Origin of the sequence: Pseudoponticoccus marisrubri (assembly GCF_001482405.1) — a bacterium.
In the GTDB taxonomy this organism is placed as follows: Bacteria; Pseudomonadota; Alphaproteobacteria; order Rhodobacterales; family Rhodobacteraceae; genus Pseudoponticoccus; species Pseudoponticoccus marisrubri.
On record NZ_LPXO01000020.1, the window covers coordinates 1 to 53069 of the forward strand.

Consider the following 53069-nt stretch of genomic DNA (forward strand, 5'->3'; position numbering starts at 1 on the left):
CGCCACGAAACTGCAAACGCGTAACATCAACCAGCGGTGAGCCAGAGCCTCCAGTCTGGAAAGCGCTCAAGCGTCCCAAATTATCTGACGACGGACAGTTCGAACCAAAAATTCAGAAGCTGCTCGATGACCATGTCGTTGCGATGCCAGCGGAAACCATCATCGAGGTGGTTAACATCAACGATCCCGACGCGCTTAAGGCTGTCATCGAGGAAACGGGGGTTTCCGAAGCCTCAAAGGCCGACCGCATCGCCAGCGCCACCCGCCGGGCAATCACCGAGAAGATGGATGAAGACCCGACGTTCTACAAACAGTTCTCCCAGCTGCTCGAAGAGACCATCCGCGCCTATCGCGAGAAGCGGCTGTCCGAGCGCGAATACCTGAACAGTGTCGTGGATCTCGCGAGCAAGGTGGCCCGCAAGGATCGGGGGCGGGATGTTCCGGAGAGCATTAGGGGCGATGAGGATGCTCAGGCCTTCTTCGGCGTCCTGGATGGTCAGCTCAAGACCAAGGGCGATGATTCAGTGACCGGCGTCGAGGCCGCAGCGATCGCTCAACAGATCATCGACATCATCAAATCGCACCTGATTGTGGACATTTGGTCGAACGAGGTGGCCCAGAACAATCTGCGCAACGCCATTGATGACTACTTCTTCGATGTCCTGCGCGACGAGAAGGACATCGACCTTCCCGTAGAAGTACTCGACGATCTCGAACTCAAGATTATGGATCTTGCCCGGGCCCGGTTCACAGCATGACACGGGAGTTGCACTGCCTGCGGTACGGCGAGCAGGAGATCCAGTACGAGATTGTTCGGCGCCCGAGGAAAACACTGGAGATAGCCGTCGAGCCGGATGCGTCGGTGGTGATCGCGGCCCGGGAGCACGCGACACTAGACGCCATCGAAGCCAAGCTGCGGAAGCGCGCGGCATGGGTGACAAGGCAGCAGCGGTACTTCTCCCAGTTCCTGCCGCGTACGCCGGAGCGCAGGTTCGTCGCCGGGGAGACTCATCTCTACCTCGGGCGCCAATACCGGCTGAAGGTCGTCCCGCATGTCCGGGAAAGCGTGAAGCTGATCCGCGGCTTCATCGTCGTGCAGACTCGCCGGCCGACCAGGCCGGAGGTGACACGCGAACTGGTCGAGGCATGGTACCGGGACCGAGCCCACATCAAGTTTCCGGAACGGATCGAACTCTGTCTCGGCCTGTTCCCGGATCCCGAGGCATTCAGGCCGATGGGCCTCATCGTACGCCAGACCCGGCAGCGATGGGGGTCCATGTCACCGGCCGGACGTTTGCTACTCAATCGTCGTCTAGTTCAGGCCCCTGTCGACGCCATCGACTACGTGATCACCCATGAACTCTGCCATGTGGCCGAGCCTCATCACGGGGCAGCATTCTTTGACCTCCTCGACAAGGTGATGCCCGATTGGGAGCGTCGGAAGCAAAGGCTCGAACGGGCCATGGCCTGAGAAATTCCGAAACCGGTCGCAACAGACGCTAACGCGACTCCAATCCAAGCAATTTCCGACGCTGGATTTTCTTTCTCCCTTACAAGGACTTATAAGGAATTCACCAAATCGGGGCAGTCATCAGGTCCGGAGAATATCGACCCTGAGAGACCGCTTTCGGGCCTCGTTCCACCAAGGCCAGTGCTCAGCCCAACCCGCATAACCCTCGAAAACAACGGAAAAATCCGGGCGTGGCCAAGACCGTAGAAACCGTTCCAAAGGGAAAGTGGCGGAGAGGAAGGGACTTGCATCGAATGTTCTCCATGCTCCAGTCCATTGGTAATAAACATCTTTCCCGAGAATGCCCGCAAATATCCTTCAGCGAGTGAGCTGTCCGAAAGCGCCATCGTCAACGAGTTGCGCCCTCAGAAAGGCGACGTTGAGTGCAAGTCCGGGCAGCAGCCATTGGAACAGGCGGACGACGGCCAAGACTTCTTCGCAGGTGGCATCTGCTGCGGCGGCCTCGCGAAGCGCGTCGCTCGAAAGCCTAGTGGGGTTCGGAAGACCCGCGGCCAGTACCACGGCCCTGTCGTGGACCCGTGCAACGTGATGCTCGTAGTCATCGCGTACCACGGCACGTTTCAGGTCCTCCCAGGCCGGCGCGAAATAGCTCGGCCAGCGGGCGAAGGCGCGGTAGTCGGTATTGACGAAGGGAAGGCCCAGCGTGTGGCGAATGTCGGCATAGAGCGCGGCGATGGTCGGGTCGGCGTGATGCGGTTCGATCAGGACGGGTTTCGGCGCAACCGGACGGCGCTGGGCAGGACCGCCCGCCTTGCCGCCGCCGCGCCAATCTTTGCCTTCCAGAAGTAATCGCGCCAGCGAGGCCATGAGAAGATAGAGCATGTTGCCGGCCGAAAAGACCTCGTTACAGGCGCGGATGTCGTCGATTTCCCGCTCCTCGTAGCCCGTGTCGATCAATCGAGGCAGGATCGGTGGCGGCGAGAGCCGTGATGCCTCGTTTTCCGCGCAAGCACGCAATTCTGCGCAGGCATGAATGAATGGCTCCGTGCCGGCCGTAGGCTCCAGAGCCGACCAGAGCGTACCGTAGAAGCGCGGAAAGTGGGCGAAGGCCATCGCGACAACGCCCATCCAGGGAACCTCGAGGCCCGCCCTGGTCCGCGCGTAGACCTCCGCCAGGTCCCCCGTGGCGGCGTATTCCGGCACCGGCTGGATGGCCGGAATGGGATCCGGTTTCAGGCGCGGCAGGTCAGGCATCGGCCATGTTCTGGGGCAGGCTTTCGCTCCATTTCCGAAGCTCGTCGAGGAAGCCCAGCGCGGTGCAGCCCAGTTCGGTGATCTGGTATTGCACCGACACCGGCGCGGTATCCTTCACTTCGCGCGTCACCAGGCCCTGAGTTTCAAGCTGGCGCAGCCGCTCGGTGATCATCTTCTTCGATGCGCCGCCGACCATCCGCGACAGATCGTTGAAGCGCACCGGCCCGTCCTTGAGGTGCCAGAGGATCGAACCGGTCCACTTGCCGCCGATGATCCGCATGCCGCGTTCGATGGCGCAAGGCTTGATACAGGCGTCGTGAACCTGCCGTCGCCCCTTGGCATCGGTTTCCACTCTTGCATCCATGACATGCCTCCTATGCGCCTTACTAGGTTACCAAAAGTATACTGGTTGATTTCCGTTCCTTGCATCAGCAACTTGGCCCCGAGATGACCGCGAGTCAACCGGCCGCGGAATTGAGAACAAGGACCGACACGATGAGCAACATCCTGATTCTGAACGGCGCCCAGCCCTACCCCTTCGCCCCCGGCGGGTTGAACGCCACGCTGGCGGCGCGCGCAAAGGACCGGCTGGAGGCACAAGGTCACGCCGTGCGCCTGACCTCCGTGGCCGATGGCTATGACGTCGAGGCGGAGGTGGAGAACCACCGCTGGGCAGACACCGTCATCATGCAATTCCCGGTGAACTGGATGGGCGTGCCGTGGTCGTTCAAGAAATACATGGACGAGGTCTATACCGCCGGGATGGACGGCCGGTTGACGGTCGGCGACGGGCGCACCGCCGAGGCGCCCAAGGCGAATTACGGCATGGGCGGCGTGCTGACAGGCACGCGCTACATGATCTCGGCCACATTCAACGCCCCGCGCGAAGCCTTCGACGACCCTGCGGAGCCGTTCTTCCAGGGCATGAGCGTCGACGACCTGCTGCGCCCGGTGCATCTCAACGCCAGGTTCTTCGGCATGACGTCCCTGCCGACCTTCTCGGCGCATGACGTGATGAAGAACCCCGAAATTCAGACCGACCTCGCCCGGTTCGACGCGCATCTGGATGCCCTGTTCGCGGAGGCCGAAAATGTCGCGGCCTGATATCGTCCTCTACACGGCCAACACGATGAACGGGTGGAAGCCGCTCATCTTCCTGCACGAAGCCGAGATCGACTATGAGCTGGTCAATGTCGACTTCTCGAAGAAGGAGCAGCACGCGCCCGACTACGTGAAGATGAACCCGAACGGCAAGATCCCGACGATCTGGGACCGGGCCGAGGGGCGTGCGATCTTCGAGAGCGGCGCGATCCTGTGGCACCTGGCCGAGAAATACGGGCGCTTCCTGTCCTCCGACCCGGTGGAGCGATCCGAGACGCTGCAATGGCTGTTCTTCCAGGTCGGTCATATCGGGCCGATGATGGGACAGGCGATGTTCTTCCAGCGCATCGCCAAGCCGAACGGCGACGAAGTGCCCTATGCCATCGACCGCTACGTGAACGAGAGCCGGCGGCTGCTGGAGGTGCTGGATACCCGGCTCCGGGGCCGCGACTGGCTGGTAGGCGACGCGATGTCGATCGCCGACATCGCCACCTACCCCTGGGCGCGCAGTTACTTCTGGGCCACGGTCGACATCGAGGGGCTGCCCGACCTGCAGGCATGGTTCGACCGGCTCGATGCCATGCCGCGCGTGCAGGAGGCCCTGCAACTGCCCGAGCCGCGCCCCTCGGCCTTCGGCAAGGGCGATATCGACGCGGCGGCGAAAGCCAATGCCGCCCGGTTCAAGGAGGACAAATGATGGCCGTGCGCGTGGATATCGTCTCGGACGTGGTCTGCCCGTGGTGCGTGATCGGCTATCACCAATTGGCCAAGGCTGCGCAGGAGACCGGGATCGGGATCGACGTGCACTGGCACCCGTTCGAGCTGAACCCGCAGATGGGCGAGGATGGCGAGAACCTGCGCGAGCACCTCGCCGCGAAATACGGCACGACCCCGGAGGGCTCGATCAAGGCGCGGGCGCGGCTGACCGAGATGGGCGCGGCGCTCGGGTTCGCGTTCAATTATACCGACGACATGCGCATGGTGAACACCTTCCGCGCGCACCAGCTGATCGATTGGGCCGCGGAACAGGGCAAGGCGCATGAGGCGAACCTCGCCCTCTTCCGCGCCTTCTTCACCCGCCGGGAGAACCTCAATGACCTGGGCGTGCTCGCCGACGTCGCCACCGAGGTCGGGCTCGGCCGGGACGCCGCCCTCGCGATGCTGAAGAGCGGCGAGCGGGCCGATCGGGTGCGCGAGAAGGAACGGTTCTGGACCTCGCGCGGCATAACCGGCGTGCCCGCGATGATCTTCGGGCAGCAGCATCTGGTGACGGGCGCTCAGGGGGAAGAGAGATACGCGAAGATCCTGCACCACCTCGCCGCGGAGACCGCGGCATGACCGGCGCGGCAGAGATCCGTCGCGAGGAAGGCGAGAGCAAGGGCCGCTACTGGCTGGTCGCAGACGGCCACGAGGCCGAGCTGACCTATTCGCGCCTGGGAAAGACACAGATCATCATCGACCATACCGGCGTGCCGGACGCGCTGCGCGGACGCGGCGCGGGGGCGGCGTTGGTCGCCCACGCAGTGGCCGATGCCCGCGCCGAGGGCCGCAGGATCGTGCCGCTCTGCCCCTTCGCCAGGGCGCAGATCGCGCGCCACAAGAAGTGGCAGGACGTGCTGTAGCGCCTGCGTACACGACCGACAAAAAGGGAGGAGACAATGAGCAAGGCACAGGTGATTCACCGGCTGGGACCGCCAGAGGTGATGCAATGGCAAGACTGGCCCGTGCCCGACCCAGGCCCGGGTGAGGTGCGCCTGCGCCATACGGCCATCGGCGTCAATTTCGCCGATACCTACCACCGCGGCGGCATTTCGCACCCGTGGAAGGTGGACGCGCCGCCGGTTGTCATCGGGTTCGAGGGCGTCGGCATCGTGGAGGGTGTGGGCGATGGCGTGACCGCGTTCAAGACCGGGGACCGCGTGGCCTACGGCATCCCGCCGCTCGGGTCCTATTCGGAGATTCGCAATTACCCCGCCGACAAACTCCTGCACCTGCCCGAGCGGCTCGACGACAAAGAGGTTGCCGCGCTGCTGATGAAGGGCATGACGGCGCATTACCTGCTGCACCGCACCTATGCCGTGCAGCCGGGCGACACGATCCTCGTTCACGCGGCAGCGGGCGGCATGGGGCTGATCCTCTGCCAATGGGCAAAGGCGCTCGGGGCGACCACCGTCGGCACCGTCTCGACCGAGGAAAAGGCCGAGGTTGCCCGAGCGGCAGGCTGCGATCACCCGGTGGTCCGCTCGCGGCAGAGTTTCGTCGACGTCGTCCGCGAGGTGACCGATGGTGAAGGCTGCGCCGTGGTCTACGAGGCCATCGGCAAGGACACGCTGCAGGACAGCCTCGACTGTCTGCGCCTGATGGGTGTTTGCGCCGCCTACGGCCATGTCTCCGGCCCGCCGGGTCCGGTCGATATCATCCAGGACCTCGGGCGCCGCGGCTCGCTCTTCATTACCCGGCCTGCCATCATGCATTATGTCGCCAGGCGCTCCGACCTGGAATGGACCGCGCGGGATCTGTTCAAGGCGATCGGCGACGGCATTCTCGATGCGAACATCAACTACGAATACCCGCTGAAGGACGCGGTTAAGGCGCATGAGGCCATCGAATCCGGCAAGACGCTCGGCGCGACAGTAATGATCCCATGAACCTGTCCGGTATCAAGGCCCTGACCTTCGACACCGGCGGCACCTTGCTCGACTGGCATACCGGCTTCCGCGATGCCTTCGCGGCGGCCGGGCGCCGCCACGGGATCGACCGCGACTGGGGCCAGATGGCGAACCGCTTCCGCCGCGTCTCCCTGGAGTTGATGCTGGACCTCGGGGATGACGGGCCGCCCCAGTACAATTTCGACGAAGCGCATGCGCTCAGTCTGAAGACGCTGCTGCGCGAAGAGGGGCTGGACAGGTTCGATGAAACGGATCGCCACCGTATCGCCTGGGACGCCCCGCATGGCCTGGCGGCATGGCCGGATGTTCCGGGCGGGCTCGCCGCGCTGCGCGAACGCTACATCGTGGCCTCCTTCACGCTCTTGTCCTACCGGCTGGTGATCGACACCTCGCGCCGCAACGGCCTGACATGGGATGCGGTGCTGTCCTGCGAAGGACTTGGTGTCTACAAGCTCTTGCCTGAAGCATACGGGCGCGCAGCGAAGATGCTACAACTCGCACCCGAAGAGTGCCTGATGGTCGCCTGCCATCCCTTCGATCTCGACGCGGCAGCGAAAGTCGGGTTTCGCACGGCGCTGATCCGCCGTCCCGAGGAATGGGGCCCGGACCCGGCCGACCGGCCCCATCTGCCCGAGCCCGGCTCCTACGATATCGAACTGGGCAACCTGCTGGAGCTGCACAAGCAACTTCGCCGAGAGGGCCACGCGAACAGGGACTGACCCCGGAAGCCGTCCGCCGTCATTGACTTGCCGAGAGGACTCGGCGTATCCAATACGCAGTCCGGGCGGTTCGTGAACCCAAGACGACCGCCGTAAGCCGCCTGGCACATGGCTTAATCCGACAGGGCCGATCAGCGACCGATAGGGTCGCGTTCAACCTGTGAGGATCAGCCATGGAGCACATCACTTCTATCGACATTTCCGCATTGTTCGGTGCCGACGACACGGCGCGGGATACCGTGGATGCGCAGATCGTTGAAGCGATCCGGAGCCATGGAGGCTTCGTTATCGCCGGGTTTCCCCGCGCCGATGAGATCGACGCGCTCGCCGGGGAGATGCTGCGGTTCTTCGACCTGGACGAGGCGGAAAAGTTCAAGGTCGCGAAGATCTGCAGCAGGCCCGACGCGACCAACAAGTACCGGGGCTACGAGAACAATCTGAAGCCCGGCGGGCGTTTCGCCTACAATGAGATGTACGACATCGGCCCGAAGGCGCCCTCGCCCGCCCTCACCGAGGCGACGGGGCTCTTCGCGGAAGCCAATGTCTGGCCCGAGCAGGAGCCGTCGCCGGGCTGGCGTCAGGCGATGGAGGAGTACCATGACACGCTGCACCGTGTGGCGATGGCGGTGCTGCATTCGGTCGGTCGGTCCGTCGGTCTGTCCGCCGACAAGCTCGATCGGCTGTTCCGCACCGGCAACTCCACGCTGCGCCTGATCAACTATCCCCTGCCGCCCGATGGCATCACCATCGGAACGCGGCAGGACGAAGACGGCGAGTTGCAGATCTCCACGGCAGCCCACACCGACGGGTCCGGCCTGTCCATCCTGTGGTCGTTGCAACCGGGTCTCCAGGCCCGTTCCCCCGATGGCACCTGGCGCGCGGTTCCGCAGCAGGCCAATTGCCTCTCGATCCACCTTGGCGACGTCATCGCGGCCATCACCGGTGGGCGCATCCCAGCAACGCCGCACAGGGTGGTCGGCCACGGGATCGCGCGGCAATCCGTCGGCTTCTTCCTCGAGCCACGTCTGGACCTGCCGCTCGGCATCGCCGAAACGACCGGTACCGAAGTCGATTTCCCTCAAACCTATGGCTGGTTGCTGCAAAAGCGTTTCAGCGGGTATGAGGATTACAAGGGCATCGTCGAACCCCCTGAGTGATTTTCGACTGTCGGCGAGCCCCGCCCGAGCTTGGGGCGCGCCGACCCACGATCCGCGCCGTCGCGGCACGGAGGCCATGCCCCACCATATGCCGCCGTCAGGACGGCACCGCCCGGAGCACCCGGCGCACCTTGAACCCGCCGATGTCACGGGCGCGGGGGACAAACAGCGCCTCAATGGAGTCCAACTGCCCGGCTTGCGGGCAAACCTGCTCGATGGCGGGGTTCCAGCTCACGGGGGCCCAGGTAAAGTGCCATATCGAACAGCAGGAATTCGCTGTTCTCCAGCGCGGTGATTGCGAGGTTGTCGAGCTCGGCCAGGGCAAGCCCGTCGCCGGATTCCAGCGGTTGATCGTTGACCGTCACCAAGCCTTTGACCACCTGCACCCAGATACCCCGCTTCTTTTGCAAACGCAGATCTACATGCGCGTCGGCATTGAGCTTGCTGGCGCAAAGGTCGACGTCGGCATGGATGGAAATCGACCCGTCTCGCTCGTCATTCGAGGCCATCAGGCGCGGCTTCCCGTTCAGGTCATCAAAATGCTGCTGCGCAAAGCCAGGTTTCAGCCCTTGCTGGTCAGGCATGATCCAGATCTGCAGAAGGTGCACGGGATCGTGCTTTCGAGGCGTTGTGTTCGCTGTAAACGACGCCGGTGCCCGCGCTCATCCGCTGAACGTCGCCCGGTTTGATGACTGAGATTTCACCCCTTGGAGTCGCGATGCTCCAGGGCGCCCGCGACGACGCAGGAGATGATCTTCATGTCGCGGTGCGGATGGGCGCCGAAACCGCGCTGCCGCCTCGAAGGATGCCGGGTCGTGGTTCGCCATGGCGATGTCGAAGGCGGCGCCGTCGAGGTGTTTCGACCGGGTCGCGCCGCCGACGGCACGGTTGTGCTCGTGGCTGCGATAGGCGGAGCGGACGATCAACGGCTTGTCCAGCCGGTCGCGGAGCGCCTGCAGCTTGTCGAGGGCTGGTTCGTTGATGAGCGGCTTGCCGGTGCCCCGACCGGCGATCTCGGCCGGGCTGAAATTCGGCTAGCGCCAGTCACGCTCTGGCGCTTCGCGCCAGTGGTCGTAAAAGGTCGTGGTCATTGCGGTCCTCCAGAAACGATAAAACCCGCCTCGAGGGCGGGTGCGGCGGGTCGAACAGGGTGGATGGCTTGAGCTACGGGCCGTTGCCGAAGACCTTGAGCTTGATGGCGACGCCGGCGAGCAGCGCGAGCAAGACCGCGGTGGTGACGGCGCGGACGACGGTTTGCACAGCCGTGCGGCGCACCAACCGGAGCAAGTCCAGCATCGAGCGCAGGTCGCGGATGTCGAGTGCCGCCTCGTCGCCCTCGAGCCCGACATCGGCGAGCGCGCGCTTTGCGCCTTCTTCGGCAGCGCGTGCCAGGATCGCCTCGAACTCGTGCTCCGGCATGCGGACAAAGCCGTCCTCTGGGCGTTGTGGGGCCATGGCGCGCCTCCCTCAGCCGATCTTCGCGCCCCAGAAGGACGTGTGATCGGCGGCGAAGTAGCCGTCGGCGACCCGGAAATACCCCTGCAGCTCGACGGTATCGCCTGCGGTCAGCGGCGCCATGGTCTGCAGCCAGATCGCGGTGGCGAGCGAGACGTGGGTGGCGGAGATCTCACCGAAGGAGCCGCGGATTTCGGTGGTGCCGTTCAGCACCAGACGGCCCCGCATGCGCGCAGTCGTGCTGGCATTCACCTTGTAGAGCAGGGTCGCGCCGAAGAGGTAGGTGCCGTCCGTAGGAGCAACGAAGCGGTTGTTGGCGGCGTCGAAAGCGCCCTGGTCGTTGTAGTCCGTGTTGTTGATGGCGATCTTCGTCCAGGTCCCCACGCCGACATAGTTGTCGTAGTTGGTGTATGCCTTGAAGCGCGGCAGCCGCGGCTGATCGACGATGCCGGTGGCGTTGTCGACGCTCAGCCCGTCGAAAAAGGTGCTGCCGTCGGCCGAGACCGCGAGCCGGAACCTGTCTGAGCCGAAGAGCCCGACCAGCGCCTTGGTCACGAAGCCGGTCTGGAGCGTCAGCCCGAGGTCGTCGCCCGCTGCCTCCTTGTTCAAGGTGTAGAACAGATCGCCGGTGCCGCCCTCGGCCACGGTCTTCGCGGTCCAGAGCGCGGCGTTCAGCTTGGCAGAGAACGGGTTCGACGAATCGGCGGTGGTGCCGAGCCCCAGCAGCGCCATGTTCTGCAGCGCATCCGGTGTGGCCCCGATCCACCCCGTGCCGTCATAGACCAACAGCAGCCCCTCGTCCTCGACCCACGCACGCCAGCCGGTCCGGGGTGGCAAGCGGATCCAGGCGCCGTCGGTCCAGAGCGCGACGTTCAGATCCCATCCCGCCCAGTCGCCCGTCGCGCCCGAGCCGACGATGTAGCGGTCGCCGTCGGCGGGACTTGCCGGGGGCGCTGTCAGATCGCGGTCGAGGACCGAGAGCTGCACGAGGCCGTCGAGGATCCGCAGCGCCTCGTTGTGGGTGACGTGCTTCTGGGCCTGCGCCGCCATGATGTACGGGAGTAGCAGATGCGTCGTGGTGTCGGACATGGGATGGCCTTCAAAGTATCAGCGTGACGGTCTTGGGCGCGCCCCGCCCGACGAGGGCGGAGAGCTGGTAGATGCGGATGTCGAGCGTGTCGCCGAGACCGAGCGGCCCACCCCAGTCGGCGGTCTGGTCTGTGGCGGTGTAGACCACGCTGGTGGTGGCGGTGCTCACCACCCGTTTCAATGTGGCGCCGTCGAGGATCTCGACCTCGTAGGCTTCCAGTTCCTCGGTCAGAGGCACCTCAAGCCCGCCCCAGGTGTCGGCCGAGAGCGCGCGGGATCGGCGCGTCCAGCGGATCGTCAGATCACCGGGCGCGCGCGGCTTGCGCCATGGCTGCTGGACATGGGCGATCGAGAACGGCCGCAGCCCCACGCCCTGAGGCGTGAAGGATTGCGCAACATAGGTCTCGTCGCTGACCGGACGGCTCGCCGGGCCGATGCGCCAGTTCCACGGGATGCCGAGATCCGCCTCGGCGATCGGCAGCGACGCGAGGCTATCGTCGAGCGCCACCACCCGCGCGCCGGCGGGCGCGGGATTGCCGATAGCGCCTTCCGTGCCGCGCTGGCCTCGGAGCAACCGGATCAGGCGATAGCGGCCAGGCGCCAGCAACTCCGCCGCGCCCGCCTGCACGATCTCCCAGACGCCAGACGCGCTCTCGATGGCCAGCGCGTTAGCCCCGCCGAACAGCGTCAGGTCGGTTACGCTCTCCAGCGTGCCGGTGAGCAGTTCGACCTCAAGCACGTTGCCGAGGTCGAAACGCGAGGTCGGGCCCGCGTAGAAGTCCGAGACCAGAGTGCCGATCCGGGCCCGCGTCCCGAAGCTGGTGAGCAGTTCGAAGCCGTCCGTCGAGGGGCTGCGGAACACGGCGATCTCACCGGGCCAAGGCACGGCATGCGCCGCGGCGAAGGGCCGATGCGCGGGCTCGTCCTCGGTCAGCTGCGGCAGGTCCAGGAGCACCGCCTCTGGCGCGCCGAACACGACGGCCTGCGACAGCGCCGAGGGTCGCGGCGCGCCGGGCGGCAGGTCGTAGGCCTCCCGGTCCTGGCGGACGGCTTCGATGCCGCGCGCGTCCGCGTCGGCGATGGAGACGAGCCGCAGCGGGACGGCGCGGCCGTCATGGGCGAACGACACGACATCGGCGGGATCGAGCGCCAGCCGCGAGGGCGGCAGGCGGAAGACCGCGCTCTCGCGGCCCGTCCAGGCCTCCATCAGGGCACGGCGGCAGCGGCGTTCGGCCTCCTCGGGCGGCACCGCCATGGGGAAGGACTCGGACGCGATGCGCGTCGTGTCCACGGTGATCCGCCGCGCCTCCACGAGGGCGGCGTCGTAGTCCTCGTCTGCGCGGGCCACCTGCCATTTCAGGGCTTGGGGTAGCTCGGTCTCCTGGCCGCGGGTCAGTTCGAGGACGTCGCCCTCGCGGGCGGCGACCAGGTCGTCGGGGCTCACACTCGCAACGGCAGCGCGCCCGCGCATGACGAAGCGAATGACGCCCTCGGTCTCGACGGCGTCGAAGCCGAAATGCCGCGACAGCGTGGTGATCGAGGCGCGCGGGCTTTCCAGCGCGCCGATGGCGTAGCCCTCGACCGCGCCCCAGAGACCAGTGACGTCAATGCGGTCCTCGGGCAGCCCGGCGCGCAGGCAGAGATGCCGGACCAGCGCCGCCAGCGAGACCGCCCCGAGCCGTCCGGTCAGCCAGTGGCCGAGCCGCCAGTTCGCGCCGTCCGTCCAGACGTCGGTCAGCGCCGGAAAGAATGGGTACGGCCGCGCGTCCCAGGTCCATGCGGCGCATTCGGGGACGTGCACCATCCGGCCGCCGTATACCGAGGACAGCGGGTTGTTCGCGGCATCGCCCCACCAGAGATACGTGGCCTCGAGATAGGCCCGCTGGATCGCGTCGTCGCGCCAACCGCGGGAGAAGTAAGGCGTGAAGCTCTCCGAGGACTTCGGATCGAAGAAGACGTTGGGCTGGTTGGTGCCCCGGTCGATTGCCGGGCAGCCGAGCTCGGTGAACCAGATCGGCTTGGATTGCGGCACCCATGCCGTCGGCGTCCCGCTCTCTACCCCGCCGGGGCGGTTGTAGTGTGCGTTCGACCACCAGGCGCGGAGATCCTTGTAGCGGAAAACCCACGGCTTGCCCTCGGCCCCGTCCGTGATCGGGGTGCGGACCTGCGCGGAGCGATCCGCCGCGCTGGCGTAGAACCAGTCGAAGCCCTCGCCGCCCGCGACGTTCGCCTGCAGGTAGGCCCGGTCGTAGATCGCGGGCCAGCCCTCTGCCGCGTCGAGGTTCTCGAACCCGTCGCGCCAGTCTGACAGCGGCATGTAGTTGTCTATGCCGACGAAATCGACGTTGCTGTCCGCCCAGAGCGGGTCGAGGTGAAAGAACACGTCGCCAGAGCCGTCGCCCGGCTGGTGACCGAAATACTCGCTCCAGTCGGCGGCATAACCGATCTTCGTCCCGGACCCGAGGATCGCGCGGACATCCGCGAGCAGGTCCCGATAGGCCTGCACCGCCGGATAGGTGCTGGCTCCGGAGCGGATCGTCGTCAGCCCCGGCATCTCGGTGCCGATCAGGAACGCATCAACCCCGCCCGCCGCCGCACAGAGATGGGCATAGTGAAGCACCATGCGGCGCATACCCCAGTCGCCAGATGGCCCGGTCCAGCTGACGGTCTCGCCCGAGATTGCGAAGTCTGAAGGACTGGCACTACCGAAGAAGGCCGCGACCTGGCTCGCTGCCGTGGCGGTCTTGTCCACGCTGCCGGCATAGCCTGCAGCTGGCGAACAGGTGATCCGGCCGCGCCAGGGGAACGCAGGCTGGCCGGTCTCGGCGGCGTTGTCGCTGTAGGGGGTCGGCAGCGTGTTGCCGGGCGGCACGTCCATGAGGATGAAGGGATAGAAGGTGACCCGCAGTCCGCGGGCCTTCATCTCCTTGATCGCCTGCACCACCGCGAAGTCGGCCGGCGTGCCGCCATAGACAGGCCGGTCCTGGTCATCGCGGCTGACAAGATGCGCGGCGGCGCGCGAGACGCCGTTGACGCTCCATATCTGCGAGCTGGTGCTCTTGGCCGACACCTCGACGCCGGGGCGAATCGTGCAGTCGCCCACGCGCAAGTCGTTTCCGAACCAGGCGACGACGAGGCTAACGCTCTCGACCTTGGGCGCCATCGCCTGCAGCCGGTCCAGCGCCACGACCATGTCGGCGGTGTCCGACAGCGCGTTCAGGTTCTCAGGCGTCTGCGCGCCGCCGCTGCCCTTGCGGATGCCCTGCGTCGCGTAGGTGAATTCGCCCGAGGCCGGGATCATGGTGACGGCCTGCGTCAGCCCCTCGGCGGTGTCGGGATCGGCGAGCGGACGGAACACCTCGAAGGAGAGCTGCGGCAGGCGGTTGCCGTAGTTCCCGAGCGGCAGGTCCTCGAAGACGACATAGGCTATACCGCGATAGGCCGGCGTGTTCGCCGTGCCCATCTTCGCCGCGATGAACGGATCGGCCGTCTGGCTCTCGTCACCCGGATACCAGCGCCAGGTGATGCCGGCCGTATCGAGGAGTTTCCCGTCCGCCCAGATGCGCCCGATGCCGGTGATCGGGCCCTCGCAGAGCGCGACCGCGAAGGAGGCGTAGTAGAGATACTCGGTGGTCTTGACCTTGCCGCCCCCGCCGCCGCCCTTGCCGCCGCCCTGCGTGGTGGTCTTCGTCTCCTCGCGGAAGTCGGTCGCCCAGATCACGTTCCCGCCCATGCGCATCCGGCCGTAGACGCGCGGGATGACGGCGCCCTCGGTCGAGGACGTGATCCGGAGGCTGTCGAGCCGCGGCCCCTCGATCCGCTGGGTCGGCGCAAGCGAGGACACGATCCAACTGTCGACGACCGAGCCGATGGTCGAGCCCACGAAGCCACCGATGGTCGCGGCGCTGACGCCGAGGATGGCGCCGCCGATCGACCCGCCGATGGCGGCGCCGGCCGCGCCGAGAACGAGAGTGGCCATAGGGATGCCTCAGCGTTGTGGGAACAGGAAGGCGAAGGCGATGCGCCGCCGCCAGGCGTTGGTGAGCGGTTCCTCGATCACGCCGAGCCGCTCGTATGCGTGGAGGAAGGTGGCGGGCCCGGTCAGGATCCCGACATGCTTGGCGATGGCGCGCGGCTTCATCCGGAAGAGGACGAGCGCGCCGGGCCCGGCCTCGGAGGGCGGCACCTCGATCATCATCCGGCGTGCGCCCTCGGCCAGAACCTCGCGCGGGCCGGTCTCGCCCCAGTCGCGACTGTAGGCCGGGATCGGGAACGGCTCGGGGCCGACGACCTCGCGCCAGACGCCGCGGGCGAGCCCGAGGCAATCGCAGCCCACCCCCTTGAGGCTCGCCTGATCGTGGTAGGGCGTTCCCAGCCACGCGCGCGCCGCCACGATCACCCTGCCATTATCGGCCGGCGTCACAGCACTCCTCCCTCGTGCCCGCCATCCTTGGTGGCGTAGCGCAGGATCGTGTCCTGGCCCGGGATGTGCGGGAAGCCGCGGAAGTTGGCCGTGTTGGCGAACTTCGCCCCGCAGGTCTCGATGCGCTTGTCGCAGCCGGCGCGGATGGTGAAGGCGTCGCCTTCGGCGATCGCGCGCACCGGCGCTTCGAGCAGCGTCAGCACGGCGACGCCGTCCGTAACGTCATGACCAAGCAACTCGGCCCGACGCCCCGCATTAGCGCCGCTGGTCCATTCGACCGTCCCGAAGGTGAACCAGCCGGAGGCGAACCCGCCGAGCCCGGAGGCGGTGAAGGCCCGGTCGCGCAGGAGATCGATGACGGCACCCGTGCCCTTGAAGGCGGGGTCCTCCAGGTCGACACCGCAGCGCGCGTCGCCAAGCGCCGCATCACAGGTCGCCTGGAAGGTCCGCCCGATCGTCTGGCCGAGGACGTGGGCGAGCGAGCGCACCTCGGCGACGAAGGCCAGACGCCCGCGCCGGATCTGACCGATGGCCCCGCGCCGCATCAGTACGCGCTGCCCGGTGTCGGCCCAGTTCACCCGCCAGACCTCGACCTCGGCGTTGTCCCAGCGGCCGTCGAGGATGTCGGTCTCGGTGATCCGGTCTGAGGTCAGCACGCCCTCGGCGTCCTGCGCATCGACCGAGAGGTCCGACCCGGAACGGACCTCGGACGCCGTCAGCCCGCTTTCCGGCTCGAAGTCGGTCCCGTCGAAGCTGAGCGTCCGGTCGTGATCCGTGAAACCGAAAGTGACGCCGTCGGCACGGGCGATCCGCCAGCACCAGGCGAGGGTAGTCGTCCCCTCGTCGAGATGGGCCTGCAGAGCGGGATCGAGGGTCTTCATCGGCAGGTTCCCGTCATTCTGTCGTCGAGATCGGCGATCCAGTTCGCCCAGTCCGGCGGCACGGCTGCGACAGTCTCGGCGGGCGGCCGGGCGAGCCGCGCCTCGGCATAGGAGGCGCAGCCGGCGTCACCAGCGCCCATCGTTGCGGCGCAGCCGGTCAGCAGGATCGCCAGCGCCGCGACCATCACTAACCGCGTCGCGACCGCGCTCGACGCGCTCGCTCTTGTCTTCTGTAGCATCGCGTTCGGCCTCCCGTTTGCCTTGGCGTTCGCCTTCCGCACGCCCCCAGATGCGGCCGAGGACGACGCCCCCGACCGCGCCCAGAGCCGCGACCAGCCAGATCAGGAGATCAGCCATCGTCCCGCTCCCCGCGCGCGGCGGCGACGCAGAGGGCTGCGACGAAGACGCCGAGGCAGCTGCCCACGACCAGACCGACGAGAAACTCAAGCATCGCCGCGGAACCCGCGCTCGATCCGATCGCGCAGACCGATCAGGCCCAGACCGAGGAACATCAGGCCCGCCGGCGAGGCATCGCCCGAGCCGGCGAGCAGCGCCACGAGACGGGAGAGTTCCCCGAGCGGCCCGGTGGAAGGCAATGCGAGGGAGGCGATGCCGGTGAGCATGGCCAGCAGTCCTGCCCACCAGGTTATGGAATTGGGTCGGACGTATCGCATTGGGATCAGGCCCTCCGGATCAGGGTGGAGAAGAAGGCGGCCAGCCGGGCGAGCCAGCCGGTCGGCGTATCGGGTTCAGGATCGCGGTCCGGCGGCCGCGGTGTTGGAGGTCGCCGTAGCAGGGTCAGCGCCTCATCCTCCGTCAGGCGAAGGATCGGCCGGGAGAAGTCGATGCGGCCGCTGCGATCCACGGACCAGACCGGGATCTTGCCGCCGGGATAGCGGCCGTGGCGGAACAGGTCGCGCTCTGCTTCCCGGCGCGGGATGATCGCGGCCGGTCGCCGCCAGTTGAGAAACGCGTCGGCGGCTGCAACGCGATTCCCGGCGTTGAGGTGTCGGGTCAGCGCGGCCTTCGCGATGCCGCCGGTGTTGTAGTGGAAAGAGACCAGCGCATCGAACTCGTGCGGCGCCAGCGGCACCTTCACGGCGCGCAGGACGGCTGCCTCGTAGCGCGCGAGGTCGGCGCGGAAGACCCGAAACGCCTCGCGGATCCCGGCATCGAGATCAGCGGGCATTCCGCGCGGCATGGTGGCCGGATCGGGCGGCCCGGCCGCGGCCGTGTGGCCGATGCCAAAGGTCCAGACCTGTTTCACATCGAGATAGGGTCCGGGCACGAGTCCTTCGTGCCGGACGAGGGCCAACAGGCCCCGGTTGGTCATGTGCATGGGATTACCGAAGTAGCGAGAGGATCAGGATCAGTGCGGCGACGGCGAGGCCGATGCGCAGACGGTGGGCAAAGACCGCTCGAGGGTCGGCCGGGTCGCAGCGGAGGGTGCGCGCGCGGCGGAGAAGGTCATTCATCGCCACCGCCTTCGTTGGCGCGGCGCAGGCGCGCGAGCAGCATCTCGATGAAGGCCGGTCCAAAGACCCCGACGAGATAGGCGGCCGAACCCGCCGCTCCGCCTGCGGGGATCGCCTCGGGCGGCAGGCTGAGCCAGGCGGTGATCACGGCCATGGAGAGGCTGCCCATCCCGGCTGCGATCAGCCCGCCAAGCAGGATGTGTCGGAGCGCGTCGCGCAGCCGCATCTTCGTGGTCAGCGCGTTCGTGGCGCCGCCGAGCGCGCCCCAGGCGGCGAGGATCACGGCGGTCGAGGCCGCGAGTTCGCGCAGCACGGCCGCGACAAAGCTGCCGGTGTCGTTCATCGGCGGATCTCCAGAAGCGGAATGGAGGTGATCGAGCCGAGCCGCTCGAGGTCGAGCGTCACGTCGAGGACGTCGGTGTCGAAGCGGACTGGCACGTCGAAGGCAAAGCCCGCTGTGAGGACGACGCCCTCGGCGGGCGCGCTGTCGAAGGTGACGACGCCGGTGGTCGTGTCGACGGACCAGCCGGTGAGCTGCTCCGCGCCGTTGAGGGCGACGCGCACTGTTCCGGCCACAGGTTTGCCGATGGTGCGCGTCCAGGATTGCGCGCCCGAGGCGTAGTGCTTCACCAGTTGGAAGACGGTCGTCGTGCCGTCGCCGGCGCCGATCGCCTGGTCGGTCGGCCCCGGCGTCTGCGACGGCAGGCAGGACTTGTGATCCGCCCAGTCCTTGAAGCGGAAGCCGTGCAGCCGCCCGTTCCGCGCTTCGAAGAAGGCGACCACCGCCGCCAGATCGTCCGCGCGCCGGATGCCGTAGGCCACATCGTAGCGGCGTCGCGAATTGGCCCAACTGGCGTTCCTCTCCTCGTCGCCCGAGGCGAGCTCGACGATCTGGGTGCGCCGCTCCGGCCCACCCCGCGCGCCGCGACTGATGTTGTCGGGAAACCGAACCTCGTGAAACGCCATCACATGCCCCCCCGCCCGAGCGAGACCGCGCGAGCAATGTCTGCGGCGACTTGGGTGCGGGACTGCCGGAAGCTCTCGGCGTCGCGGGCCATGATGGTGACGTTGACCCCGCCCGCGCCGTAGCTCTGCGCCTCTCGGCGCGACAGCACCCGCTCACCACGCTGCAGGATCGCGGGCACCTCGTCGTGGCGGAGACCAGCCATGCCGCCGGAATGCATCCGGGGCGCGGCGGCGAAGGCCATGGCCGGAACCAAGCGCGAGGGGCCGGCCGATCCGACCATCCCGCCCGCATGCAGCACGTTGGCGAAGATGCCGCCAGCACCGGAGAACACGCCGGAGAGCGCATTGGCGATCGGCCCGAGGATGAACTGCCGCGCCGCGAGCTGGGCGAGATCGGCGAGCAGCGAGGTGACGAGATCGCGGAAGTTCAGCTTCCCGGTTCGGACGAAATCGCCGACCGCGTTCTCGGCCGACTGGAAGGCGCCGACGAGGCTCTGGCCGATATCGCCGCCGATCTCGCGCGCCTTGCTGGCGTAATCCGACAGCGCCGCCGTGACCGCCTGCCAGCCGGTGACGGCAGCTTCGGTCGCGGGCTCTGCTGCAGCAGCCGCAGCCCCGGCGGCCGCACCGGCACCCGTCGCGGCCCGTTCCGCATCGCCGAGCGCCGTTTCCAGCCGCTCCGCCGCGCCGGTAGCCTCGGTCAGCGCGTCCGCGCTCGCCTCGTCGGTACCGCGCACGGCATCGCGAAGCGCCTGCCAGCTTTCCAGTGGCGCGCGGGCCCCTTCGGCCAGATCGCGCGCGGCGCCACGGTAGACATTCGCGGACTCGAGCGCCCGAGCCGCCGCCTCGGTCAGACCAAGATCGGGCGCGGTGAGCGGGTTGTCCTCGAAGGCCCGGTCGAACGCCGCCTGCGCAGCCGTCGTGGCAGTGCTGGCCGCGCCCTCGAAGCGGTTCTCGATCTCGCCCAGGTCGACGTCCGGCACGAGTGAAATGCGCCGCTCCGACCCGAGCGCTTCCAGCCCCTGATTGATGCCGCCGATGAAGCCGTTGATGCGCGAGACCACGCCGTTCAGCATCGCCTCGACGCCGTCGACCAGGCTGTTGGCCGCCTGGAACGCCAGATCGCCGATGGCGGCCGGCAGCAGGCCCCAGATCGCCTTGATCGCCTCGTAGGCCCCCTCGAAGGTGTTCGCCGCCGTGTTGCCGAAGCCCACCACGCTCTCGATGGCGCTCTGCATGCCCGACGCGGCGTCGGCCTTCAGGTCGAAGAACATCGCCGTGGCGGCTGCGCCCGCCGCGGCCGCGCCCATGCGAATCCGCTCCCAGACCTCGACGGCGACATCCTTAAGGAGCGACATGGCCTCGCCGAAGCCGCCGGCACCAGAGACGAGGCGGGTGAACTGATAGACGAGTTCGCCCGCGCCCACGATGAGCGCCCCGATCCCGGTGCGGATCAGCGCGCCCCGCAGCACGACGAGCGCCGTGGCGAGGCCGCGGACGGAGAGCGCGGCGGCGGCCATGCCGGCGACCCACCGGCCCGCGAGGAAGGCCGCGAAGGTCGCGGCATAGGTGGTCAAGCGGCCGATGTTGTCGAAGAGCCCGCGGATCGCGATGCCGAGCGGCCCGGTGCGGCTGGCGACCGCCGCCATGGCGTTGGCGACGGCTTCCAGCGCCGGCGCCGCGGCGACGGCCAGCTGGTTCGACAGCCCGCGCCAGATCAGCCCAAGCCGGGAGATGGCGTCGTTCGTGCGCTCGATCTGGTCGGCATCCTGCTCGGAGACCACGACCCCGAAGGCAAGCACGTCCTCGGTCGCCTGCCGCAGCGTCGCGGTGTCGATCCGGCTCATGGCGATGGAGCCTTCCTCGCCGAAGAGCTGGCCCGCTACTGCAGCGCGCTCGGCGGCAGGCACGAAGCTCTCGATGGCGGCATTGATCGCACCGACGCGCTGGTCCAGCGGCATGGCAATCAGGTCGCTGGCGGAAAGGCCCAGCCGGTCCAGCGCGTCGGCAGCCGGGCCGGTCCCGGCGGCCGCCTGGCTGAGACGGCGCGTCAGATCCTTCGTCGCCTGTTCGATGCCGGACATCGACACGCCCGCCAACTCGCCCGCACGCTCCAGCGTCTGGATCGAGGCGACGGTGGTGCCGAGCGACTGCGCCAGCTTCGCCTGAGCATCCACCGTCTGCAGGCCGGAGCGGACCATGGCGACACCGGCCGCCGTGGCCGCAGCCACCGCAGCAGCAGCGGCCACGCGCACCCGTCGCGAGAAGGCTGCGAGCCGGGCGTTGGCAGCCTCCATCTCGCGGCTGAGCCGTCCGAAGCCGCGCGACCCGGCCTCGCCCACGCCTTCCAGTTCGGCGCGCACCTGCCGTCCGCCCACGGCCGCGAGGCGGACGCTGACCCTCTTCTCAGCCATGGGAGTGATCCATCTGTTCGTTGAGTTTGGCGACCATCACCGCCTCGATGACGGGCAGCAGTTCGGCCATGGCGAGGGGCGGCACGCCGAGCGCGTTCCCGAGCGCGAGCGCCGCCGACATATCCCAGCCGATCAACGCGCCTGGCAACACACGCAGCTGGCCGCCGAGACGACCGACGAGGTCCCAGACCTGCCAGCCCTCATGGGTCAGCGGACGGTTCAGCCGCGTCGGGCAGTCCGGGCAGGTTTCCGCGCAGGCTTCGCAGTAGCGCTCGCCCCCGCCGAAGGACCACTCGGCGAGAGCGCGGAGGCGTTTTTTTCCTGTTCCAGCAGCAGGCCCTTCGAGACGTAGGTCAGCTGGAAGGCCTCGAAGATCGGCCAGACGTCGAGCAGCGCATCGATGGCCTCGGAGCTCGGATCGATGGGGTTGCCTTCAGCGTCGCCGATGCCCTCCCAGGCAAGCACCGCCCGCCGCGCGAGCGCCTTGGCGAAGGCGACGGCGCGCTCCTCGTCGAAGGCGCCCTCGGGCACCGCCTCCACTACGGGGTCGCTGCGCGTCGCCACCATCAGGGCGGTGGTCAGCGGGCGCAGTTGCACCCGGACGCCGGGCGCGAGGTCATGCCAGCGCGGCGCGTTCGTCAGGTCGAGCGTCAGCATCAATACGTCTCCACATCGTTCACGAGGGTGGCGGTGCACATCCGGCCGACCACGCTGTCGCGTGCGGCCTGCCAGTCGAAGGTCGCCTGCACGCCCTGCGGCCCGGAAATCTCGATCCGGGGGCGCGGCAGGTAGACGGCGTGCACGGTGAAGGTGAAGCTCTCGCCCGAGGGCAGCACGTAGGCGAACTCGAGCTCGCAAGGATCTCCGTTGATGGCCTGCGTCACCAGCGTCTGGTCGGCGAAGCGGACCTCGATCCGGCCGGTCAGCGCCGCGATGGACGGGTCCGCCCCGTCGATGCGCCCGTCCGAGCGGATGGTCTCGATCCTGTCGAGGTTGTTGGCATAGGTGAGCTCGGCCGAAACCACGTTGCCGAGGGCGGTGCCGTTGCGGGTGATCGCCCCGTTGAAATGACCGAAGCGCTTCAGCTCCAGCGCTGCTGGGGTTCCAGCGCTGGTCGTCGTGCCCACCGTCTCGCCCTGCGCGACCAGCCGCACCGTCGCGGTCAGCAAGCCAGATCGCTGCATCTGCCAGGTGATCTGGTCGAGCACGCAGCCGGAATACATCGCATAGCGCGGCACCTCCGGCATGCCGGTCTCGATCGACATGCTGGGCAGCGTCCAGGCCCCCGACTGGAACTCGTGCGTCCACGGACCGGTACCGGTCGTGGTCGGCGCCCCGAAGGCCGCCTTCAGCCAGAAGCCGAAGGCCTCGGCGTCGAGCGGCACCACGACATCGCCATCGGCCGTCACCGCGTCCTTGATCGGCGCCAGAGGATCGCGGCCGTAGCCCAAGAGTTCCGAATTCAGCAGCGGCTGCTCTGCGCCGAGCGACGTGCTGGCGAAGGGCATGCGGGTGAAGCCGCTTGCAGGCGGCGTGCCATAGGTCGTCTCGAACGCAAGCGCCATCAGCGCCCGCGCCCCCTGGGCTCGTGCCATGGTGTTCTCCTCGAGTTGTGGGGGTCAGGCCAGCGGGTCGGCCGTGGAATAGTGCAGGACGACCTGGATCACCGCGGCCTTCAGGCTCGCCGCGCCCTCGACCGGAAGATCGACCGGGCGCGGCGCTTCTGCCTCGACCCAGTCGCAGAGCCCGCCCAGCGTGCGGTCGGTGGCGATGGCCGTGCCGATGCTGGCGGTCAGCGTGTCGAAGGCGACGTCACGGTCGGCGCCCTGAACGACAGCCTCGATCTCGGCGCGGTGCTGGTAGTGATAGGCCAGCGGAGAGAGCGTGACCTCCGGCTCGCCCGGCTCCCCGTCGCGCAGGATCAGCAGCCCCTCGGCCGGGACGCGTTCGGGGAGCACCTCGCCGCGCAGGGCGGTTGAGGGCAGCGCCGAAAGCCGAGCGTGCAGCGCGGCGAGGATGGTTTCGCGTGGGGTGGTCATCGTTTTTCTGCACCTGAAAGCCCTCTACCGAAACTGCTTGTCAATTTTCGCCCAGTGACCGTAGCCATATACCAATTCGAGAAGCGACATGTTTAAAGCCGTCAAGTATTGATCAATAAAGCATTCAATTGCCATCAAGTGGAATAGCTCGACCTTAAGCTCGGCACCCGCTTCAAAGGCGAAGCCCATACTCCCCTTTATCGCGCAACAATCCGACAGCTCTTCGGTCACGTTTGGTGCGCTGTGGGTAATATGGTTCCGTAGCACCCCGAACATTTTTATTGTATCCATCCAATCGGTTATTTCCGTGTGCCGATAGGTTGAGGGCTTTCTCAGACCGCAGCTTGTCCAGTACGAAAGAGCAACACGCGGAAGGCCCTCATAGAGCTTTTTCCGTCGCCAATCCTCAAATCGCTTGGACCACGCGTCGTTCCAGCTTTCTGGATCTTCGTCCCGCCTATTAAATTTCCGTCGAAGGCCTTTGTGCTCTGGTCCCTTCATGAAATCATGGGGATTATGCCGCCGGAAAATCTCATGAGCGTCAAAGGTGATGTCCTCGATAACGCCGTACATGTCGGCGAAGCCATAGGCAGCAATCAGCTCTTGAGACTCTGTGTACCTCTCAGCTGCCTCGCCTCCCGTCCAAATGGCCAGTGGAACCTTTACCGCGACTCCGTTTTGAGCGCGCAGCGTTTCTGTCTTCAAACGCCGATCATCGGCCAAATTCTCATAATAGTTGGCAGAGACATGCATGGCGTTAATGGTTAGCGCCCAGCGCAAGTAAACGCTTCGGGAAAGATCGCGCCAAGAGCCTATGGTTTCAGTGGTTTCCTCGATCCACTTTTCTTCCGGTTTGTCTGTTCGGTGAATCCAATTCTGGACGCCCTGCCCCTGATGATCGCGCCACTCGATCTTCTTCTGTGGCACGAAAGATGTTCTCTTCCGAATGCTGTCTACTGCCATTGGGTCCGCTTTCGTTCTACGCGGACAAGATGACCAGACGCGCAGCATAAGCTCAACCTCTGTGGTGAAAACGCATCTTGCCTTACTTTACCGGATCCGGGCCTCCACCCAGTTCGCCACGATCAGCCCCGGCACGCTGTCATGCGCCCGCTCCGCATCCCGATCGAGGTCGAGCCGTTTTGGCAGCTTGACCTGCGGGACCAGCAAGAAGATCGGCGCGGTGACCTGGTTGCGACCGGTCTTCGAGCGCGACGCAACCGCCTGGCCGCGTTTGTTGAAGCGGGCCCGGTCGGCGACGAGCAGGCTCGGGCCGCGCCGACGATAGACAAACCTCAGACGCAGACCGCGGCGGCGCTCCCATTCGCCGGGGGTGAGCTTGGCGCCGCGGAGGCCGCGGCCGGCAGCCTCGGTCGGGATCGCCAGCCAGAACCCGTCCTTCGAGCGGATCAGCGGGCCGGTGTCGTGGGCGCCGACGATGACGGGCGCCTTGGACCAGACCAGCGCCGCAGCGTTCAGGCTCTCGCCGGCCTTCGGGTAGGTCTGGCTCCGGATCGAGTTCGAGAGCCGACGGCCGAGCCCCGCGCCGGTGATCTGGCCGCGCCAGGCGGTCTTGAGCCCGGTCCCGGCCTCGCGCATGGCGGCGGTCACGGCCTTTTCGCCCGCTTTCACCTCCGCGGCCATTGCGGCGACGAGGTCGGGCGTGATGTCGAGCTTCAGCTTCATCGGTGTCAGGCTGGGCGCAGATCAACGGTCCAGACGAGCCGCTCGCGGTCGCGGACAGGCTCGCCCTGGATGAGGAAGGCCTCGCCGTCGATCTCGATCCGGTCACCCGGGCGCGGGTTGGCGACCTCGGCGAGGCGCAGGTCCAGCCGGGTGGTTTCCGACCAGATGCGCGCCTCGCCGAAGTTCGTGACGTCGTCGGGCTGGCGCAGGATCGCGCGGACCAGCATGGGTGCGCCGCCCTCGGCGGTGTAGACGACGTCGCGCGCGAGATGCGCGTCCGCGAAGAGCGCATCCAGTGCCGCGGCGAAGGCGGTCATCAGAAGCTGCCGTTCAGGCGCACCCGACCGATGGTGTCCGCGGCGCCGCCGGCCACCGCCTCGACGGCCACGCCGATGAGGGTGTTGTCGGTGGCGACCGTGGTGCAGCGCTTGTTGGTGTCGTCCCAGTAGATCTTGACGCCGACGGTCCAGGCCTGCGAGCCGATCTTGGTAAGGTCGAAGACGCCGGTGAGCGCAGCCTCAACGGTGGCACCGTTGGCGGCATCGCCGGCCGCCACGCCGAAGATCGAGCCCACGAGCAGGCCGTCGCCTGAGGTCACGGCGTAGGGCGCGGTCAGGGTGAGAGTGGCGCCGGGCTGGACGTAGTTCTTCATTGCGGGATCCTTTCGCAGAACGACGACGGGCGGCCCATGGGAACCGCCCGTGCGTCAGGGATCAGGGGTCAGGGGTCAGGGGTCAGGGGATGGCCCGGCTTACGCGCCGGGGTTCTTGTAGAGGCCGCGCCAGTCGATGGCCTTTGCGCCGAAGTCGAGGCGGCACTTGATCTCGACGCCGTCCACGTCGAAGCCGTTGCGCGTCTCGATGTAGGCGCCCTGCTGGCCCTCGAGATAGGCGTACTCGATGGTGTCGATCTGGTTCGGGCTGGCCGCCAGATACCACGCCGTCTCGCTGGCGGCGTCGAGCCGGGGCTCGGCGATGGGCGAGAGCGTCCGGATCGACTGCGGCACCACGTTACCGCTCTGGGCGGGCACGAGGTTCTGCGCGACCAGTTGCTCCGCCTTCAGCTCCAGCGCCGCCGGCACGATCAGGAAGGCGGGTCGGATGTTCAGCACCGTCTTCTTGTCGAGCCCGGTCTGCTTGCGCATCGCCGCCCGCGCGAGGCCCACGCTGTCCACCCCGAGCGCGGCACCCGTGCCGGCGAGGTTCTTGTGGGTCGCGTGGAAGAGCGCCGTGCCGTCCCCCATCGCCGGGTTCGAGGTCACGATGTCCCAGACCACGTCCGACTCCAGCTGCGCGATGGAGTTGCCGTACATCGCCGGGATCCGGGTGAAGGCGTAGAGATCGTCGTTGATCAGAACCTGCCGGGTGATGGCGACGACGCGGCCGAAGGTCTCGATGCGGTAGCTCTCCTTGCTCTCGCCCAGGGTGCCGCGCTTGAACTCGCCGCTATTGAGGAGCTGCGGTGCCTCGCCCAGCTTGCCTTGGGTCGCATCGTCTTGAAGTCGGTGGCGAGCACCTGCCGGCAGAAGAGCGGGAAGATATATAGTAATGGCGGATGTCGCCGTACTTGACTTTTTTCCAGGATGGTATTTTATGAAAGAAATGCGGTGAATACTGGGGGCATAATATGAAAAATGTGCGAAAAATAATGGATGCCTGCTTATTTTCTGTTTTCCTCTTGTCGGCAGATGCAGCATTTTCTCATGATACATCCGAGTGCCAAGGCATTGAAGACAGTCTTGAGAGATTAATGTGTTATGATAGCTTTTCAGAAACGACAAACGAAGGGTTAGGCTTCACAAATAGCGATTTACAGAGAATGAATGATATAGTGGCGCGCGGGGGGCGACCGAAAACGAGCTTCACTATTGAGAGCTGTGTTGCATATTTGATTTATGACGGATATAGCGAGCGATACAAGCGAAAGCAGTCTTTTGTTAGGGAGATATTTCTTATTAATTTAGATATGCGATTGGGATATAAGATCTCCAAAGACGCATTCGGCAACCACTGGATTGAGATTGGGGCAAACCCCGGTGCTACTTTTCGATCCAGAGGGCATAGTGCGAAAACAAACGAGAGCTTCGACCGATATGTAAACGATTTAGCCATGAGATTTGACAAGGATGGCGTGCGCGAGTATGAAGTTGAAGAATTCGCTGACCTGCTAATCCGAGCTGCTAAAATGTGTCAAAGCTAAATTTTAATAGGCCCGATTGTGTTTTTGGCAAATAATAACTGTGAAAGTGTATGAACTGTAAAGTGAGGCACGACTTATGTCATCGCGCATATCTGTCGGTGTGGGGCGCAATTGTGATGTGTACTGTTGAAACGGAAGCCGGCGGCGGGGTCCGCGCCCACGGGCACGGCGGTGATCTCGAACGGGGTCCATTCGACCGCCCGCCAGAGTTCGCATTGGCCGTCGGGCTTCGAGATTTCGAAGCGGTGGACCTGGTAGCCGATGGAGACCGCGCGGATATGCCCGGCCTCGATGTCGAGCCAGATGTCGCCGACGGCGTCGCGCTCGGAGAGCCGGACGCGGGCGACGCCCTGTCCGTTCTCGATCCGCGCTGAACCCGGCACGACCGAGCCGATCACCGCGTCGAGATCGTGCGCCTCGTGCACCTTCAGGAAGGGCGCGCCCGCGTTCAGCCGCTCGAGCCGCACATGCTCGGGCGCCATGCTCAGCTCCTCGTCATGCGGCTCGCCGAAGAGCGCGGCACGCCGCACCCGGGCGCCGGTCGACCAGATCACCTCGACGCTGCGGGTCTCAGGGTCGATGCTGGCAGGCCGCAGCTCCGCCGACCGGCGGAACGCCGGCAGTTCGATCGTCTGCTCCATAGATGGATCCTTCTCAGTCCGCTTCCGGATCGTCCGGATCGGTCGCGGCGTCGGCCGGCGCATTGGCTTGCGCGCTGCCGGTCTTGGTGACCCGGCGCGGGTCGCTGTCGAGCACGAGGCCGAGTTCGTCGAGCTTGGCGTTCGTGGCGGCGATCTCGGCCAGCACCGCATCGGGGTTGCGACCCTGCCGGGCGATGGCCTCGGCGAGCGTCATCGTGCCGGAGCGGATGGCGAGCAGGTCCGCCATCGCATCTTTCTGTGGGTCGACCGCCTCGAACTTCGGCGGCGACCATTCGACCGGCACCTCCGGCGTGGGGATGCGCCCGGCCGCCCACGCAGCCTCGGTGAACCAGCGCCAGACGGGCGCGCAGAACATCGGGATGAAGAGCTGCCACTGGACGGCGTCGGTTCGGCGCGCGCCTCGGACCGGTGGCGGCGCATGCCTCACTCCGGCGGAACTCCACGAGCCCCGCGCGGATCGAGGAGTAGTTCACCTGGCTGAGATCCCCGGTCAGCAGCTCGTAGGGCACCCGGAAGCCGGCCGAGATCGTGTGAAGGCTCGCCCGCTTGTACTCGCCATAGCCGCCCGTCGCGGCGGGCTGGTTGAACCGGATGTCCTTGCCGCCGCGGGCATAGGCGATGAGGCCGGGCTCGAATTGCTCCACCCGGTTGCCGTCGGCGTCGACCACCGCCGGCGCGATGCCCTGCTGGGCTTCCTCGTCGCCGAAGACGATGGCGGTGACGCAGGCCTCCGTCTTTTTGCGGACGATCTCCGCCACCTCGTAGTCGTCGAGATCGCGCAGGGCCCGGATCACCGGCGCGCCCCAGGGCACGCCGCGCGCCTGCGTGCGCTGTTTCTCGTAGACATGGGCGATCTCGCTGGCCGGCACCGCACGGCTGGTGATCCCGCCCGTCAGGCTGAGCGTCGCGTCGCCCGGATGCGCGCCGAAGAGCCAGTAGGCCCGGCGCCGCCCGAGCGCGTCGAACTCGATGCCCTGCACCGCCTGGCCGGCGCCGAGCGCGCCGTTGCGGGTCGCGTCGAGAAAGTCCGCCTCGAGCAGTTGCAGCTGGACCGGCGGCATGACGCCATCGCCGGAGCGCCGTGGGCGGCGGCGGACCAGCACCTCGCCGGCCTCCACCATCTCGCGGCAGGCGAGCGTCTGCAGCCCGTAGAAGTCGAACTGCCCGTCCGCGTCGCAGCCCCGCGCCCAGATCTCGAAGAGCCGGTCCACCTCGCGGTCGAGCGCGGCGTCGCCGCTTGCGGCGCGCTTCATGATCCCGGCACCGACGATGTTGTTCACCAGCACCGAGACCGCCTTGGCCGCGTGCGGGTTGTTCCGGACCAGGTCTCGCATCCGGTCGCGCAGTAGCGCGCCGGCCCGGCCGATCTCGGCATCGGCCGAGGATCCCGGCGCGTGCCAGCCATCCGTGCGCCGTCCCCGCGCCGCACCCTCGTAGGAGCGCGCGAGCCCCTCGAAGGCCTGCCGCGCCAGCACGCGGCGCGTGGCCGTGCGCGGCGCGACCGAGGCGATGGCCCTGTCGAGCCACGAGACCATCGACGATCCCCGCGCGAGAAGCCGGCGAAGCCCGCGATGGGCCGCGCCGTGGCGCCAGAGATCTGGCGCTCGATGGTGCGGATGCGCCCGAGCAGGTCCTCGGCCGAGCCGTAATCGACGGTGTTGCCGTCATAGCTCACCCGCGTCGTCCCGCTCGCATAGGCGCGCCGGAGCGCCGCGAGCTCCGCTTCTGTCCAGTCCGCCATCAGAACCATCCTTCCCGCCGCCCGAGCCAGTCGGAGCGGCGCTTGCCTTGCGGGCCCGCGTCGGGCCGCCCGATCAGGCCGCCTGGGCTGTCCATTCCGCTCGGCACTCCGAGCTGTGCTTCCAGATCGGCCCATGTCGCTTCGGGCCAGCGATCCGCGCCGGCGATCCAGGCGGCGGCGCGGGCATAGACCCGGCAGTCCAGCGCCTCGTTGCGCTCGCGGAGCTTCTGCCATTCGAGCTTTGCGAAGCCGCGCCGGTTGCGCACCGTCACCAGCTGCTCGGCCGTCAGCTGCCGGATCCACTCGGTGTCGGCCCAGCCGGGCAGATGCACCGTGCCGGGCGGGAACGCCGCCCCGGCCTCCAGTTCTTCTGACGTCGGCCTCGACAGCCGCAGGAAGCGGTAGCTCTCGGCCTTGAAGGTCGAGGTGGCCACGGTCCAGAGCCGGGCGCCGCGCCGCAGGCGCTTGCCGCCCGCGGTCGCGTCCACGAAGGTCGGCCCAGAGACCGGGCTTGAACGGTTGAAACCCTCGAGTCCTTTCACAGGCGCCACTTGCGCGAAGCCGACCGACCGCGCCCAGCCATAGACCGCCGCCGTCTCGTAGCCGGTGTCAATGGCGAGCCGGGCAGGCCCCAGCTCCGCATCTCCGGCATGCCGCCAGCTGCGACCGAGCAGATCGGTCAGCGCCTCCCATGCCTCGGGTTGCGCCGGCCCGCCCTCGATCACGACGTGATCGACGAGCCAGCTCTCCAGACCACGGCCCCAGGCCCAGACATCGATCTCGATCCGGTCCTTCTGCACGTCGGCGCCGGCGGTCAGGAACAGCCCCCCTGCGGGAACGGTCCCCGCCGGCCAGTCCTCCCGCCGCTCGGCGATGCGCTGCCAGTCCGGCGCGTCGCCGGTCTCGATCCAGGTCTCGCCGAGCACGGTGTTGCGGAATACGCGTTCCGCTTCGTCTGACCCCGCCGCCGTCTCCTTGTCGCGCGCGATGTCGGCCCAGCTCTTCCACCCCGGCGGCGAATAGAGCGCCGAGAGATGAAACCCCACCGTCCGCGCATCGCGCGCCTCGGCGGTGGCCCGCCATTCGCCCGCGGCCAGCATCGCCGGCTTGTGGTGCTCCTCGATCCGCGCGTCGCAGGCATCGCAGTGATGCGCCGCCGTCTCCGGTTTGCCCTTCTCCCAGCGCAGCCGCTCGAACCGCAGCCACTGCATCGCGCCGCAATACGGGCACGGCACGAAGAAACGCCGCTGGTCGCTCGCCTCGTATTCCCGCTCGATCCGGCTGACGCCGCGGATCGTGGGCGTCGAGACCAGGAACACCTTGCGCCGGTGCGCGAAGGTCAGCGACCGCGCCTCGGCCAGCCCCACGGGGTCGCCTTCCTCGTCGGCCGAGGCCGGATAGGCGTCGACCTCGTCGAGGAAGACATAGCGCGCCGGCATCGAGCGCAGCCCCACCGCCGAGTTCGCGCCGGTCATCACGAGAACGCCACCCGGGAAATCCTTCGACAGCTGCGTGTTGCCGCTGTCGCGCGCCCGCGCCGGGCGGACACGCTCCTTCAGCGCCGGGCTCTCCTCGATCAGCGGGTCGATCCGCTGGCGCGAGTTCCGCTTGGCGAGTTCCACAGTCGGCTGGACGGCGAGCATCGGCCCCGGCGCGTGGTGGATCACGAAGCCGATCCAGTTGTTGCCCGCCTCCGTCGCGCCGACCTGCGCGGCCTTCATGAACACCACTCGCTGGGTCGGATCGCCGGGCGAGAGCGCATCCATGATCGCGCGCATGTAGGGCGTGCGCTCAGTCCGATAGCGGCCGGGCTCGGCGCTCGCGCGCGAGCTCAGCCAGCGATGGGTGTCCGACCATTCCGAGACCGTCAGCCAGGGATCGGGCGTGAGGCCGCGGCCCCAGGCCCGGAGCAGCGCCTCGGCACCGTCGAACGCAGTGATGGTCTCGCCTACCGCGTCGCTGCTTGAGGCGGTGTCCTCAGAGAGCGATCCGGGGCTGGGCGAGTTCCTCGAGATGGGCGCGGACATGGGCCTCCAGAACCTTCTGCATGGCCGCCGTCTCGATGGTCACCTCGTGGCCTACCGCTTCGCTGCTTGAGGCCGTCAACTCCGCCGCCATCAGCGCAGCCACCCGCGCCGGCCAGTTCACCCACGCGTCGCGTTCCTCGCGCGCGAGCCGGAAGACCAGCGAGATTGCGCGGTCGCGGTCAACGAGCTCGCCCTTCAGCTTGGCGAGCCGGATGCGCCGCTCCTGCGCCTTCAGCACCTCATGCGCCGTTTTCGCCTGCAGGAACGTCGTGCCGCCGCCGGTGACCGGCGCGGCCATGCCCTGTTCCCGCAGCGTGTCGCCAACCGCCGAGACCGCCGCCTCGGGTACCGGCTTCAGCTTCGGCGACGTCGGCTTCCTGGTCTTCGACGGGTCGGTCGCTTCCGCCCGCAGCCGGTCGGACGCCGCGGCGTCGATGCTGCCATCCTCGTGCAGGACGAGCCGGCCGGCGGCCTTCGCCTTCTGGATCGCGCCCCGCGACAGCCCGACATGGGCGGCGTACTGGCGCTCGCTCATGCCCTGCATCTCTAGCCCCGATTATCATTCAAAGTCAGGTGCTTATCGAGTTGATAAGCCGTGCGCGTGGAGCGAACGTCCGATCACAAGGACGATGCAACTCACCCGGAGCCACCACGATGACGACCCGCCTGAACCCGATCACCACCCCCCGCCACGAACTCCGCGCCGAGAAGGCCCGGCGCAACCGGGAAGCCGCGCTGGCCGCCTTCATCGGCAAGAAAGCCGAGATCGACGAGATGCTCGCCCGCCTGCAGGCGCTCAGCGACAACCACTTCAACACCCACCCCGACGAGGTGAACTGGAGCCATGTCGGCACGCTCGAACACTACGTGAGCCTCCTGAAGCGCATCACCGACAGCGCCTTCGGTGAGGGCGAACACGCCGAATGACTTCCGGCCCAGCCGGAACTCTCGCCGCGCACCCCGCGCGGCTCGGGGTCGTAGAAGGCGCCGCATGTCGCGGGCCCGAATACGGAGACGATCCCATGACCAAGCTTTCCGACACGCAAGCGATCATCCTCAGCGCCGCCGCGCAGCTCGAGGACCGCAACGTCCTGCCGCTTCCCGGCTCGCTCCGCGGCGGCGCCGCCGCCAAGGTGGTCGGTGCGCTGCTGAAACGCGGGCTGATCGCAGAGACGGCGACCGATAGCCAGACCAAGGCAGATGCCGCGCTCAACCGCATCTGGCGCAACGACGAGGACGGCCGCGCCATCCTCCTGCACATCACCGACGCCGGCCTCGCGGTCCTCGGTGTCGCGCCCGAAGTCGCGAACCCCGCGCCCTCGGGCGCGGACGAGGCGCCGAGCGCGGAGGCCTCGCAGGACGCGCCCGCCGAGGCCGCTCCCGCGCCCAAGGCGCGCACACCGCGCACGGGCACGAAGCAGGCGAAACTGATCGAGATGCTCCGCACCGAAGGCGGCGCGACCATCGAGGAGATCGTCGCCGCAACGGGCTGGCAGCCGCACACGGTCCGCGGCGCCTTCTCCGGTGCGCTCAAGAAGAAGCTCGGCCTCGAAGTCACCTCGGAGAAGGTCGAGGGGCGCGGACGAGTATACAGCTTGCCGCGCGACTGACGCCGGACACCGCGACGGTCCCGATACCGCCGTCCCGCATGGGGCGGCGGTGTCTCATCTTGCCCCGCGCACCCGGATCGCCTCGAACAGCCGCCGCAGGGCGAAGGAGCGCGCGATGCTCACCACCGTGAACACCGCGCCCATCTTCAGGTTCTGCACCAACGTCGTGTGCAGCCCGAAGACCGGGAAGATCAGGATCTGCGTCACGACGGCGACCCCGTAGCCGACCGCCACGTTGGCGACGGCCTCTACCAGCGACATGGCCCGGCTCTGCTTCATGCCACCCCCTCATCCATCGGCCAGCAATTCAGCTGCGAGAGTTCGGAGCGCATGCGCCGCGACCAGCGGGACCACTCCGTTGCCACAGAGCCGAAGCCGGTCCACCCGGTGGGCCAGCCCATCAGCGCCTCGACGAAGGCTGGGTTCAAGGTGCGGGGCGTGTCGCAGGAACGCGCGCCAGCCATCGGCGTCACCAGGACCTGGCGGCCAAGCAGCCCGTTCACCGGCGTGTTCGCGAGGCTCGTCGCCCCGTCCTTGTGATCCCGCGCCGTCGGCGTCATCCAGAGCCGCATCATCTCGGTCCGGTTCCCCCCGCTCGACCGCGTCCCAGAGCAGGCGCGCGGGGTCGGCCAAGTGGTCGCGCTCGCGGTGGGCGAGGATGAAGAGCCGCTCGCGCCGATGCGGCGCACCGACTTCCGCCGCCGTGAAGAGGCCTGCCGCAAGGCGGTAGCCCATGCCGACCAGCCCTCCGGCGACTTCGGGGAAGCCGAGGCGGAGATGATGGGCGACGTTCTCGAGAAAGACGAAGGGCGGTTCGCACTCGCCGACGATCCGGGCGACATGCGGCCAGAGGTGGCGCGGGTCGTCCACGCCCCGGCGCTTGCCCGCGACGGAGAACGGCTGGCACGGATAGCCCGCAGTGACGATGTCCACCGCGCCGCACCACGGGCGGCCGTCGAAGGTGGCGACGTCGTCCCAGACAGGCGCCGGATCCAGGGCCGCGTCTTCCATCCGCGCCACGAGAATGGCCGCGGCGTAGGCGTCCCGCTCGACATGACCCACAGCGCGATATCCGGGGCACGCGAGGTGCAGTCCGAGGTCGAGCCCGCCGGCGCCGGAGCAGAGCGAGAGGCCGAAGAGGCACGCGTCGCCGGCTCCGGCAGGCAGGCCGGAGGAAGGTAGAGCCACGCCATCCACGTCGTCAGGCCGCGTGGGCCCCCTCGGCCGCGGCCGGGGTCTCGCCCAGCCGCTCAGCCTTCACCTCGGCAAAGGTCCGGCCATCGCCGTCGAGGGTCGCGTCGCGGCCAGTATCGGCCTGCCAGCGCTCGATGGCGACGTCGACATAGGCCGGGCTGATTTCCATCGCGAATACCCGCCGGCCGTTGGCCTCGCCCGCCATGATCTGCGAGCCCGAGCCCGAGAATGGCTCGTAGCAGAGGCCGCCTCGCGCCACATGCTGGCGCATCGGGATCCCGAAGGCGTCGAGCGGTTTCGGCGTCGGATGGTTGGGCCGCTCGTCCTTCGCGAAGGACGGCATCTCCCAGGTCGAGGGCAGCGTCTGCTCGGCGACCTTCGGCGGACGGTTCGGACGGCGCCAGCCCATGAAGCAGGGCTCGTGCTTCCACAGGTAGTGCGACCGGGTCAGGACACCGCGGTCCTTCACCCATATGATCTGCTGATGGACGAAGGCGCCGGCCTTCTCCCAGCAGGCTTCCAGCATCGCCTGGCGGCGCGAGGCGTGCCAGCAGTACCAGGCCGCATCCTCGGTGATGGCCTCGGCCACAGCCGCGGCGATGAATCCGTCGTAGAGCTCGGCGCCCTGCGAGCTGTCGTCCCAGGTGACGCCGTAGGACTGCGACCAGTCCTTGTTCCGCGTCGGGTGGTTCGAGCCGTCGTAGTCGACGAGATACGGCGGGTCGGTCGCGAACAGCACCGCGCGCTCGCCGTTCATCAGCCGGCGCACGTCGTCGTGCGAGGTCGAGTCGCCGCAGAGCAGCCGGTGATCGCCGAGGATCCACAGATCGCCCGTGCGCGACGCCGGGTTGCGCGGCGGCTCCGGGATGGTCACCGGAGGCACGGAGCCCCCGCCGTCATTTTCTTCTTCACCGCCCCCGTCCGGATCGAAAGCCAGCAGCTTGTCCAGCTCGCCATCCGAGAAGCCGACCAGCGACAGGTCGTAATCGTCGGCCAGCAGGTCCTGCAACTCGGCCGACAGGAGCGCCTCGTCCCAGCTGCCGAGCTCCGTTAGCTTGTTGTCCGCGATGCGGTAGGCCCGCCGCTGCGCCTCGGTCAGATGCCCGAGCACGATCACCGGCGCCTCGGTCAGCCCGAGCTGCGTCGCGGCCAGCACGCGCCCATGGCCTGCGATCAGCTCCCCGTCGTCACCGACGAGGCACGGCACGGTCCAGCCGAACTCCGCCATGCTGGCGGCGATCTTTGCGACCTGGTCGGCGCCATGCACCTTCGCGTTTTTCGCGTAGGGCTGAAGGCGCGCAAGCGGCCACATCTCGATCCGCTCGGGGGCGAAGGCGAGGGTCATGAAGGTTCCTGTCGATGGTCGATCGGCATCCGCCGGGTGGACTCCGGCGCGGCGGGGTCCACCGGCCTCCAGCTGGACTCCGGTATCCGCGGGGTGTCCACCCCGCGCGGTCGGTCAGGTGTTTGAATTCACGAGGGTTTCGTGGCGTCGCGGCTGGACGCTGGAGTCCGGTGGCTTCCCAAAAATCCGGCCCTGTCGCTGGCGAAATGCCGAGCCAAGTCCGCCAGCATACATAGTCGCCAGGAAGGAACCATTGAATTTAATGGGTTGGCGGCATGGACCCCGGCTGGACCCCTCGGTGGACCCCGGAAGCCAGCGGCTGCGGTCTCGCCCGCGCGCTCCTCTCCCGAATATGCCGTCTTTGTAGCTCTATTCGCCGATCCTGTAAGGCGCTGCGATGTACACCGGAAAATTGTCTCAAAGGATGATTTTTCTTGACAGCCGATCCGCGTTTTCAATGACGAACTGCTGCGAGCGCCGCCGGGACGGAACGCGACCGTTCAGACGCCAGACGATGATGGCGATGCCGTATTGCCAGCGCTTCGTCGCCGCGGTGCGCGACAGCCCGAACTGCCAGCAGATCGGCTTCCAGGGTTTCCGGTTCGCCCGGAGCCACACGATCTGCGCGTCGTCGTTCTCGAGCCAGCGCAGCCACAGCATCGCCTCCTCGGCCTCGGTGATCTGGCGCGGGCTCGGCCGCGGCCGGCGCATCTGCGGCTCCTGGCCGACCTGATCGGCAAAGCTGTGGAAGTACTCGGGCCAGGCGTTGAAGTAGCCTTGCGGCTTCACCGCAGGCAGCTGCGCGAAGACGTCGGCGGCGAGTTCCAGGCGATCCTGCACCTGCGCGGTGGTCCAGTCAGTCATGGCGCACCTCCCGGACCGTGGGCGGCTTGCCGTAGAGCTTGTCCCCGAGTTGACGGACCAACTCGCGCTCCGGCCAGGTGAGCCGCTGGTCGTCCAGCGAGACCGCCAGCATGCGCTGCTCGTGCCAGCCCTCGCGCTTGACCTGCTCCGGGTCGCGGCGGCGCCCGCCATAGCCCTTGGGCGTGTAGCGCATCCTGCTCATGCCACGCCTCCCGCCGTCTCGATCGCCCAGAACAGGATGGCGATGGCGTCAGCCTCGTTGTCATCCGCGGGGCTGAAGCCCCGGGCGCGGGCCGCCGCGATCATCGCCTCCTTCGGTGCGTTGCCCTTGCCGGTAGCGTGGCGCTTGATCGTTCCTACGGGCACGCCCTGGTAGGGGACGTCCGCCGTCTCGGCCCATGCGGTCAGGGTGGCGAGCAGGCCGCCGAAGACATGGGCCGCGTCCGTCCCGACATGCCGGCGCACCTACTCGAAGTGGATCGCGCCGATGGGTCCGGCATCCGCGGCCAGCCGCTCCAGCCAGGCGCGGCAGCGGACATAGCGCATGCCGCCGCCGTCGTAGCGGCTCGGCCGGAACGAGACCGTGCCGCTGGTGATCAGCCCGTCCGCGGCGCGGAGGGCCCAGCCGGTGGTCGTGCCGAGGTCGAGGGCGAGAAGGACCGGCGTGCCGCCGGCAGGCGCGATCGCGGTCGAGGGGGTGAGAGATGCATGGGCCATCGGGGGCTCCTTTCCTGTCTGCTGCTCGATGGAGGGATGGGGGCGGCGCGCGGGGCTCATCGGTCGAGCTCCCGCAGCCAATCGGGGCGCGGTGAGGCCTGTGAACCTGCCTCGGAAGGCTCACACGGAGGCTCACACCCGCAACCTGTTGAAATGACGTCGCTTTGTGAGCCTTGTGAGGGTTGTGAACCTTTTCCGGCATCTCCTTACGTGCGCACGCGCGTGCACGCACGCGTAAGGGTGGAAAAAGGTTCACAAGGCTCACAAGGTTCACATTTCGGTTTGGTATCAGGGCCTTGCGCGTGTGAGCCTTCGTTTTCGAGGCTCACACGACCGGCCCGAGGCTCACACGGATCGGCGGTGCGACGGGCCGCTTCCGAGGGTCGTTCCTCCTCGGTCACCTTCAGCTGCCACTTCGTGGCGCGCCGGTAGGTGCCGGCCTTCACCAGCCGGACGCGGAGATCGCCGAGGCGGAACACCCGGTCCCGCATGCGTCCGATCGACATCCCGAAGCTGGTCTTGCGCGCCTGCTCGTTGGCGCCGCTCATCGGCGGCGGCGGATCGCAGAAGAGCGCGATGTCGTAGACTTCGGCGGCCGTCACCTCGGCGGTGCCGAACCTGTCCCACCAGGCGCCGATGAAGGCGTTCCAGGCGGCGCCCTCGCTGTCGGAGGACTCCATCATCTCCTCGAGATTGCCGAGGAAACCGGGAATACCCGCCACCTCGAGCACGCCGCCGAGCACGTGCGCCCAGTTCTCGAAGGAGCCGATGCTGCGCCCGCCGCGCGGCCGGCCGGCGGCGATCCATGCCTGGCAGAGCGTCAGACAGGCCGCGACCAGCCGGGCCCGGTTGGCGCGCACCCAGCTCATCAGGTCGGGGTGGCGGAAGTCAGAGCGCTGCCAGGGGCGGTCGGTATGCGGATCGAGCCGGATGCGCACCAGGCGCCGGGCCATCTCGTTGGAGAACTCCGGGTTGTTGCCGGTGGCGATCCAGAGGCAGCGGATCGGCAGCCGCGCCATCTCGGAATGGCCGAGGATGCGGTCCTCCCAGAAGGGCGCGGTGAGCGCGGCGGCGAGGGCCGAGCTGTCGAGCGTGGCGCGGAGGTTGTCGATCAGCACGATGGCGGGGATCTGGCGGAGCTTCGCGGTCACGCGCTTGCGCCATTCCTCGTCGTCGCGCCCCTCGGTCATGACGCTGGCGCCCGCACCGGTCAGGATGCCGGTGATCGCATCGACCATCAGCGTGGCCCCGGTGCCGGGCGCCGGCTTCTCGATCAGGTGCAGCGGCGTCGGCCCGTCGATCATGCCGCGCAGGAAGCCCAGCAGCAGGAGCGCCACGACATGGGAGCGCTCGGCATCGCCGGTGAAGGGGAAGTCACCGAGCAGATCCTCGCAGATCAGCGTGCGCGCCGCGGCGATCTCGGCCGATGTGGGCCTGGCGGGAATGTCCGGCACGGCGAAGCCCGGCGCCGGGACGTAGAGCAGACGCGCGTCGGGGTGATAGCCGGGCGTTGTGAGCAGCGTGCCATTCCGCCCGAAGACCGGCGTGTTCACGATGCCGGTCAGCACGGGCAGCGCGGGATCGGGCGTGGCGAGGACCGACTTGACAACCGGCAAAGGCGGCGGCGCCGGGATCGGCTCGCCCTTGGCGTTCACGCGCACCCAGCGGGCAAGCCGCGCAAGCATGTGGCGGAGCTTCTCCTCGCCCATCGCGGTGGCGACGGGCCGGCCCTCGTCGTCGGGGACGACCCATGTGGGCTGGCCTGCGAGGCGGAAGAGCCAGGGGCAGCGGTTCGAGGCCATGAGCAGGCTCCAGACCTGCTCGTTCGCGCGCGCCAGATCGCCCTCGTCGGCGCGCAGCGTCGGGACCGTGTCGCCCGAGCCCTGATAGTTGAGCGGCCGGTGCTGCCCGATCTGCATCACCGTCTCGGCCTCGACGACCGACTCCGCGGCTGCGATCAGGCGCGCCACGGCCACGGGGCCGTCTCTCAGCAGCAGATCGTTGAAGTCCTGACCTTCCTCGGGCGGCACGGCGATGGCGACGTCGCGCCCCTGCGCGCGCAGCCGTCGCGCAGCGGCATCCGCGGCGCGAAGGCCGGCGCCAGAGGCGTCGTTGTCGGCGAGGATCACGATGCGCGTGGCGGCCGGCGGCAGCTCGACCTGTTCGAGGCCGGAGGTCGAGAGCGTGGCCCAGACCGGCAGATCGGGACAGGCGGTCATGGCCGCGAGGCCGGTCTCGATCCCCTCCGACAGCGCCAGCCTGTCGCCGTCGCCGATGGGCGCGAGCCGCACCGCGCCGCCGGCCACGCGGCCGAGCATCTTCTTTGCCTTGTCGAGCGGGGCCTTGCGGATGCTGCCGTTGGTGTCCGTCGCGAGCCATGTCCGATGCAGCCCGATGACATCGCCGTTCCGGTCACGCACCTGGCCCACGAGGGCCGGATAGCCCGCCTTCGTCTCGTAGTGCGCGAGGTCGGGATGGAAGAGCAGATCGGCCTCGGCGGGGACAGCGAGGCCGCGGCCCGCGAGGTAGTCCGCAGCCGGCGTGCCCGCGAGCGGCTGCGCCGAGGACAGGATGTGCGCGATCTCTCGGGTGGCATCGCGCTTCGGCGGGCGGGGCGGTGCCGCCTCGCGTCTGGGAGCGCCGGCCACAATCCCTGCCATCTCTGCAGCCTCGACGATCAGCGGCTGTCCCGAGAGGCTCGTGATCGCCTCCAGCGCCGACAGCGGCCCACCGCCTTCGTTGCCGTCGAAGTCGATCCAGTCACCGGCATTCGGCCCGCGCAACGCGATGACGCAGGAGCCGGTGTTCCGGGGCGCGTCACCCCGAATGTTGGCCAGCCGCCACTCGTCGCCGGAGCGGCGTCCCCGCGGGAACAGCCGCGGCACCCAGTCCTCCGCCGTGTCGCGCAACCGCTGCACGATCATATCCAGATCGTAGCGTTCCGGCTGTGAACGCCACGGCAGCACGTCGTTGAGATCGATGACCGTGGCGCTCACTGGACCGCCTCCGATCCCACCACGCCGGCGAACCAGCTTCGGTCGCTGCGAATGGCGATGAATCCGAAACCCGGTCCCTGGTGCTTTGGGTTCGGAACGATCCACAGATCCTCGCCCCCATCGTAGAAGGCGCCGTGGTCCGGCCCGAAGAGTTCCTCCAGGATATGCTCGATCGGCACCTCTCGGAGCGCTTCCTCGAGCGCTCGAACCTCCTCGACGCTCGTTCGGGCCGCTGCGGCGAATGCTTGGCGTTCTGCATCCTTTTCCTCTGCCGTGCGCGGATCTCGGGATCGACCCTGCATGGAATTCTCCTTCTTCGACGATGTGGTCATGACAGGATCACGAGCCCCCATTCCGCGCGGGTGATGGCGGTGTAGAGCCACCTGTTGCGATCGGCGGCCGTGCGGCCGAAGCCGTCATCCACGACGACGACCGTGGGAAATTGGCTGCCCTGCGCCTTGTGGCAGGTGATGGCGTAGCCCCAGCTGCTCTCGATGAGGCCGCGCTTGATCTGCCATTCGCGGCGCCCGCGCTCGGGGTCGTAGGCGATGTGATCGGCGTACTCGCCGCGCCAAAAGCTCTGCCGCCCGGCGATGCTCTCGCCGTCCTCGGTCTCGACCATGGCGCTGAAGGCGAAGGCGTCGTCGGGGTCCTGGCGCACATCACTCAGCGTCAGGAACATGCCGTTGATCAGGCCGAGATCGTGGCGGTTCTTAAGGCAGATGATCTTCTCGCCGTGGCCTGTCGGATAGTCGGCCTCGAACCCGGCGGCGCGCTTCATGGCGGTGTTCAACCAGCGCCGTGTCGCGTTGGTGCCGCAGAGCACCTGGCCCCCGCGCAGCATCTGCGCCGGGCCCACCTCGTGGCGCGACATCTTCCAGACATGGTCGTCATGCGCGCCCATCGGGATCGGCGCGCCCTGCCGCGCCAGCGTCGCGAGCCGCAGAATGGCGCTGTCCTCGGCCTGCCGGTGCACCTCGGTCAGCATCACGTCGGGCGCGGCCTCGGTGAAGAAGCCGGCGCCCTTCACCGGTGGCAACTGCCCCGGATCGCCAAGCACCAGGATCGGCTTGCCGAAAGCGAGAAGGTCGCGCCCCAGGTCCTCGCCCACCATCGACACCTCGTCGAGGACCAGCAGGTCCGCGTCGCGCAGGATGGACTGCTCGTTGATCAGGAACTTCGGCTGGTGGATGTCCTCGAGCCGCATCTCCAGCTGTGCGATCCGCGTCATGGCGAAATCGCGCTCGGCCGGCCCCATGCGCGGCAGCTCGCGCCGGAGTGTCGCCAGGTCCTCGGTCACCCGCTCGATCTCTTCCGGCGTCGCCTCGGAGACGCGGTAGATCAGGCTGTGGATGGTCTGCGCGGGCGTGCCCTTGCGCGTCATGACGAGCGCGGCCTTGCCCGTGAAGGCGCCGAAGAGCACGCCGCCCGGGGCGCCGGGGGTCATCGGCGCCAGCCCCAGCGCCTCGATCGCCTGCGCGGTGGTCGTGGTCTTGCCGGTCCCGGCATAGCCGAACACCCGGAACACCTGCTGCTCGTGGCGGCGGGTCTCGTACCAGTCGCGGATAGCCGCGATTGCGCGGCTCTGCATCTCGGAAAGTGTGACGGTCATGCTGTGGCCTCCGGCCGTTCGCCGCTGAAACGCTCCACAGGAGCGTTTCCGGGACGCGGCTCACCCCAGCAGCGTGCCGAGAACGGGCAGAACCGGCAGAGGTAGAAGTCGGGGCTCGTGGCGATCCGCGGCAGCAGCTCGCCCGCATCCACGGCGCGCAGCACCGCGACCGCCCTGTCGGAGAGTTCCTGCGCGGTCGCCGGATCGAAGGGAACGTGCTCGTGGTAGAGTTCGCAGCTGTCCTTGTTCAGCGCGGTGAAGAGCGCCGACCCGAGGCCCATATAGGCCATGTAGATCTGCATCTGCCCGAAATAGACGGGCTTGGAGAGCCGCACGCCCTTCTTCGCCGTGTCCGACCATGAGGACGCCTTCAGCGCCTTGTGCTCCCAGAGCACCGGCCAGGTGAGGCCCACCTCCGGGCCGGCGACGATGACGCCGTCGACATGGCCGCGGATCCGGCCGCCCGCGGTCTCGAAGCCGAACTGCCCGCCGTCGCGGGTCTGGGTCCGCAGGTCGAACCCGGCCAGCCGCAGCCAGCGGATGGAGAGATCCTCGAAGATATGGCCGGCGGCGAAGATGCGCAGGCTCCGCCCCTCGAGCTCCTTGCCGGGATCGGGCGGGGTGTGGGTCACCTCGTAGACGAGACGGCGCGCGCAGGGCTCTCCGATCCGGCTGGCCCCGAGATAGTCGCGGGGCCTCTGGCCAGCGCGCTCGGCCACGAGGGCGTCGTCGAGCAGCGTGTTGATCCGGGCGCCGAGCGGCGGGGGCGCGTCCTTGGCGCGGCCATAGACGAAGCCCGAGCGGTGGTTGAGATCGACCAGCATCCGCCCCCCCTCAAAACGGCACATCGCCGGCGTCGGACTGGCGCTGCATGGACGCCTGAAATCCGTCGACGCAGGCCTCGATCAGGCGGTCGATGTCCTCGGCAGGCCGGTCGAAGAAGGGCGTCATCAGCCCCATCTCGGTCAGCGCCTCGGCCAACTCGCGGCGCGCGTCGCGGATCGCGCGGGTTTCCATGTCGGTCTTGTCGATCATGCCGTGGTTCCTCTTGGCGTTGGCCGAGCCCGCCGTGAGGCAGGCCATCGAGCAGAAGCGGTGATGGGGATGGCGATCCCAGCGCAGGCCGTGGCAGTAGCCGAAGCCCCGGGCCTCCCGGCCGCAGAGCGCGCAGGGCACGCGGCGGCCGAGTTCGGCGCGGGATAGAGGGCTCCGCCCGTTCGCGGCTGGAACGCTCCCCGTTCGGCGGGTAAACGCGCCACTGGCGCCTTTCCCGCTCCGCCTCACCCTTCCCGAGACGCCGCTCACCCCATCAGGAGCAGGTCGAGCACGCTTCGCTCCTCCGCGTCCGGCGCGGCGGTTCGGCGCTCGGAGGCCAGCACGATGAAGCGGCTGATGGCGTTGGAGGCCATGCATTCCAGGTCGCGCCGGGTGAGGCTGGCGATGGGGCGGTCGAGCCGCCCCCGCGACTCGAGCCAGCGCCCCATCGCAAGGGCCGCTTCCGTGGTGACATGCGCCTGCCATTCGTCCGGGCTCACGGGTTGAGCCAGGCTGGGCCGCCCGTGGCCTTCGGCGCGGCGGGTTCAGACGCAGATTGGGCGGCGGTCTGGGCGGCCGGCGACGACCAGGCGGGCGCGGCCGGCGCCGCGGCGGGCTGCGCCTGGCCCCAGGCGGGGGTTGCGGGCTGTGCGGGCGCAGCGGCGGGACGGGGCTTGTTCGACGGCTGCGCCGGCACCGTCTCGCCGGCCATCACCTTCTGCCACTCGGGCGCGGTGGGCAGCACGACATGGTCGAGCTTGTTGGCGTCCTTGTAGGCGGGGTTGCGGTTCGGCTCGATCTGGATCTTCGCGACGAAGGTGATCCCGTCGAGATCGGCGAGCCCGCGCAGCACGCGCTTCGCCTTGGCCTCTTCGCTCATGTCCTCCGGGCTCAGGCCGAGCGCGCTGTCGATCATTGCGCGGAAGGTCGACTTCGAGATCTTCCAGCCGATCGACTGGCCCTGCTCGTCGAGCTTGCCGCCCTGCACGGTGAAGTTCTGCCAGAACTTGCGCCGCGCATGCGGGCCCTCGGCCACGGTGAACTCGGCGTCGAGCATCAGCACGTCGCTGCCGGGCTGGTTCGAGGGCTTCAGCAGCCCGCGATCCGCCTCGCTCGCCTCGTCCGTGCCGCCCTTGCGGATGGACATGGTCACCTTGGCGAAGGTGCCGTCGGGGATCAGGTCGCCGGACTGCTGCGGCGCCACGTCGTTCATGTCGAAGGTCATCTCGTTCATCCTTTCGGTGCGTGGTTGATCTTGGAGAGGAGCGCGCCGAGATCGGCCGGCTCGGTCAGGTCGAGGCGCCCGGAGCGGTCCTTCGCGGGCAGGCCCCAGGGATTGCCGGAGCGGCAGACGAGGCGGCGCGTCTCGCCCTTCTCGGGGTCGTGCCGCCAGGCGGTCGCGCCATCGGGGCCGGTCTCGGGGCTGAAGAGGCCGAGGGTCATCACCTGGTCGACGATGCCGGGCAGCTCGCGCGCGGCCTTGCCGCCCTCCATTTGCGGCTGCCAGATCGTCCGGTTCATCTCGTCGGTGATCCGCTCGAGGATGCCGACGAAGATCACCGTGCGGCCGGGCGCATGCTGGAGGTGCTTGAGAAGCCCGATCACCTCGCGGGCGAGGAGCCCGTAGGCGCCGCGCGTGTCCGGCTTGCCTGTCCGCTCCGACATCGCCTCCGGCCGGGTCTTGGCCCAGGCCATCGCCTGCCGGGTGAGGTCGGTGATGCTGTCGACGAAGACGATGCGCTTGGCGTCGAGGCGTGCAGCGAGTTCCGGATGAAGCCCGCGCAGATGAGCGTGGTGCGCTTCCGAGAAATGCTCGTCGGGCTGGGCCGCCGGGTTCGCCCCGCCGATCAGGCAGGCGATGTCCACGGCGTCGGCGAAGCGGCGGATCGGCAGGCTGTCGCCGCGCCAATCCTGCACCGATTTGAGCCCCGCCTCGAGATCGAGGCAGACGGTCTCCTCGGCCGGCAGCGTCTTCAGGAGCGTGGTCTTGCCGGCGCCGCTCGGGCCGAACAGCGCCATGGTGGTCTTGCCCTGCGCCTCGCGCAGCCGCTCGTCGGCGGTGACGATCCGGAGGCTCATGCCGCGCCTCCCTGCGGCAGAAGCTCCACCTTCAGCGCGCCGGTGCGCACGGTCCGCGCGGGCTCGAACACCGACCGGATGTTCTCGGGCCAAGATGCGTACTTGCGCTCCGGCACCTTGATGGCGATGTCGACATACTGGGCGGGGTCGTCGCCCGAGCGGCGAATGCGGTCGACGATCTCGCCGAGCCGGTCCTGGTCCCAGTCCACCCGCTTCGGCAGATCGGCCACCACGGTGAAATCGCCGTCGTCGAAGCGGACGGTGCCGGTGTCCTTGCTGTGGGCCTGCCGCTCCTCGGCGGCGCACGTGGTGTAACGGACGGTCAGCGCGGCATCGAGCCGGGCCTTCGCCGCCTTGGCGCGCTTCAGCGCCTCCTCGGTCTCGCGCTGCAGGATGGCGAGCAGTTCGACCGGCAGCTGCGCGAGTTCGGCGTCGGGGATGCCCGGCAGGGCGTCGGGCGTGGGGCTGTTGTTCGGCCAGGGCATGAACGGGTCTCCGTGATCGGCGAATGGGGTCTGGATGGGGGAGGTCACGCCGCCTGCTCCTCGAGCAGCAGAGCAGACAGCGCGGCGGCGGCGGCCTTCGGCTTCGGGCGCGCGACGGCGATGTAGGCGAAGCGGTCGGGGCCCACGCGCTCCTGCACGAGGTGGACGAGGCCCTGCTCGGCGGCCCAGAAGGCGCGCGACCCGAGCCGCGCCAGCTCCTCCCGCTCGCGGTCCGCGAGGCGTCCGAGCATCGGGAAGATGTCGAGCACGAGGAAACCGCGATGGTATTCGAGCCGGTCGCCGGGCGCGGCCTGCGCCACCCACGCGCAGAACTCGATTTCGCTGAGCGGGCGGCTGGCGCGGACGGTGATGAAGGGGGTGTTGCCCATGAACATGATCTCCGTCGCCAACCGCTAGGCGGCCTGCCGGGAAATCGGCCCGACCGGGCGAGTGTGGAGACCGGCGACCGGGGCGGCGGCGGCCGGATCGGCCGGGTCATCGCCGTCACAGGCGGCGTAGACCGCAAGGAGCGGCGTGCCGTCCTGATGCGCGCCGGCATCCTCGATCCGGTAGGCCTGGTGGTTCTTCAGAACCTCGGGCAGTTCCCAGCGCCGATAGAGGCCCGGGATCCTGACCATCTCGGCTGCGGGGACTGGGTGTCGTTCCTGCATGGTCCATCCTTGTTCATGCTGCTCGGCGGTGTGCTCGCCGGTCATTGGGGAAAAGCCACTCAGCGCGCCGGATCGGGACATCGGGTCAGACGATTTCGTGGAGGCGGTCGCGGAGCCTGCGCGTGGCGCGCTGATAGCGCTTGCGGGCGGCTGCTTCGGTTAGGCCCAGCCGGTCCGCCGTCTCAGCCTGCGAGAAGCCCTCGACGGCGACACAGCTGACGAGATCCGCGTCGCGACCGATGAACTGCCGCATGTCGTCGACAAGCCGCGCGCGTTGCAGCGCTCGTTCGGGCTGTCCATCCAGAGCGGGGACTACATCGGGATCGATCGCGGTGGCGAAGCCTTCTCGTTCCGCGTCGCTCTTTCGCGCCCGGATAATGTCGCGCTCGACGTTCCGCAGCACCGTGGCGGCGATCCAGGTCACGCGCTCCAGATCGAGGCTGCGAATGGCCTCGGTCGTCCGGGCGAGAATGTCGGACACGATCTCATCGACGGGCGCGATCCTGCGCGCCACCGCGCGACGCCGGATCGCGTCGAGCCCGGGCCAGAGCGCCAGCAGCAGCACGGTCACCGCGCAATCGGACGCGCCATCGTCGTCCTGCGCCGCTGCGATCAGCGCCCTGAGGATCCGGTTCTTGCCGGCAGGGCTGTCGGGACCGCGGTGCAACGCTTCAAGAAGCGCCGCCCGGTCCGGGAACCGGGCGATGGATCCGTGCGCGCATCGGAGCGCGTCGAAGCTGCGCTGGAAGCCGAGAGTGGATGAGGATTGCATGAGGTGGTCGCGGATTTCGTGCCACGCGAAGGACATCGGACGCCTGCCTTCTGGCCAGGCGTCCGGCGCCTTGTGGTGGCCAGGTCAGGACGTCGCGCGTCTCTGCGGTTTCAGGGGTTGGGCGCGCGTCAGCGCGCGGGTGCGGTGGCGTGGTTCAGCGTGCCGCAGCCGCGGCAGGTGGCCTGAACCGGGAAGCCCACGAGATACTCGTGGCCCCGCGCGAACCGCAGGTGCATGCGGCCGTCGCGGCAGACGCCGAGCAGCTTGTCACAGCGCGTGCAGCGCCATTCCGAGTTGAGGGTGGTGGGCTTGGTCTTCGCGGCGCCGGACCAGCTCGTCGGGGCTGCCTGGCGCGGGTGGAAGGGAGTCGGCATCGGAGTGCTCCTCTGACTGAGTGAGCACCCCCATTGGCCTGGGGAATCGGAGCTAGTCAGACCCCCCAATCGGAGCCAGATCGGAGCCAGCCGTCAGACGGCGATCTCCCATTGTCCTTTTCCGGGGCTTCGCAGGAAGTCGGCTGTCAGCTTTTTCCAGAGAGGCTGCTTGAAAATGTTTGCCAACGACTGGTCTTCCGCGATCCCGCTGATCAGGTCTGCTGTCGCCATTGGCATCGGGCCGGCGTTGTGCGCATCGACCAGCCGCTGGATGACTTCGATGCGGTTCTCGCCCTTGATGTCGATGCTGCCTTTCCCCGGAACAAACAGAGTTGCCATGTTTTCCCCGACCCGGGTGAGTTCGACAGCCTGGCCGCCGCGGGCCAGGATCCGATGGCGTCGAAACACGGACCGGAGCTTGTCTGCGACCAACTCGATTTCGGCTTGCTGGGTGTCGATCTGATCGACAAGCGGCGTAAGAACGTTCGCAGCCAGACACGGTCCGGGAGCGCTGCCGGCCTGCAGGACAAGACCGATGCCGAGGTTGTGGCGCGCCCGAAGCTCCGTATCGACGGCCGAGCGGACCTTCTCCCGGTCGAGACCGCGCGCGAGATAGATCGGGACGTCCCCGCCATCGACACTGAGCATTCCGAGGTATAGGAGATGGTCGCTTAGCTTTTCGATAGCGGGCGCATCGAGCACGTGTTCAAGGCCCGCTTTCAGGTGTTGCGCAACCCAGCCATCGCGCACCCGGTAGACTCTGTAGAGTTCCGGATTGCCAGGTGTGACCTGACCCTCGGTGACCTCGAGGTTGACCACCTTGTGGCCTTCCCCGTCCTCATCGTCCCTTTGGACACCGGTTTTCACCCCGGCCGCGACCGGCCCGACCTCATCTTCATCGTCGATCAGATCGTCGCCTTCCCAGCCGTGGGGCGCGAGAAAACCCAGTTCAGTAAGGAGGCCCGGATCTACACCTCGAGCTTGGAGCCATGCCCCGGAGACCTTTTCGGCCCCGATGTCCCAGATGGCCAGCAACGCAGGCATCACGGCCATGCTCTCTTCGTCGCCCGGCGCGCGGCCCTCACGGAGGATGTTCCAGTGTCGCAACAGGCGATGTCCCAGAACCCGTTCGAACGGGTCGTCGAGACTCAGAAGGCTGCTTGTATTTCGGTCGGTGAGCGTGAAGTCGAGTGTTTGCGTCGCTTCTCGTCCAGCCCGCCGATACCGCACCGCGATCTCGACGAAGCGAATTGCGACCGCTCGCTCGAAGATCCTTGGGAGGCCCGGCTGGCTGTCGATGATCTCGGCGATGTCCTGATCGATGGTAGTAGAAAGCGACAGGCGGTTGGCGAGATTACGGATGCTGATGTCGGCACGGATTACCCTTGCGCTTTCTATCAACACGTCATCGAAATCCGGCAGCTCCAGGTCGAAGCCTTTCAGGAAATGCGAGATGTCGTAGGCCTGAAAGTCAACGGGCTGATTTGAGTAGGTTTGATCGAGAGCTGTTTCAATGAAACGTTCCGCAATAGTGTGCCTGAGCTTTCGGTTTCCGGCGCGAACATGCACCCGACCGGTCGATGGCGTGTAGACGATCATCGCCTCGCCGGGTGGCCGGAAGTAGATGCTCGACCGATTACCGTCGTCGTCGATCTCTCGAACGCTCGTGGGTGGGTCAGGGTGGTACAGCAGGTACATTTCCGCAGCCGGTTCTTCGCCGTCTTCAGGGATATTGAACTTGTCGATGCTGTAGCCGTCGCCGCGATCGAGGCGCGTGTTGAGGTCGGCTAGAAGCGCCTCAAGCAATGCGCTGCCGGCGCCCGGGCCCCCGTCGATCGAAGGCTCGGCCATGAAGGTCTGGTAATGCTTGTCGTAGCGCCGGTAGAGACGCAGATGCAGGCTGTTCTCCGCCGCTTCGAACAGCCCGTGTTCGTTGGCGAAGGCCCACAGGCTCCGCGCCAGCTTGTCCCGCTGGGTGAGTAGTTCTTTTGCGCGATCTGGCTCGAGCTTGGTCCTCGCGAGACCGTCGAGGACATACTCACCCTGATCTCTCGCAATGTTGACGATCCGCGCCGCCTCGGATTCCAGCGGACCCAGTCGGTCCTTCTTCTCAATGCGCAGCATTTCGCGGGCAGATGCCGGACCGTCCGGATCGTCACGGTCGAACCGGTAGGGTTCGAGCCAGTTCAACCTCTCGAAAATCTTGCTTCCGAAGAACGCCGCCAGGAGCGTCGGCTCGGCGTCGTCGAACAATCGAGAAAGGTTGGGGCAACTCTTCGCCGGTGCTCGTACCATCTAAACCTCCGAAAACGCCACAATATGCTGCCGCGTGTTGCCGACGAGCCACGCGTGATCTCTACCTCGCGAATGCCGATCGTGACCGATGAAAGCGACATTGGCGCTGTGCCGGCCCGAAACTTCCGCCTGTGGCAGGTTGGTCCAGACTACCTCGATGGCCGCCTGGTAGGCCGGACGTTCCGGACGTGCTGCACGCGCCATGAACCTGCCTCAAACGACTAATGCCTCTGTTTGATTCAACCCTCTATAATCATGGACAAATCCGTGATCTTCAAGCCTTGATGTTCCCCACATGTTCCTGCCGCGGGAATTTGTGTCGTGGCGATGTCCCATCACGGTGCCGGAGGTGGCTTTTCCTCTGTGACAACACCACAGCCTCCGGCCCCCTCGACATGAAACGCCCCAATCCCCTGCCGCCCGACCAGATGACTCCCGCCGAGCGCCGCGCTGAACTATGCGGCTTGCTGGCGCTCGGGCTGATCCGTTTGCAGATGCGGGAAAAGGGCGAAGATTCTGACGCAACCGGAGAAATTCGCCTACACTCTCCGGCGAGCGCATGCCGTCATGCAACTCCAACTCACCGGAGACCCGCATGACGACCCACGATCCCATCCCCGCGCGCCTGGCCGCGCTCAAGACCGCCACGACGCCGGAGCTGAAAGCGCAGTGGCGCGACCTGTTCGACAGCGAGCCGCCGCCCTTCAACCGCCGCTATCTGGAGAGCCGGCTGGCCTACCGCATACAGGAACTGGCCTATGGCGGGCTGAAGCCCGAGACGGTGCGCCGGCTTGAGCGGCTGGGCGAGGAACTCGATGGCGGTGACAGGAAGAAGAGCCGCGTTCGCGCCGACACGATGCCCATCGTGGGCACGCGGCTGATCCGCGAGTGGCAGGGCGTCGAACATGTCGTCACCGTCGCCGCCGACGGCTTTGAATGGCAGGGGCGGCCCTACAAGTCGCTGTCGGCCATTGCCCGCGCCATCACTGGGACGCGGTGGAACGGGTGGGTTTTCTTTGGCTTGAAGTCGCGGAGGGCGCGGGCATGACAAAGCCGATCGTCCGGAAACAGCGTTGCGCGATATACACGCGCAAATCCTCCGAAGAAGGGCTGGAGCAGGAGTTCAACTCGCTCCACGCCCAGCGTGAGGCTTGCGAGGCGTTCATCGCCAGCCAGCGGTCCGAAGGCTGGGTACTGGTCCGTGATCAGTATGACGACGGCGGCATCTCCGGCGGCACGCTGGATCGGCCCGGCCTGCAGCGGCTGCTGAAGGATATCGAGGACGGGCTGGTCGACGTGGTGGTGGTCTACAAGATCGACCGCCTCAGCCGCTCGCTCGCCGACTTCGCCAAGCTGGTCGAGGTGTTCGACCGCAACGGCGTGACGTTCGTCTCGGTGACGCAGTCGTTCAACACCACCACGTCGATGGGGCGGCTGACGCTGAACATCCTGCTCTCGTTCGCCCAGTTCGAGCGCGAGGTGACCGCCGAGCGCATCCGCGACAAGGTCGCCGCCAGCCGCAGGAAGGGCATGTGGATGGGCGGGGTGCCGCCCTACGGCTACCGGGTCGAGAACCGGAAGCTGGTGGTCGACGAAGGCAACGCCGCTCATGTCCGCTGGATCTTCGCCCGCTTCCTCGAGATCGGATCCGGGACAGAACTGGCACGCGAGGTCGCGAAGCGCGGCATCCGCACGCCGCGCGGCAACCGGATCGACAAGAAGTATCTGTACCGGATGCTCAACAACCGCGCCTATATCGGCGAGGCAGTCCACAAGGGCGACTGCTACCCCGGCGAGCACGACGCCATCATCGACCGCGAGACGTGGGACCGCGTCCACGCCATCCTGCAGGAGAGCCCCCGCAAGCGCGCCGCGCGCACCCGAGCAGAGACGCCGGCGCTGCTGAAGGGGCTGCTGTTCGGTCCCGATGGCGCGGCGTTCTCGCCGACGCACACCCGCAAGGGCGACCGGCTCTACCGCTACTATGTCAGCCAGACAGTGCTGAAGCACGGCGCTGGATCCTGCCCGGTCGGCCGCGTGCCTGCGGGCGAGATCGAGGGCGCCGTGATCGACCAGCTGCGTGCCGTCTTCCGCCAGCCCGAAGTCGTCGCGGGGACGTGGAAGGCGGTGCGCGCCCATGCCGATGACATCACCGAGGCCGACGCCCGTGCGGCCCTGCAACAACTCGACCCGCTGTGGGACGAGCTTTTCCCCGCCGAGCAGGCGCGCATCGTGGCGCTGTTGGTGGAGCGCGTGGACATCGGCACGGACGGGCTCAACGTGCGGCTCCGTGTCGACGGCCTCAGCGGGCTCGCGCGCGAGATGCAGGCTGGTGAAACGGGAGCGGCTGCATGACCCGCGGTACGCCGTTCCCCGACACGGTGACACTGCACGTCGCGTTCCGGATCGTGAAGCGCGGCGGGCGCAAGGAGATGCAGATGCCAGACGGTGCTGTTCAGCCGCGCCGGACAGATAGCGCCCTCGTCAAGGCGTTGGCCCGCGCGTTCCGCTGGAAGCGGATGCTGGACTCAGGCGAGTTCGCGTCGATTTCCGAACTGGCTGAGCGCGAGGGCATCGCATCCTCCTACATGACCCGCGTCCTGCGGCTCACGCTGCTCGCGCCGGATATCGTCGAGGCGGTCCTGGACGGGAAGCAGGGGTCGGAGGTGACACTGGCGCGGTTGCTCGAGCCGTTCCCGGTGGAATGGGAGGCGCAGCTCTACATTAAGGCGAAAGCGGCAGAAGGGCGGCGCCCGAAGGCGCCGCCCAAGATTGACATCAAACGAAGTCGAAGTCGGCGTTGCCAAGAGAACCTGCGAAGTTCTCCAGAACGATCTTGCCGAAGGTTGTGTCGCCCGTAACGTCGATTTCCGTGTTCGCTCCACTCGTGGAAATCGCAAGATCCGATACGTCGCTCAGGCCGAAACCGGAGAGGTCGATCAGGTCCTCGCCCTTGGTGAAATCGGTGATCGTGTCGGTCCCGAAGTTCGCAACGAAGACGAACGTATCGTCTCCCGAGCCGCCGGTCACGGTGTCGCTCAGGCCGGCGCCGCTGCTTGTGAAGCTGTCGTTGCCCGCGCCCAGGTCGTAGGTGAGGCTGTCGTTCACCCCGGCGGAGACCACGGTATCGTCGCCGCCGCGCATCTCGACGAGCGGGACGGACCCGCCGTTCACGTTGATGGCTGAGAAGTCGAAGGTATCGTCCCCGCTGTCCGTTCCCCGGAGCGTTTGCCCGTTGCCGTAGAGCAACTCGATCCCGGAGATTCCCGAGCCGTCGTTCAGGCCGCGCAGCATGACGCTGCCGGTTCCCTCGAAGTCGAGACGATCCGATCCGCCCGCACCGGCATCGACCGTGTCGTCGAGCGCCTCCATGCCGGTGACCTTGATCGTGTCGTTGCCGGCCCCGGTGTCGATCACGTCGGCATCGTCCCCGCCGTCGACCACGTCGTTGCCGTCGCCGGTGGTGATGGTGTCGCTACCCTTTCCTCCGAGCACGGTGTCCTTGCGCGCGCCCGTGGTGGTGAAGCTGTCGTCCCCGTTGCCGAGGTCGTAGGTCAGATCGTCCTGAACGCTGGCGATGACCGTGTCGTCG

68 protein-coding genes and 2 pseudogenes (1 of these 70 running past the window's edge) are annotated in these 53069 nt (G+C 67.5%); 15 read left to right on the top strand and 55 right to left on the bottom strand.

Annotation, left to right across the window (positions count from 1 at the left end):
- On the top strand, nt 1–758 hold a 758-nt coding region (locus AVJ23_RS20110; protein ID WP_205626891.1), incomplete at its 5' end, for a type I restriction enzyme endonuclease domain-containing protein.
- Complete coding sequence (locus AVJ23_RS20115) at nt 755–1471, top strand: M48 family metallopeptidase (RefSeq protein WP_058864030.1); 717 nt, start codon at nt 755–757, stop codon at nt 1469–1471. The genes AVJ23_RS20110 and AVJ23_RS20115, both read left to right, overlap by 4 nt.
- A gap of 357 nt (nt 1472–1828) precedes the next feature.
- Here the strand turns inward: AVJ23_RS20115 and AVJ23_RS20120 are convergent, their stop codons facing one another.
- Nucleotides 1829–2725: a hypothetical protein gene (locus AVJ23_RS20120; RefSeq protein WP_058864031.1), complete on the bottom strand. Its 897-nt coding sequence runs from the start codon at nt 2723–2725 to the stop codon at nt 1829–1831.
- Nucleotides 2718–3077: a winged helix-turn-helix transcriptional regulator gene (locus AVJ23_RS20125; RefSeq protein ID WP_240484742.1), complete on the bottom strand. Its 360-nt coding sequence runs from the start codon at nt 3075–3077 to the stop codon at nt 2718–2720. The genes AVJ23_RS20120 and AVJ23_RS20125 overlap by 8 nt, the downstream gene beginning before the upstream one ends.
- A gap of 143 nt (nt 3078–3220) precedes the next feature.
- Here AVJ23_RS20125 and AVJ23_RS20130 point away from each other — a divergent pair, with 143 nt between their 5' ends.
- The 7 genes from AVJ23_RS20130 to AVJ23_RS20160 all read left to right on the top strand — a co-directional run bounded on the left by AVJ23_RS20130 (nt 3221) and on the right by AVJ23_RS20160 (nt 8371).
- A complete protein-coding gene (locus AVJ23_RS20130) occupies nt 3221–3829 on the top strand; it encodes an NAD(P)H-dependent oxidoreductase (RefSeq protein WP_058864033.1) in 609 nt (202 codons plus the stop codon).
- The gene (locus AVJ23_RS20135) at nt 3816–4523 is read left to right on the top strand and encodes a glutathione S-transferase family protein (protein ID WP_058864034.1); all 708 of its coding nucleotides are present in this window, start codon (nt 3816–3818) and stop codon (nt 4521–4523) included. The genes AVJ23_RS20130 and AVJ23_RS20135 overlap by 14 nt, the downstream gene beginning before the upstream one ends.
- The gene (locus AVJ23_RS20140) at nt 4520–5164 is read left to right on the top strand and encodes a DsbA family oxidoreductase (RefSeq protein WP_367576942.1); all 645 of its coding nucleotides are present in this window, start codon (nt 4520–4522) and stop codon (nt 5162–5164) included. Before AVJ23_RS20135 ends, AVJ23_RS20140 begins: the two co-directional genes overlap by 4 nt.
- On the top strand, nt 5161–5448 hold the full coding sequence (locus tag AVJ23_RS20145) for a GNAT family N-acetyltransferase (protein WP_058864035.1): 288 nt from the start codon (nt 5161–5163) through the stop codon (nt 5446–5448). Before AVJ23_RS20140 ends, AVJ23_RS20145 begins: the two co-directional genes overlap by 4 nt.
- Before the next feature lie 36 nt (nt 5449–5484).
- Nucleotides 5485–6474: a quinone oxidoreductase family protein gene (locus AVJ23_RS20150; protein ID WP_058864036.1), complete on the top strand. Its 990-nt coding sequence runs from the start codon at nt 5485–5487 to the stop codon at nt 6472–6474.
- Nucleotides 6471–7214 (top strand): HAD family hydrolase, encoded by a 744-nt coding sequence (locus AVJ23_RS20155; protein WP_058864037.1) that lies wholly within the window; start codon nt 6471–6473, stop codon nt 7212–7214. Before AVJ23_RS20150 ends, AVJ23_RS20155 begins: the two co-directional genes overlap by 4 nt.
- A 173-nt stretch (nt 7215–7387) precedes the next feature.
- Entirely contained in the window at nt 7388–8371 is a 984-nt protein-coding gene (locus AVJ23_RS20160) for a 2OG-Fe(II) oxygenase family protein (protein ID WP_058864038.1), read from the top strand.
- 173 nt (nt 8372–8544) lie between these two features.
- Here AVJ23_RS20160 and AVJ23_RS23200 read toward each other — a convergent pair whose 3' ends face one another.
- From AVJ23_RS23200 to AVJ23_RS23655, 26 genes and pseudogenes are all read right to left on the bottom strand, one after another.
- Nucleotides 8545–8955 carry a pirin family protein gene (locus AVJ23_RS23200; protein ID WP_205626892.1) on the bottom strand — a complete coding sequence of 137 codons (411 nt, stop codon included), beginning with the start codon at nt 8953–8955 and terminating at the stop codon, nt 8545–8547.
- Nucleotides 8948–9091, bottom strand: coding sequence for a pirin family protein (locus tag AVJ23_RS23585; RefSeq protein ID WP_367576943.1), 144 nt, complete (start codon nt 9089–9091; stop codon nt 8948–8950). The genes AVJ23_RS23200 and AVJ23_RS23585 overlap by 8 nt, the downstream gene beginning before the upstream one ends.
- Entirely contained in the window at nt 9072–9131 is a 60-nt protein-coding gene (locus AVJ23_RS23590; RefSeq protein ID WP_084794820.1) for a hypothetical protein, read from the bottom strand. Before AVJ23_RS23590 ends, AVJ23_RS23585 begins: the two co-directional genes overlap by 20 nt.
- A 22-nt stretch (nt 9132–9153) precedes the next feature.
- A pseudogene (locus AVJ23_RS23595) lies at nt 9154–9462 on the bottom strand (D-Ala-D-Ala carboxypeptidase family metallohydrolase); the annotation flags it as partial.
- 73 nt (nt 9463–9535) lie between these two features.
- Nucleotides 9536–9826 (bottom strand): DUF6127 family protein, encoded by a 291-nt coding sequence (locus AVJ23_RS20170; RefSeq protein WP_058864040.1) that lies wholly within the window; start codon nt 9824–9826, stop codon nt 9536–9538.
- 12 nt (nt 9827–9838) lie between these two features.
- Nucleotides 9839–10915 carry a DUF2793 domain-containing protein gene (locus AVJ23_RS20175; protein WP_058864041.1) on the bottom strand — a complete coding sequence of 359 codons (1077 nt, stop codon included), beginning with the start codon at nt 10913–10915 and terminating at the stop codon, nt 9839–9841.
- Nucleotides 10916–10925: 10 nt separating this feature from the next.
- Nucleotides 10926–14894: a baseplate multidomain protein megatron gene (locus AVJ23_RS20180; RefSeq protein ID WP_058864042.1), complete on the bottom strand. Its 3969-nt coding sequence runs from the start codon at nt 14892–14894 to the stop codon at nt 10926–10928.
- A gap of 9 nt (nt 14895–14903) precedes the next feature.
- On the bottom strand, nt 14904–15338 hold the full coding sequence (locus tag AVJ23_RS20185) for an NlpC/P60 family protein (RefSeq protein ID WP_058864043.1): 435 nt from the start codon (nt 15336–15338) through the stop codon (nt 14904–14906).
- Nucleotides 15335–16219 (bottom strand): phage/gene transfer agent baseplate hub protein, encoded by an 885-nt coding sequence (locus tag AVJ23_RS20190; protein ID WP_058864044.1) that lies wholly within the window; start codon nt 16217–16219, stop codon nt 15335–15337. Before AVJ23_RS20190 ends, AVJ23_RS20185 begins: the two co-directional genes overlap by 4 nt.
- Nucleotides 16216–16458 (bottom strand): hypothetical protein, encoded by a 243-nt coding sequence (locus tag AVJ23_RS20195; RefSeq protein ID WP_058864045.1) that lies wholly within the window; start codon nt 16456–16458, stop codon nt 16216–16218. Before AVJ23_RS20195 ends, AVJ23_RS20190 begins: the two co-directional genes overlap by 4 nt.
- 110 nt (nt 16459–16568) lie before the next feature.
- Complete coding sequence (locus tag AVJ23_RS23650; protein ID WP_437176760.1) at nt 16569–16670, bottom strand: DUF3789 domain-containing protein; 102 nt, start codon at nt 16668–16670, stop codon at nt 16569–16571.
- Complete coding sequence (locus tag AVJ23_RS20200) at nt 16663–16842, bottom strand: hypothetical protein (RefSeq protein ID WP_058864046.1); 180 nt, start codon at nt 16840–16842, stop codon at nt 16663–16665. Before AVJ23_RS20200 ends, AVJ23_RS23650 begins: the two co-directional genes overlap by 8 nt.
- A 56-nt stretch (nt 16843–16898) precedes the next feature.
- Nucleotides 16899–17558 carry a lysozyme gene (locus AVJ23_RS20205; protein WP_058864047.1) on the bottom strand — a complete coding sequence of 220 codons (660 nt, stop codon included), beginning with the start codon at nt 17556–17558 and terminating at the stop codon, nt 16899–16901.
- A 4-nt stretch (nt 17559–17562) separates the two neighbouring features.
- Nucleotides 17563–17694, bottom strand: a complete 132-nt coding sequence (locus AVJ23_RS23515; RefSeq protein ID WP_276203224.1) for a hypothetical protein — start codon at nt 17692–17694, stop codon at nt 17563–17565.
- Nucleotides 17687–18037, bottom strand: coding sequence for a hypothetical protein (locus AVJ23_RS20210; protein WP_028031152.1), 351 nt, complete (start codon nt 18035–18037; stop codon nt 17687–17689). The genes AVJ23_RS23515 and AVJ23_RS20210 overlap by 8 nt, the downstream gene beginning before the upstream one ends.
- The gene (locus tag AVJ23_RS20215; RefSeq protein ID WP_058864048.1) at nt 18034–18660 is read right to left on the bottom strand and encodes a DUF2460 domain-containing protein; all 627 of its coding nucleotides are present in this window, start codon (nt 18658–18660) and stop codon (nt 18034–18036) included. The genes AVJ23_RS20210 and AVJ23_RS20215 overlap by 4 nt, the downstream gene beginning before the upstream one ends.
- Nucleotides 18660–21074, bottom strand: coding sequence for a phage tail tape measure C-terminal domain-containing protein (locus AVJ23_RS20220; protein WP_058864049.1), 2415 nt, complete (start codon nt 21072–21074; stop codon nt 18660–18662). Before AVJ23_RS20220 ends, AVJ23_RS20215 begins: the two co-directional genes overlap by 1 nt.
- Nucleotides 21067–21210 carry a DUF7697 family protein gene (locus AVJ23_RS23410; protein ID WP_157772740.1) on the bottom strand — a complete coding sequence of 48 codons (144 nt, stop codon included), beginning with the start codon at nt 21208–21210 and terminating at the stop codon, nt 21067–21069. Before AVJ23_RS23410 ends, AVJ23_RS20220 begins: the two co-directional genes overlap by 8 nt.
- 83 nt (nt 21211–21293) lie before the next feature.
- Nucleotides 21294–21731, bottom strand: a complete 438-nt coding sequence (locus tag AVJ23_RS20225; protein WP_058864050.1) for a hypothetical protein — start codon at nt 21729–21731, stop codon at nt 21294–21296.
- Nucleotides 21731–22669 (bottom strand): phage tail tube protein, encoded by a 939-nt coding sequence (locus AVJ23_RS20230; protein WP_058864051.1) that lies wholly within the window; start codon nt 22667–22669, stop codon nt 21731–21733. The genes AVJ23_RS20225 and AVJ23_RS20230 overlap by 1 nt, the downstream gene beginning before the upstream one ends.
- A gap of 24 nt (nt 22670–22693) precedes the next feature.
- Nucleotides 22694–23113 carry a hypothetical protein gene (locus tag AVJ23_RS20235; protein ID WP_058864052.1) on the bottom strand — a complete coding sequence of 140 codons (420 nt, stop codon included), beginning with the start codon at nt 23111–23113 and terminating at the stop codon, nt 22694–22696.
- A 24-nt stretch (nt 23114–23137) separates the two neighbouring features.
- Nucleotides 23138–24040: a hypothetical protein gene (locus AVJ23_RS22945; RefSeq protein ID WP_157772741.1), complete on the bottom strand. Its 903-nt coding sequence runs from the start codon at nt 24038–24040 to the stop codon at nt 23138–23140.
- 123 nt (nt 24041–24163) lie between these two features.
- Complete coding sequence (locus AVJ23_RS20240) at nt 24164–24799, bottom strand: DUF6441 family protein (protein ID WP_058864053.1); 636 nt, start codon at nt 24797–24799, stop codon at nt 24164–24166.
- Nucleotides 24800–24804: 5 nt separating this feature from the next.
- Nucleotides 24805–25116 (bottom strand): head-tail joining protein, encoded by a 312-nt coding sequence (locus tag AVJ23_RS20245; RefSeq protein ID WP_058864054.1) that lies wholly within the window; start codon nt 25114–25116, stop codon nt 24805–24807.
- Nucleotides 25116–25451 (bottom strand): DUF2190 family protein, encoded by a 336-nt coding sequence (locus AVJ23_RS20250; RefSeq protein WP_058864055.1) that lies wholly within the window; start codon nt 25449–25451, stop codon nt 25116–25118. Before AVJ23_RS20250 ends, AVJ23_RS20245 begins: the two co-directional genes overlap by 1 nt.
- 99 nt (nt 25452–25550) lie before the next feature.
- Nucleotides 25551–26510: a phage major capsid protein gene (locus AVJ23_RS23655; RefSeq protein WP_437176761.1), complete on the bottom strand. Its 960-nt coding sequence runs from the start codon at nt 26508–26510 to the stop codon at nt 25551–25553.
- On the opposite strand from AVJ23_RS23655, the gene AVJ23_RS22950 reads away from it, so the two are divergent.
- A complete protein-coding gene (locus AVJ23_RS22950; protein WP_157772742.1) occupies nt 26426–26998 on the top strand; it encodes a hypothetical protein in 573 nt (190 codons plus the stop codon). The two genes, AVJ23_RS23655 and AVJ23_RS22950, sit on opposite strands and share 85 nt — an antisense overlap.
- A 74-nt stretch (nt 26999–27072) precedes the next feature.
- Here the strand turns inward: AVJ23_RS22950 and AVJ23_RS20260 are convergent, their stop codons facing one another.
- The 5 genes and pseudogenes from AVJ23_RS20260 to AVJ23_RS20275 form a co-directional block, all read right to left on the bottom strand.
- The gene (locus AVJ23_RS20260; protein ID WP_058864056.1) at nt 27073–27639 is read right to left on the bottom strand and encodes an HK97 family phage prohead protease; all 567 of its coding nucleotides are present in this window, start codon (nt 27637–27639) and stop codon (nt 27073–27075) included.
- Nucleotides 27549–29195, bottom strand: a complete 1647-nt coding sequence (locus tag AVJ23_RS20265) for a phage portal protein (RefSeq protein WP_240484746.1) — start codon at nt 29193–29195, stop codon at nt 27549–27551. The genes AVJ23_RS20260 and AVJ23_RS20265 overlap by 91 nt, the downstream gene beginning before the upstream one ends.
- Nucleotides 29196–29242: 47 nt before the next feature.
- A pseudogene (locus AVJ23_RS23660) lies at nt 29243–29410 on the bottom strand (phage head-tail joining protein); the annotation flags it as partial.
- Entirely contained in the window at nt 29401–31428 is a 2028-nt protein-coding gene (locus AVJ23_RS20270; protein ID WP_240484748.1) for a phage terminase large subunit family protein, read from the bottom strand. The gene AVJ23_RS20270 and the pseudogene AVJ23_RS23660, both read right to left, overlap by 10 nt.
- A complete protein-coding gene (locus AVJ23_RS20275; RefSeq protein ID WP_058864057.1) occupies nt 31379–31972 on the bottom strand; it encodes a hypothetical protein in 594 nt (197 codons plus the stop codon). Before AVJ23_RS20275 ends, AVJ23_RS20270 begins: the two co-directional genes overlap by 50 nt.
- Nucleotides 31973–32082: 110 nt before the next feature.
- Here AVJ23_RS20275 and AVJ23_RS20280 point away from each other — a divergent pair, with 110 nt between their 5' ends.
- Nucleotides 32083–32355, top strand: a complete 273-nt coding sequence (locus AVJ23_RS20280) for a hypothetical protein (protein ID WP_058864058.1) — start codon at nt 32083–32085, stop codon at nt 32353–32355.
- Nucleotides 32356–32450: 95 nt separating this feature from the next.
- On the top strand, nt 32451–33038 hold the full coding sequence (locus AVJ23_RS20285; protein ID WP_058864059.1) for a DUF3489 domain-containing protein: 588 nt from the start codon (nt 32451–32453) through the stop codon (nt 33036–33038).
- Nucleotides 33039–33092: 54 nt separating this feature from the next.
- Here AVJ23_RS20285 and AVJ23_RS20290 read toward each other — a convergent pair whose 3' ends face one another.
- From AVJ23_RS20290 to AVJ23_RS20390, 21 genes are all read right to left on the bottom strand, one after another.
- Nucleotides 33093–33317: a DUF7220 family protein gene (locus tag AVJ23_RS20290; protein WP_058864060.1), complete on the bottom strand. Its 225-nt coding sequence runs from the start codon at nt 33315–33317 to the stop codon at nt 33093–33095.
- Between the two features lie 9 nt (nt 33318–33326).
- A complete protein-coding gene (locus AVJ23_RS22420) occupies nt 33327–34235 on the bottom strand; it encodes a DNA cytosine methyltransferase (protein WP_084794816.1) in 909 nt (302 codons plus the stop codon).
- 4 nt (nt 34236–34239) lie between these two features.
- Nucleotides 34240–35577 carry a site-specific DNA-methyltransferase gene (locus AVJ23_RS20305; protein WP_058864063.1) on the bottom strand — a complete coding sequence of 446 codons (1338 nt, stop codon included), beginning with the start codon at nt 35575–35577 and terminating at the stop codon, nt 34240–34242.
- 417 nt (nt 35578–35994) lie between these two features.
- Nucleotides 35995–36441, bottom strand: a complete 447-nt coding sequence (locus tag AVJ23_RS20310; protein WP_058864064.1) for a DUF6362 family protein — start codon at nt 36439–36441, stop codon at nt 35995–35997.
- On the bottom strand, nt 36434–36643 hold the full coding sequence (locus AVJ23_RS20315) for a hypothetical protein (protein ID WP_437176762.1): 210 nt from the start codon (nt 36641–36643) through the stop codon (nt 36434–36436). The genes AVJ23_RS20310 and AVJ23_RS20315 overlap by 8 nt, the downstream gene beginning before the upstream one ends.
- Entirely contained in the window at nt 36640–36906 is a 267-nt protein-coding gene (locus AVJ23_RS23665) for a hypothetical protein (RefSeq protein WP_437176763.1), read from the bottom strand. The genes AVJ23_RS20315 and AVJ23_RS23665 overlap by 4 nt, the downstream gene beginning before the upstream one ends.
- Entirely contained in the window at nt 36907–37158 is a 252-nt protein-coding gene (locus AVJ23_RS23670; RefSeq protein ID WP_437176764.1) for a hypothetical protein, read from the bottom strand.
- A gap of 206 nt (nt 37159–37364) precedes the next feature.
- Entirely contained in the window at nt 37365–40154 is a 2790-nt protein-coding gene (locus AVJ23_RS20325) for a DUF7146 domain-containing protein (RefSeq protein ID WP_058864066.1), read from the bottom strand.
- Complete coding sequence (locus AVJ23_RS20330) at nt 40151–40456, bottom strand: hypothetical protein (RefSeq protein ID WP_058864067.1); 306 nt, start codon at nt 40454–40456, stop codon at nt 40151–40153. Before AVJ23_RS20330 ends, AVJ23_RS20325 begins: the two co-directional genes overlap by 4 nt.
- Before the next feature lie 26 nt (nt 40457–40482).
- Nucleotides 40483–41766, bottom strand: coding sequence for an ATP-dependent DNA helicase (locus tag AVJ23_RS20335; RefSeq protein WP_058864068.1), 1284 nt, complete (start codon nt 41764–41766; stop codon nt 40483–40485).
- On the bottom strand, nt 41763–42590 hold the full coding sequence (locus tag AVJ23_RS20340; RefSeq protein WP_099045546.1) for a hypothetical protein: 828 nt from the start codon (nt 42588–42590) through the stop codon (nt 41763–41765). The genes AVJ23_RS20335 and AVJ23_RS20340 overlap by 4 nt, the downstream gene beginning before the upstream one ends.
- A 10-nt stretch (nt 42591–42600) precedes the next feature.
- Nucleotides 42601–42801, bottom strand: coding sequence for a DUF6511 domain-containing protein (locus AVJ23_RS20345; RefSeq protein WP_240484750.1), 201 nt, complete (start codon nt 42799–42801; stop codon nt 42601–42603).
- Nucleotides 42802–43067: 266 nt separating this feature from the next.
- Complete coding sequence (locus AVJ23_RS20350) at nt 43068–43301, bottom strand: hypothetical protein (protein WP_058864070.1); 234 nt, start codon at nt 43299–43301, stop codon at nt 43068–43070.
- The gene (locus AVJ23_RS20355; protein WP_058864071.1) at nt 43298–44026 is read right to left on the bottom strand and encodes a hypothetical protein; all 729 of its coding nucleotides are present in this window, start codon (nt 44024–44026) and stop codon (nt 43298–43300) included. Before AVJ23_RS20355 ends, AVJ23_RS20350 begins: the two co-directional genes overlap by 4 nt.
- A gap of 5 nt (nt 44027–44031) precedes the next feature.
- Nucleotides 44032–44880 carry an ATP-binding protein gene (locus AVJ23_RS20360; protein WP_058864072.1) on the bottom strand — a complete coding sequence of 283 codons (849 nt, stop codon included), beginning with the start codon at nt 44878–44880 and terminating at the stop codon, nt 44032–44034.
- Complete coding sequence (locus AVJ23_RS20365; protein WP_240484752.1) at nt 44877–45413, bottom strand: hypothetical protein; 537 nt, start codon at nt 45411–45413, stop codon at nt 44877–44879. Before AVJ23_RS20365 ends, AVJ23_RS20360 begins: the two co-directional genes overlap by 4 nt.
- A complete protein-coding gene (locus AVJ23_RS20370) occupies nt 45410–45754 on the bottom strand; it encodes a hypothetical protein (RefSeq protein WP_058864084.1) in 345 nt (114 codons plus the stop codon). Before AVJ23_RS20370 ends, AVJ23_RS20365 begins: the two co-directional genes overlap by 4 nt.
- A gap of 24 nt (nt 45755–45778) precedes the next feature.
- Nucleotides 45779–46036 carry a hypothetical protein gene (locus tag AVJ23_RS20375; protein WP_157772743.1) on the bottom strand — a complete coding sequence of 86 codons (258 nt, stop codon included), beginning with the start codon at nt 46034–46036 and terminating at the stop codon, nt 45779–45781.
- 85 nt (nt 46037–46121) lie between these two features.
- Entirely contained in the window at nt 46122–46844 is a 723-nt protein-coding gene (locus tag AVJ23_RS20380) for a sigma-70 family RNA polymerase sigma factor (RefSeq protein ID WP_058864075.1), read from the bottom strand.
- A gap of 92 nt (nt 46845–46936) precedes the next feature.
- A complete protein-coding gene (locus tag AVJ23_RS20385) occupies nt 46937–47182 on the bottom strand; it encodes a hypothetical protein (RefSeq protein WP_058864076.1) in 246 nt (81 codons plus the stop codon).
- Nucleotides 47183–47275: 93 nt separating this feature from the next.
- The gene (locus tag AVJ23_RS20390; protein WP_058864077.1) at nt 47276–49435 is read right to left on the bottom strand and encodes a hypothetical protein; all 2160 of its coding nucleotides are present in this window, start codon (nt 49433–49435) and stop codon (nt 47276–47278) included.
- A 637-nt stretch (nt 49436–50072) separates the two neighbouring features.
- Between AVJ23_RS20390 and AVJ23_RS20395 the strand changes: the two genes are divergently transcribed.
- The 3 genes from AVJ23_RS20395 to AVJ23_RS22430 are packed head-to-tail and all read left to right on the top strand — an operon-like array spanning nt 50073 to nt 52338.
- Entirely contained in the window at nt 50073–50525 is a 453-nt protein-coding gene (locus AVJ23_RS20395) for a DUF2924 domain-containing protein (protein ID WP_058864078.1), read from the top strand.
- The gene (locus tag AVJ23_RS20400; RefSeq protein WP_058864079.1) at nt 50522–51832 is read left to right on the top strand and encodes a recombinase family protein; all 1311 of its coding nucleotides are present in this window, start codon (nt 50522–50524) and stop codon (nt 51830–51832) included. Before AVJ23_RS20395 ends, AVJ23_RS20400 begins: the two co-directional genes overlap by 4 nt.
- A complete protein-coding gene (locus AVJ23_RS22430; RefSeq protein WP_437176765.1) occupies nt 51829–52338 on the top strand; it encodes a hypothetical protein in 510 nt (169 codons plus the stop codon). Before AVJ23_RS20400 ends, AVJ23_RS22430 begins: the two co-directional genes overlap by 4 nt.
- Here AVJ23_RS22430 and AVJ23_RS20405 read toward each other — a convergent pair.
- Nucleotides 52256–53069: part of a calcium-binding protein coding region (locus tag AVJ23_RS20405; RefSeq protein ID WP_058864080.1), annotated on the bottom strand (this coding region is incomplete at its 5' end). The annotated region continues 547 nt past the right edge of the window; the window shows 814 of its 1361 annotated nt. The two genes, AVJ23_RS22430 and AVJ23_RS20405, sit on opposite strands and share 83 nt — an antisense overlap.

Bases quoted from the DNA above. Each gene is read 5' to 3' on its own strand.
- AVJ23_RS20170 (WP_058864040.1), bottom strand. From the start codon at position 9,826: ATGGCCCCACAACGCCCAGAGGACGGCTTTGTCCGCATGCCGGAGCAC.
- AVJ23_RS20230 (WP_058864051.1), bottom strand. From the start codon at position 22,669: ATGGCACGAGCCCAGGGGGCGCGGGCGCTGATGGCGCTTGCGTTCGAG.
- AVJ23_RS20245 (WP_058864054.1), bottom strand. From the start codon at position 25,116: ATGACCGCCTTCGCCGCGGCACTGGATGCGCTCTTCGCGGACGCGCAT.
- AVJ23_RS20310 (WP_058864064.1), bottom strand. From the start codon at position 36,441: ATGACTGACTGGACCACCGCGCAGGTGCAGGATCGCCTGGAACTCGCC.
- AVJ23_RS20285 (WP_058864059.1), top strand. From the start codon at position 32,451: ATGACCAAGCTTTCCGACACGCAAGCGATCATCCTCAGCGCCGCCGCG.
- AVJ23_RS20220 (WP_058864049.1), bottom strand. From the start codon at position 21,074: ATGGCTGAGAAGAGGGTCAGCGTCCGCCTCGCGGCCGTGGGCGGACGG.
- AVJ23_RS20210 (WP_028031152.1), bottom strand. From the start codon at position 18,037: ATGAACGACACCGGCAGCTTTGTCGCGGCCGTGCTGCGCGAACTCGCG.
- AVJ23_RS20360 (WP_058864072.1), bottom strand. From the start codon at position 44,880: ATGAGCCTCCGGATCGTCACCGCCGACGAGCGGCTGCGCGAGGCGCAG.
- AVJ23_RS20250 (WP_058864055.1), bottom strand. From the start codon at position 25,451: ATGAAGAACTACGTCCAGCCCGGCGCCACTCTCACCCTGACCGCGCCC.
- AVJ23_RS20400 (WP_058864079.1), top strand. From the start codon at position 50,522: ATGACAAAGCCGATCGTCCGGAAACAGCGTTGCGCGATATACACGCGC.
- AVJ23_RS20375 (WP_157772743.1), bottom strand. From the start codon at position 46,036: ATGCAGGAACGACACCCAGTCCCCGCAGCCGAGATGGTCAGGATCCCG.
- AVJ23_RS20260 (WP_058864056.1), bottom strand. From the start codon at position 27,639: ATGGAGCAGACGATCGAACTGCCGGCGTTCCGCCGGTCGGCGGAGCTG.
- AVJ23_RS20290 (WP_058864060.1), bottom strand. From the start codon at position 33,317: ATGAAGCAGAGCCGGGCCATGTCGCTGGTAGAGGCCGTCGCCAACGTG.
- AVJ23_RS20345 (WP_240484750.1), bottom strand. From the start codon at position 42,801: ATGATCGACAAGACCGACATGGAAACCCGCGCGATCCGCGACGCGCGC.
- AVJ23_RS23670 (WP_437176764.1), bottom strand. From the start codon at position 37,158: ATGGCCCATGCATCTCTCACCCCCTCGACCGCGATCGCGCCTGCCGGC.
- AVJ23_RS20265 (WP_240484746.1), bottom strand. From the start codon at position 29,195: ATGGTCTCGTGGCTCGACAGGGCCATCGCCTCGGTCGCGCCGCGCACG.
- AVJ23_RS20115 (WP_058864030.1), top strand. From the start codon at position 755: ATGACACGGGAGTTGCACTGCCTGCGGTACGGCGAGCAGGAGATCCAG.
- AVJ23_RS20340 (WP_099045546.1), bottom strand. From the start codon at position 42,590: ATGCTGGTCGATCTCAACCACCGCTCGGGCTTCGTCTATGGCCGCGCC.
- AVJ23_RS20330 (WP_058864067.1), bottom strand. From the start codon at position 40,456: ATGCAGGGTCGATCCCGAGATCCGCGCACGGCAGAGGAAAAGGATGCA.
- AVJ23_RS20140 (WP_367576942.1), top strand. From the start codon at position 4,520: ATGATGGCCGTGCGCGTGGATATCGTCTCGGACGTGGTCTGCCCGTGG.
- AVJ23_RS20235 (WP_058864052.1), bottom strand. From the start codon at position 23,113: ATGACCACCCCACGCGAAACCATCCTCGCCGCGCTGCACGCTCGGCTT.
- AVJ23_RS23200 (WP_205626892.1), bottom strand. From the start codon at position 8,955: ATGCCTGACCAGCAAGGGCTGAAACCTGGCTTTGCGCAGCAGCATTTT.
- AVJ23_RS20395 (WP_058864078.1), top strand. From the start codon at position 50,073: ATGACGACCCACGATCCCATCCCCGCGCGCCTGGCCGCGCTCAAGACC.
- AVJ23_RS20305 (WP_058864063.1), bottom strand. From the start codon at position 35,577: ATGACCCTCGCCTTCGCCCCCGAGCGGATCGAGATGTGGCCGCTTGCG.
- AVJ23_RS20385 (WP_058864076.1), bottom strand. From the start codon at position 47,182: ATGCCGACTCCCTTCCACCCGCGCCAGGCAGCCCCGACGAGCTGGTCC.
- AVJ23_RS20280 (WP_058864058.1), top strand. From the start codon at position 32,083: ATGACGACCCGCCTGAACCCGATCACCACCCCCCGCCACGAACTCCGC.
- AVJ23_RS20205 (WP_058864047.1), bottom strand. From the start codon at position 17,558: ATGCACATGACCAACCGGGGCCTGTTGGCCCTCGTCCGGCACGAAGGA.
- AVJ23_RS20355 (WP_058864071.1), bottom strand. From the start codon at position 44,026: ATGACCTTCGACATGAACGACGTGGCGCCGCAGCAGTCCGGCGACCTG.
- AVJ23_RS20380 (WP_058864075.1), bottom strand. From the start codon at position 46,844: ATGTCCTTCGCGTGGCACGAAATCCGCGACCACCTCATGCAATCCTCA.
- AVJ23_RS20150 (WP_058864036.1), top strand. From the start codon at position 5,485: ATGAGCAAGGCACAGGTGATTCACCGGCTGGGACCGCCAGAGGTGATG.
- AVJ23_RS20160 (WP_058864038.1), top strand. From the start codon at position 7,388: ATGGAGCACATCACTTCTATCGACATTTCCGCATTGTTCGGTGCCGAC.
- AVJ23_RS20155 (WP_058864037.1), top strand. From the start codon at position 6,471: ATGAACCTGTCCGGTATCAAGGCCCTGACCTTCGACACCGGCGGCACC.
- AVJ23_RS20225 (WP_058864050.1), bottom strand. From the start codon at position 21,731: ATGCTGACGCTCGACCTGACGAACGCGCCGCGCTGGCATGACCTCGCG.
- AVJ23_RS20135 (WP_058864034.1), top strand. From the start codon at position 3,816: ATGTCGCGGCCTGATATCGTCCTCTACACGGCCAACACGATGAACGGG.
- AVJ23_RS20195 (WP_058864045.1), bottom strand. From the start codon at position 16,458: ATGCTACAGAAGACAAGAGCGAGCGCGTCGAGCGCGGTCGCGACGCGG.
- AVJ23_RS23650 (WP_437176760.1), bottom strand. From the start codon at position 16,670: ATGCTTGAGTTTCTCGTCGGTCTGGTCGTGGGCAGCTGCCTCGGCGTC.
- AVJ23_RS20315 (WP_437176762.1), bottom strand. From the start codon at position 36,643: ATGAGCAGGATGCGCTACACGCCCAAGGGCTATGGCGGGCGCCGCCGC.
- AVJ23_RS20335 (WP_058864068.1), bottom strand. From the start codon at position 41,766: ATGACCGTCACACTTTCCGAGATGCAGAGCCGCGCAATCGCGGCTATC.
- AVJ23_RS23515 (WP_276203224.1), bottom strand. From the start codon at position 17,694: ATGAATGACCTTCTCCGCCGCGCGCGCACCCTCCGCTGCGACCCGGCC.
- AVJ23_RS20370 (WP_058864084.1), bottom strand. From the start codon at position 45,754: ATGGGCAACACCCCCTTCATCACCGTCCGCGCCAGCCGCCCGCTCAGC.
- AVJ23_RS20190 (WP_058864044.1), bottom strand. From the start codon at position 16,219: ATGAAGACCCTCGATCCCGCTCTGCAGGCCCATCTCGACGAGGGGACG.
- AVJ23_RS20200 (WP_058864046.1), bottom strand. From the start codon at position 16,842: ATGCTCACCGGCATCGCCTCCCTCGCATTGCCTTCCACCGGGCCGCTC.
- AVJ23_RS20240 (WP_058864053.1), bottom strand. From the start codon at position 24,799: ATGAAGCTGAAGCTCGACATCACGCCCGACCTCGTCGCCGCAATGGCC.
- AVJ23_RS20130 (WP_058864033.1), top strand. From the start codon at position 3,221: ATGAGCAACATCCTGATTCTGAACGGCGCCCAGCCCTACCCCTTCGCC.
- AVJ23_RS22430 (WP_437176765.1), top strand. From the start codon at position 51,829: ATGACCCGCGGTACGCCGTTCCCCGACACGGTGACACTGCACGTCGCG.
- AVJ23_RS22950 (WP_157772742.1), top strand. From the start codon at position 26,426: ATGAAAAATGTGCGAAAAATAATGGATGCCTGCTTATTTTCTGTTTTC.
- AVJ23_RS20175 (WP_058864041.1), bottom strand. From the start codon at position 10,915: ATGTCCGACACCACGACGCATCTGCTACTCCCGTACATCATGGCGGCG.
- AVJ23_RS20215 (WP_058864048.1), bottom strand. From the start codon at position 18,660: ATGGCGTTTCACGAGGTTCGGTTTCCCGACAACATCAGTCGCGGCGCG.
- AVJ23_RS20180 (WP_058864042.1), bottom strand. From the start codon at position 14,894: ATGGCCACTCTCGTTCTCGGCGCGGCCGGCGCCGCCATCGGCGGGTCG.
- AVJ23_RS20120 (WP_058864031.1), bottom strand. From the start codon at position 2,725: ATGCCTGACCTGCCGCGCCTGAAACCGGATCCCATTCCGGCCATCCAG.
- AVJ23_RS23655 (WP_437176761.1), bottom strand. From the start codon at position 26,510: ATGTATCATGAGAAAATGCTGCATCTGCCGACAAGAGGAAAACAGAAA.
- AVJ23_RS20275 (WP_058864057.1), bottom strand. From the start codon at position 31,972: ATGCAGGGCATGAGCGAGCGCCAGTACGCCGCCCATGTCGGGCTGTCG.
- AVJ23_RS20270 (WP_240484748.1), bottom strand. From the start codon at position 31,428: ATGTCCGCGCCCATCTCGAGGAACTCGCCCAGCCCCGGATCGCTCTCT.
- AVJ23_RS20145 (WP_058864035.1), top strand. From the start codon at position 5,161: ATGACCGGCGCGGCAGAGATCCGTCGCGAGGAAGGCGAGAGCAAGGGC.